Raw genomic sequence first — 56,905 nt, 5'->3', positions numbered from 1 at the left:
GAGCGTCGAGAAGCGCGGCCCGGCCGTGTCCCAGGCGTTCGATGCCGATGGCAAGCCGACCAAGGCCGCCGAAGGCTGGGCCCGTGGCAACGGCATCACGGTTGAGCAGGCCGAGCGCATGGTCACCGACAAGGGTGAGTGGCTGGTTCACACCGCCAAGGTCGAAGGCCGTCCGGCGCGCGAGCTGCTGGGTGAGCTTGTAGCGTCATCTCTGGCCAAGCTGCCCATCCCCAAGATGATGCGCTGGGGCGACAAGACCATCCAGTTCGTGCGTCCGGTGTTCACCGTGACCCTGCTGCTGGATGGCGAGCTGGTACCCGCCACCATTCTGGGTATCGACTCCGACCGCATCATCCGCGGCCACCGCTTTATGGGCGAAAGTGAATTCACTATCGACAACGCCAGCCAGTACCCGCAGATCCTGCTGGAACGCGGCATGGTGATGGCCGACTTTATGGCCCGCAAGGCCAAGATCAAGGCTGACGTCGAAGCGGCCGCTGCCGCCTTCGGTGGCGTCGCCGATCTGGACGATGCCCTGCTGGAAGAAGTCACCGCGCTGGTCGAATGGCCGGTGGTGCTGACCGCCAACTTCGAAGAGAAGTTCCTGGCCGTCCCGGCCGAGGCGCTGGTGCACACCATGAAGGGTGATCAGAAGTACTTCCCGGTCTACGACAAGAACGGCAAGCTGCTGCCGAAGTTCATCTTCGTCACCAACATCGAGTCCAAGGACCCGAGCCAGATCATCAGCGGCAACGAGAAGGTGGTTCGCCCCCGTCTGTCTGACGCCGAGTTCTTCTTCAAGACCGACCTGAAGCAGACTCTGGCCTCGCGCCTGCCGCGCCTCGAAACCGTGCTGTTCCAGCAGCAGCTCGGTACCGTCAAGGCCAAGGTCGAGCGCATCGAGACCGTCGCCGGCTTCATCGCCGCGCGCATCGGCGCCAATGTCACTCAGGCCAAGCGTGCCGGCCTGCTCTCCAAGTGCGATCTGATGACCAACATGGTCGGCGAGTTCGCCAGCACCCAGGGTGTCATGGGGATGCACTACGCCCGTCACGATGGCGAAGACGAAGTGGTGGCCGTGGCCCTGAACGAGCAGTACATGCCGCGCTTCGCCGGCGATGCCCTGCCGTCCGCGCTGGAAGCCTGCGCCGTCGCGCTGGCGGACAAGCTCGACACCCTGGCCGGTATCTTCGGCATCGGCATGCTGCCGAAAGGTGACAAGGATCCGTTCGCCCTGCGCCGCGCGGCCATCGGTGCCCTGCGCATCATGACCGAGAAGCAGCTGGACCTGGATCTCGTTGAACTGGTGGAAGAAGCGGTGCGCGTCTACGGCGACAAGCTGAGCAACAAGACCGTCGTCACCGACGTGGTCGACTTCATGCTGGGCCGCTTCCGCGCCGCCTATCAGGACGAAGGCATAGGTGCCGACGTGGTGCTGGCCGTGCTGGCCCGCCGCCCGACTCGTCCGCTGGACTTCGATCGCCGGGTGAAAGCCGTCAGCCACTTCCGCAGCCTGGATGCCGCCCTGGCCCTGGCCGCCGCCAACAAGCGCGTGAGCAACATCCTGGCCAAGGTGGAAGGCGAGTTGCCGACTGCCGTCAAACCGGAACTGTTGCAGGATGCCGCCGAGCAGGCGCTGGCGACTCAGGTTGCAGCACTGCAATCCGAGCTGGCCCCGCTGTTTGCCGCCGGTGACTACCAGGCCGCCCTCACCCGTCTGGCCGCCCTGCGCGAGCCGGTCGACACCTTCTTCAACGAGGTGATGGTGATGGCCGACGACGAGGCCCTCAAGGCCAACCGTCTGGCACTGCTGAACAACCTGCGCAACCTGTTCCTGCAAGTCGCGGATATCTCCCTGTTGCAGTAAGTGAGCTGGGTTAGTGATATAAAAAACGGCGCCCTAACGGCGCCGTTTTTTATTTTACAAATAAATATATTAACTAGCTGTATACTCCCCAATTTCTCGGTATAAACCAATTGGTTTTCCAAGTAACAAAATCACTTGGACAAAATGACTCGTCTAAAAATTCCATTTTTACTACTTGGTTCGGTAAAAGTGATAAAACATGATTTTTTTCATCGCTTTCATAATCCCAAAGATGATAACGATCATCTTTATTGTGCGTTCTACGGCTAGGGCCGAAATCCATAGGAGCGCATAAGCGAGCTAATTTACGACCATCTTCTTTAGAAAAAAATGTCAGTTTAATCTTTGTTTTAGCATGAATAGAATCTATGAATTGAGCCTCTTGCATAATACTCTCCCTGTAAATAACAACAGGATCAATATAAGCATTAATTAACATGATTTTTCGTGTTGTAACTCACAAAACACTCATAGATTTTTAAGTGAAATTAGTGCGGCGTAATCTGGCTTCCAAGACTCTAATATCGGAATTCACGCCAAGTGAGGCTGTCGATCAGCGACTCTGATAGCTTATATCGGCAGAATCAGGCACCACAGAGCTTGATCCGGCGGCAAAGAACAATGATTTTTCAACGTTTTCATTCAGCTCCAGTCAATATCAAAAATCCATGCGTTGATATAATGATGCCGTATGTATCATTCAATTGAACGAGAGTGTCGAGTCAGCACCATTCTTCAAATAAAAGGGTGATACATTTCAAAAAAACAGATAATAGCGCCACTCAGTGGGCGATTTTTTATTTGACAATAAACGTCAATATCAAAACCAACACAACCAATAAATATATTTTCCGTATCTGCAATCTGTATCACGTTAAAGGACATCCGTATGCAACGTCACCTTATGATTCTTGGCGCCGTACTCGTACTGAGCGCCTGCTCTTCGACTCCCAACAGTGAATATATGAAAGAGGGCGCCTCCGAGGCCCAGAGAACGGATGCCCTGTCCGAGTGCCAATATCAGGTCAAACTCAACAAGATCGAGGAAGAGCAGCAGGAAGAGCTGATCAACCTGTGCATGCAGGGCAAAGGCTTCCGTCTGACCGCCATCGAGTAATCTGCTGCCGTGATCACCCTCCTGCCGCAATAAAAAGCCCCGTGTGATGATCATCATTGGGGCTTTTCTCCAGCTGGCTTGAACGCCCGCCAAAGCCAGTGTCGTCTGCATACCCGCCGTTTCCGTGTACAATCCCTCACTCGTTCCAGCCTCTTTCACGTTATACGACGGCAACCCCATGAACCGCACGCCCCTGTTGTTGATGATCTGCACCACCCTGTTGGCGGCCGCCGGCTGGTTCTTCTCCAAGGAGGCGATCCGCGAGCTGCCGCCCGCCGCCTTTATCGGCAGCCGCTTCCTGCTGGCGGCGCTGATCCTGCTGCCCCTGGCCTGGCTGCATGAACCCGGGCTCACCCGCTCCCAGTTGCTGCGCGCCCTCGGCTGTGGCTCAATGCTCGGCCTCAACCTGCTGCTCTGGGTGACCGCCATCAGCCAGAGCGACGCCCTCGGCAGCGGCGCCTTTATCATGAGCGTCGCCACCCTGATGGCACCGCTGGCTGCCTGGGTCGGCTTCAAGACCCGCCCCGGCCGCCACTACTGGACCACATTGCCCCTGGCCGTGGCGGGGCTGCTGTTGCTCTCAAGCGGCACCGACTGGGGCGTCTCCCGCTCCCTGCTCTGGTTTTTGGCCGCCGCCATGGCGCTCGGCACCCAGCTCGCGGTCCATCGTCACTTCGCCCAGTCGATCCCGCCGCGCTGGCTCACCTGCATCCAGCTGGCCATGACCGGCCTGATAGGCACCACGCTTTCACTACTGACCGAGAGTTGGCCGACCTCTGTCAGCCCCGGCATCTGGGGCTGGTTTGCCGCCAGCGTGCTGCTCGCCACTACCCTGCGTTACCTGCTGCTGACCCTGGCCCTGAGCAAGATGACCACCACCCATGCGGCGTTGCTGATGCTGCTCGAACCCGTCTGGACCCTGATGCTCAGCACCCTCTGCTATGGGGAGGCCCTAGGCACGGCCAAGCTGGCCGGTGCCGGGTTGGTGCTCGGCGCCCTGGTGCTCTATCAGCTGCCCCTGCTGCGCAGCGGCGCACGGCTGCCGGCGAAGGGGGCAGGCGCCGATTAGCGCGGTCGAACCCCGCCGCCGTGGGCCAAGCAGGGATCGTGCGCCCCTCGGCTCACCCCAGATTGACGATCGATCCTGTCGCAGGCTCACCGCCGCACTGAGTTCGCTGCTTTGTAAACACAACGATGACAAATGCGCCCCGTGCACCAAGGGATCTTCTGCATAAAACCACATTGACGCTGTGTTTATCTGACCTGTAGCCAAAGAGCACCATGTCTGTCTGCGCAGACCCCAAATCTCGCAACATCCAGCGCTCGCGCCGTGGCATCGAGCGCCGGGGCGGGCCATCAATCCGATGGCATCCCATCACCATTCAGGCAACTCTTCCGCTCGAGGCCCCGTGCCAAGGGGCCCGACACAGGAGCAGTACACAATGAAAAAAGCAGTAGCGGCCACCTTGCTGGCCATGATGATGGCGGCCTCGGTTCAGGCGGCAGACAAGGTGACCACAGTGCCGGTGCAATTCGCCAAGGGAGCGCACAGCGCCAAGGTCGATGGCACCTTCTCCGGTTATGACAGCATCAACTACACCCTGGGCGCCAAGGCCGGGCAGACCATGACGGTCGACATCATCGGCAGCAACAATGCCAACTTCAACATCTTTGCGCCAGGCGACCTGCCCGGCCAGGCCGCGGCCCTGGGCAACGGCTACGTGGGCACCCAATGGCAAGGCACCCTGCCCAAGTCGGGCAAGTACCTGATCCAGGTCTACCAGATGCGCGCCACCGCCCGTAACGGCGCCAAGGTGCCCCATTCCCTGTCGGTCGGCATTCGATAACCGACGCCAATATTGCCTGTGTGATCAGCAAGAAGGAGCCCATGAGGCTCCTTCTTTACAAATGCCAACATGAAGTCCTTCTCGCGTACGCCAGCCCGGCGCCCTCGTATCAGGGGAGTGGGCACGACCCTCTCCCGCTGCTAGTGTGTTGGCATTAATTCATCGACGCGCGAGGCGTTATGCGACGCAAGACCCTGGCCCTGCTGCTGGCCACTCATCTACTGATCGGGGGAGCGGGCTTTATGGCTGGCATCTATGCCCTGCCGATCCTGATAGCCCCACCCGCCCCGAGTGGCGAGCAGGTTGCGGCCAGCCAGGCGCAGGCAACCTATCAAGGCACCTTCAAGCGGGACTTGAAAGACAGCGATCGGCTGCATTGGGGCGAGGGGCGGGTGAGCATAGGGCCGGACGCCATCAGCCTGATGGGCCAGCTGGCGCCTGGGCCCGACTATCAGCTCTATCTGTCGCCGAGCTTTGTGGAGACGGAGGCGGACTTCGCCCACCTGAAGCCGCAGATGGTACATATCGGGCCGGTGAAGACCTTCGACAACTTTATCGTCCCCCTGCCAAGCGATGTGAACCCGGCCGACTACAACAGCGTGATCATCTGGTGCGAGACCTTCGGACAATTCATTACCGCTGCCCAGTATCAAAACTACTGATCAGGCTGACTATCGGTGTGGCCAAGGCAGCATAAAGCATTAAAACCAACAAAAACGGCGCCCGCAGGCGCCGTTTTGCTATTCCCCCGACTCGACACGGGCGCTGAAAATCATCTTCTTCAGCCGGTATAGGCGGGCAGCCAACCCATCATGTTGAGCAGGTGGAAGGCGGCGGTCAGCACCCCGAACAGGATCACCAGGGCGATCATCAGCACCCCGCCCGGGGCACGGAAGCCCTCGCCCCTGTCACCCTTGGTCGAGCGCACCTTCCAGGCCAGCAGCGGCGGAATGATGCAAGTCCAGAGGGTTGCCACGGCGCCGGCGTAACCGATGGCGACCAGGAAGCCGAACGGGAACAGCAGGGAGAGCAGCAGTGGCGGCAGGAAGGTCAGGGCCCAGGACTTGGTGCGGCCGCTGCGGCCGTTGTCGAACTTGAACAGATCCGCCAGGTAGTCGAACACCCCGAGCCCCACCCCGATGAAGGAGGAGAGGATGGCCGCCATGGAAAAGGCGTTGAGGGCGCTCGCCACCGCCTTGGATTCGATCACCGAGCCCAGCGCGGTGAGCAGTGCATCCACGTTGCCACCCTGCTCGATCACCGGGCCGAACGCGCTGCGCGGCAGGTTGCCGAACACGCTGGCCAGCCAGATGAGGTAGAAGGCGAGCGCGATCACGGTGCCGCCGAGAATGGCGCGGCTGGCGCGACGCTCCTCACCGTAATAGGCACGCATGGACGACACCGAGTGGTGATAGCCGAAGGAGGTGAGCGCCACCGGCAGCATCACCAGGGCATAAGGGGCGTAGCTGTGCTCGGCGCCGAACCGATCCAGCAGCAGATCCAGACGGATGTTCATGGACATGCCCGAGATGCCGAAGGCAAAGCTCAGCCCCATCAGGATCACCAGCAGGATCGAGATGCGGTCCACCGCCCGGGTGGAGTGCCACACCACGAAGGAGAAGCCCAGGGTGAACAGCACCGATCCCCACTGGCTGCCGAGCCCGGTCATGCCTTCGATGATGAGGCCGGCCGAGGTGATGTAGGCGTAGAGCAGTATGCCGCCGACGAAATAGACGCTCAGATTGTTGAGGGCGTTGACCTTGCTCCCCAGCAGATCCCGGGTCACGGTATCGAAGGAGACGCGCAGGGGATAACCCCGATAGGATTCGAGCAGCATCCAGCCGGAGACCGTCATCACCACCATGGTCAGCGCCACCGCGAGCATGGACCAGAGCGCCCAGGCACCCGCGCCTGCACTCGGCAGCCCCAGCATGCCCGCTCCCACACAGACGCCGGCAATGATGCATGCCCCGCCCACCAACGATGGTTTATGTTCCATTTACTTCCCCAAAGACGATTGTTGATCTGGTCGCGACCGCGGACCGTTGCATTTGCTACGCCGGTTGTCATCGTAAGATCGCGCTCATCTGTACTCTCGGTGCCCAGCCGCTTGCTGCGGTGTCAACGAGGCAAGAGGTGGCTGAGGCTAGCTACCGATCCCAAGATGGCAGCAGGGCCGCCATTTTGGGGGTGTGACTTTACCCTGCTCACCCCCGGGTATCAAATGTTGACGTCATCCCTGTGGGGTTATTCCCCGCTGAGCCCCCGTCTGCGGGAAGCGCGGAACTACACTCAAGCAGGTTTTCACGGCAAGGAGCCACCCATGGACAGGAAGTTCGTCATCAGCGCCCTCTGCTATGCCCTGCTCGGCATGGTACTGGGCATCTATATGGCCGCCAGCAAGGATCACAGCCAGTACGTGACCCACGCCCACATCATGCTGGTCGGCTTCGTGGTCTCGTTTATCTATGCGCTCTGCCACCGGCTGTGGCTCGGCAACCCAAGCGGGCGGCTGGCCTGCGTCCAGTTTTACCTGCACCAGCTGGGGGCGCTGGTGATGTCGGCGGGGCTCTACCTGCTCTATGGCCGGCTGATGCCGCCGGAGCGGCTCGATCCCGTCCTCGCCCTCTCCTCCCTGGCGGTGCTGATCGCCATGGGGATCATGCTGGCGCTGTTTATGCGCCAACGATCACAGACGCAGCCATGAGAAAACGGCGCCCAAGGGCGCCGTTTTGTTGCGATGACAGTCATAGCTCCGCGTCATCCCGTGTAGACCGGCAGCATGCCCGCCATGGCCATCAAGTGGAAGATGGCGGTGAGCACCCCGAAGACGATGACCGCCAGCACCATGGGCTGGCCACCCGGCGCCTTGAACCCATTGTCCTCGCCCGCGACCTCCCGCGACTTCTTCGCCAGCAGGGCGGGGATGATGCAGGCCCAGACTGTCGCCGCCGCCCCGGCGTAACCGATGGCCACCACGAAACCGAACGGGAACAGCAGGGAGAGCACCAGGGGCGGCAGGAAGGTCACCGCCCAGGACTTGGTGCGGCCCTGCCGGCTGTTGTCGAACTTGAACAGATCCGCCAGGTAGTCGAACACCCCGAGCCCTACCCCGATAAAGGAGGAGAGGATGGCCGCCATGGAGAAGAGGTTGATGGCCTGGGACACCTGCCTGGATTCGATCACCGAGGCCAGCGCCTTGAGCAGTACGTCCACATCGCCACCTTGGGCAATGATGGGACCGAACGCGCTGCGCGGCAGGTTGCCGAAGATGCTCAGCAGCCACAGCAAATAGAGTACCAGCGCTATGATGGTGCCACCGAGGATCGCTTTTTTGGCCTTGCGCTCCTCACCGTAGTAGGCCCGCATCGAGGCCACGGAATGGTGATAGCCGAAAGAGGTCAGCGCCACCGGCAGCATGGCCAGGGCATAGGGGGCCTGGCTTATCTCCTCGGTGAGGGAGCGGAACAGCATGGCGGTGTCGATATTGGCGGCCAGGCCGGATACCCCGAACACGAAGCTCAACACCATGAAGATGATCAGCACCACCGAGATGCGATCCACTGCCCGGGTGGAATGCCAGACAAACCAAGAGAACACCAGCACGAACAGCACCGAGGCGAACTGGCTCCCTATGCCGAATAGACCGCTCAGGATCAGGCCTGAGGAGGTGATATAGGCATAGAGCAGAATACCACCGACGAAATAGACGGTCAGATTATTGAATATATTGACCTTGTGGCCGAGCAGATCCTTGGTAACCGAATTAAATGAGGCGGTTAGTTCATAACGCTTGAATGCTTCCAATAGCATCCAACCGGAGACCGTCATTATTATCATGGTGAGGATAATGGCCAAGAATGACCAGCTGGTCCAGGCGCCTGCCCCCGCACTCGGCAAGCCGAGCATGCCGGCGCCGACACAGACGCTGGCAATAATACAGGCCCCTCCCATCACGGATGGTTTGGTTGTCATGTTCAATCACTCCCCGACTTCACAAAGCTGTGAAAAAAAGGGCACAGATTAATCTGTGCCCCTGACTCGTTATGCTTCCATTAATTTTTTATTCTGTTTGCTGACAGGCTGGTTGCTCTGTTCGACCTCCTTCAGCCTGGCGGTGAAGTGGCGCAGCACCGCCGGCTCATAGAGGAAGTCGAGCCCCTTCACGTTTCTGGCGTTCTTCTTCACCTCGCCGAACGCCTCGATGACGAAGTCCATGTGGGTTTGGGTGTAAGTGGCGCGCGGTATGGTCAGGCGCAGCAGCTCCGCCGGGCAGGGATGCTGCTTGCCGGTGGCGGGGTCGCGCCCCAGCAGCAGGGAGCCTATCTCCACCGCCCGGATGCCGGCCACCTTGTAGAGCTCACACGCCAGCGCGTGGGCCGGGAACTGATCCGCCGGGATGTGCGGCAGCAGCTTGCCCGCATCCACGAAGGCCGCGTGGCCGCCGGCCTGCTGGCACACCACGCCGATAGCCTCCAGCCCGTTCACCAGGTACTGCACCTGACCGATGCGATAGGCCAGCCAGTCCTGGCGCATGCCGTCGCGCAGACCGACCGCCAGCCGCTCCATGGCGCCCCCTTCCAGGCCGCCGTAGGTCGGGAAGCCCTCCTGCACCACGCACAGGGTGCGGCACTCGGTGTAGACGTCCAGCATGCTGTCGTCCTTGAAGCAGAGCAGGCCGCCCATCTGCACCATGGCGTCCTTCTTGGCGGACATGGCGAGGCCGTCCGCGTACTTGTAAGACTCCATGGTGATCGCCTCTATGCTCCAGTCGGCGTAGCCGGGCTCGCGCTGCTGGATGAAGTAGGCGTTCTCGGCGAAGCGGGCCGAGTCCATGATCACCGGAATGTCGTACTTGCGGGCGATCTCATACACCGCCTTCAGGTTGGCGATGGAGACCGGCTGGCCGCCGGCCGAGTTGCAGGTGATGGTGCTGACGATATAGGGCACGTTGGCGGGGCCCGCTTCCAGGATGGCCTCCTCCAGCTTCACCAGATCGAAGTTGCCCTTGAAGTCGGCGGTGACTGAGGTATCGAACGCCTCCTTGGTGTAGACGTTCTTCGCCACGCAGCAGTTGATCTGGGTGTGGCCCTGGGTGGTGTCGAAGAAGTAGTTGGAGAGCGCCACCATCTTCTTGCGATCCAGCCCCTTCTCCTGCTCCCGCTTCTTGATCAGCACCGGAATGTAGATCTGCTCGGCACCGCGCCCCTGGTGGGTGGGGATGGTGAGCGCATAGCCGAAGATCTCCTGCACCGCCTGCTGCAGCGCGTAGTAGCTGCGGCTGCCGCTGTAGGCCTCGTCACCGCGCAGCATGGCGGCCTGCATGTTCTGGGTGATGGCGCCGGTGCCGCTGTCGGTCAGCAAGTCGATGAAGACGTCCTCGCTGTCCAGCAGGAAGGGGTTCATGCCCGCCCGGACGATGGCCTCGTCCCGGTAGGCTCTGGTGGTGCGCTTGACCGGCTCGATGACGCGAATACGGAACGGCTCGGGCAGATGCTTGAAGTTTTCCATAATATAAACACCCTATTTCAAATATTCAGGATGAGTCTCTCCCCCCGCCGAAAATAATCAGTTGGCAGATATTGAGGAATAAACTCGAATGCACGACGGCGCCTCGCCAAATAATAAGGCGAGCGAAAGTGCAGTTATTTCAGATCAGGAATTCTGGCGGGTACGTCACATCTCGATAAATGCGAAGACGCCGCGGGGATATTACAGCGGGAAGAAGAAGGCGATCTTGTGATCCAGGGTAAACCACTTGGGGGAAGCGATTTTGATAGCCATGTTGTTGCTCATCTGGTTGGAATTAACAACGCCGAATTAACGCCCTCATTATGGAGGGCGCCCCTTCATTATCAATTGCCAGATGAGATATTTGGGATGGCGCTAACAGTTTTATCGGAGCGCAATATATGGCTCACTCCCCCGTTAACGCCATTTAACCATCCATTCTTCCCTGCGGAGCCAGCCTCAATGGCTCAGCCAGGGCAGCTGTTGCAGCAACCAGTAACGCTGCTCCAGCGGGGTCTGGCTGACCCAGATATCGAGCAGGCCATAGGAGAGCAGCGGCAAGACCAGCAGCAGCAGACAGAGCAACCCCAGCAGCCATCGGGGGCTGAGTCTCTGAGTGGTCGTGCCGAGGTGCAACGCATCGGCCCGCTTGGGGCAGGCGGCCACGCAGCTCAGGCAGCTGGTGCATTCCAGACTGCGCACCGCGATCCGCTGGTGCACCTGGATGCGGGACGGGCAAGCCCGGCTGCACTTGTCACAATCGTGGCCCTGGCTGCGCAGGCAGCGGACCGGATCCCGGCGAATGCGCAGCGGGGTCAAGAGACCGAGCAGGGAAAACCAGGCGCCATAGGGACAGAGGTAGCGGCAGAACCCTTGCCGGAAGGCGACGGTGAGCAGCAGCACCCAGCCGAGGCAGAAGCCGGAGAGGAGGTTCAGGTTGAAGAAGAAGGCCCCCATCTTCATGTCCGCCGCCTGATGGTAGGGGCTGGTGAAGTAGCCGGGCAGGGCGGCGCTCGGCACCGCGATCAGCACGATAAACAGCAGGAAAGCCAGCACCAGAAACTTCTGGCCACGCAAGGCGAGATCCAGCCAGCGCGGCGCTGTCCAGTCCCCCGGCAACAGGCGGCTGCGCAGCCGATGCAGCCACTCCCCCACCAACCCGAGGGGGCAGAACCAGGAGCAGAACGCCCGCCCCAGCAGCAGGGCCGACAGGCTGAGCACCAGCACTATGATGGTCGCCGCCGGATGATGGGGATCCGTCAGTCCCTGAGTCAGCCAGGCCCGCAGCCCGAGCCCACCGGCGATGGGCAGGAAGCCGTCCACCACGTCCGGGCGCATCAGCCAGGGGGTCTGCCCCAGCTGCCAGATATAGACGCCGTACTGCACCGTCACCAGCCCCCAGCAGAACAGCAACAGGTGGCGGGTCCATCCCCGCAGCGACTGGCTGTTGATCTCGGCCAGCGCCGGCAAGGGCCGGATGCGATGCAGCAGGCCGAGGCCGCCGACCACCAGCCCCAGCGAGAGCCAGAGCACCGAGTCCGCCGCCACCAGCCAGGCGGCACCGGCAAGCACGAGGGAGAGAGTCCATGACCAACCGGATCGTCCCTGCCACAGCAGCAGGACCAGATAGACCAGGCCACAGGCCAGGGTCACGGCTTCGATCACACTCATTCTTCCCTCACGGCACTCATTCGGATCAGGGGCTCAGGGTAACCAACATCTGAGTTGATTAATTTGATCTGCATGGGCAATGGGGGTCATTCGTACCGATCAATCCCCCGGAGGCTCACCCCTTGCGGCTGTTGAACCTTATTTTATTTTCGGCTGTTGAACAGGGGCTGATCCGACGAACCCTGCTCGGCCCAGAAGTGGATGTTGAAGCGGGCATCCTCGGACAGCTCGACGCGGTGCCAGTACTGGGGCGGGCTGGTGGCAAACTGGCCGGCGTGGATCACCAGGGTCAGCTCAGGTTGCTCCGCCTGCTCGTTGGCAAAACCGTGGTAAGTGACGCTCCCCTCCATCACGCAGAGCTGGCCAAACACCCCGGCGGCGGTGTTGTGGTGGCTGAGCAGGGCGGCGGGCACGTTGGCGCGGGTAAAGAAGGGGGTGGAACGACGAACCACCCAGTGGGCTGGGATCAGTTGCATAGACATCAGTATTCTCCTCACAGGGCCGGGTCGTCCCGGCCTCAATCAATGACACACATCAACGGGGCAGCTGGCGCAGCAGCGGGAAGGCGGCACTCATCTGATCGCCCCCCACCACGAAGCCGCACAGCTCGCCATCTTCGCCCCGCGCCTCGGCCACCATGCCGTGGCGGTTCCAGCGGCACTGCCAGGCCAGATCCTCACCCCGGGTACGGCCCGCCAGCTGCAGCGGGTACAGCGGTGTCTTCACCTTCACCAGCATCGGCGGCAGGGCCAGCGGGGTCGGCGTGCCCAGCAGGGTCTTGGCCAGCGCGTTGGCCCCCAGCACTATGGGTTGCAGGAAGGGCAGCAGCTGTCCCCGCCACTCGACACAATCCCCCAGCGCGAAGATATGGGGATCGCTGGTCTGCAGGCAGTCATCAACCCGGATGCCGCGCCCGACCGCCAGACCCGCGGCCTGGGCCAGGCTCAGATTTGGCCGTAGCCCAATCGCGGCGATCACCAGATCCTGCTCACTGATGCGGCCGTCGCTGAGGGTAACCAGCAAGCCATCGCTTGGACGATCCGGATCCTGCGGGCCTAAACCGGCAATACCCTGTCCCAGCTGCAAGTTCACTCCCTGCTCACGCAGCGCCTGCTGCAATGGCTGGCTCAAGGCCGCCGGCAGCAGGGCGCCGAGGGGGCTGCCTGCCAAATCCACCAGCGTCACCTCTTTCCCGGCGCTCGCCATGTCCATCGCCAGCTCGCAGCCGATGAGCCCCGCCCCCAGCACCATGATGCGGCTAGCCTGCCGGATCTGCGTCTCGACGGCGGCATACTCCTGCTGGCTGTTGAGAGTCACCAGCCGCTCCGCACCCGGAACGGGCGGACGGGCCGCGCTGGCGCCGGTGGCCAGCACCAGCCTGCCGTAGGGGAAGGAGCCCTGAGCTGTCAGCACATGGCGGCTCGCCGGATCGATACCGAGCACCGGGCAATGGGGCAGCAGCGCGATGCGTTGCTGCTCGGCAAATTCGGCCCCGGAGAGCCGGGTCATGGCGGCAGCGTCGCAATCCCGGCTCACCACATGGCTCAAATCCGGCTTGTTGTACTCGTCACCCCCGTCGGCGGTGATGAGTCGGATCGGTTGTGTTGCATCCAGCTTGCGCAGGGTCTTGATCAGTTGCTGGGCGGCGAAGCCGCTGCCGATCACCACGATCTCATCGCTGTGCTGGATGGGGCTCATGGCTGCATTCATACGCAAGCCTCCACCGCGCAGGGTTCGAACACCTCCTTGCCGATGCCGCAGCCGGGGCAGAGGAAGCTGTCCGGCACCTGGGCCCAGCTCGTCCCCGGCGCCACCAGCTGATCCGGCTCGCCCAGTGCCGGGTCGTAGATCCACTGGCATACCACGCAGAGCATGCTCTGGTCATCGTCCAGCGCACTGTTAGCCGGAGTGGCGATGACCGGTGCCGGGGCCACTACGGGCGCGGTCACGGCTGCCGCTGTTGTGGTGATCGAGCGCGGTGCATCGAGGGGGTGCAACGCCCACTGGCGGGCAATCTGGCGGCCATGTTCACGGCATTCGGCCAGCGCCGAGCCGTCGGGTCGCCACTTGGTCTTGAGGGAGAGGCTGATGTCGAAGCCCGCGTCCATCAGCCGGGTCTGGATGCGGTCCACCGCGCCGCCGGTCCAGCCGTAGCTGCCGAAGGCCGAGGCGCGCTTGTTACGGAACCGCAGGCCGGTGATCTCCTCGAGCATGCCCGCCACCTTGGGCATCATGACGTTGTTCATGGTGGAGGAGCCCACCAGTATCCCCTTGGAGCGGAACACCTGGGTCAGGATCTCGTTCTTGTCGTGGCGGGCCACGTTGAAGATCTTCACCGCCACGCCCGGGTCCACCTCGTGGATACCCTGGGCGATGGCATCGGCCATCATGCGGGTGTTGTTGGACATGGAGTCGTAGAACAGGGTGATGCGATCTTCCTGATACTGATCCGCCCACTCCAGGTATTTGAGGATGATCTGGGTGGGATCCTCGCGCCAGACGATGCCGTGGGAGGTGGCCACCATGCTCACCGGCAGGTTGAAGCCCAGCACTTCCTTGATCTTGGCGGTCACCAGCGGGCTGAAGGGGGTGAGGATGTTGGCGTAGTAGCGCTGGCACTGCTCCATCAGCTCGGTCTGATCCACCTCGTCGTTAAACAGGTGCTCGTCGCAGTAGTGCTGACCGAAGGCGTCGTTGGAGAAGAGCACCGCATCCTCGGTCATGTAGGTCATCATGCTGTCGGGCCAGTGCAGCATGGGGGTCTCGATAAACACCAGTTGCTTGCCGTTGCCGATGTCCAGGCTGTCCCCTGTCTTGACCGGGTGGAAGTTCCACTCCGGGTGGTGGTGATGGCCGGTGATGGAGTCGATGGCGTTGTGGGTGCAGTAGATGGGGGTGCCGGGGATGCGGGCCATCAGCTCGGTCAGGGCGCCGGCGTGATCCTCCTCGGCGTGGTTGATCACCACGAAGTCGATGAGGCTGAGATCGATCTCGACCGCCAGGTTTTGCACGAACTCCCGGCTGAACTTGTGATCGACGGTGTCGATCAGCACGTTCTTCCCTTCGCGGATGAGGTAGCTGTTGTAGCTGGTGCCCTTGTGGGTCTTGTACTCGGTGCCGTGAAAGTCACGTACTTCCCAGTCCCGTTGGCCGACCCAGTGAATGTTGTTTTTAACGTGGATGCTCATCAAGTGGTTCCTCAGAATACAATAGCGAATGTGCGACTGAACCAGCTATTGCAGTTGACGTGCCAACTTGTAACTCATTGTTTTTACTTGACAACAACATCCATTATTGTCATTTAGACAGCCATTCTTTATAGTCAAAATCACAAACACACTGTCATTTGGACAATAATCGTGATCTCGACCGACAGCCTGGCGCGCATCGCCCTCGACCTGCAACTCGGCATCTCCCATCAGGACCGCTTTCACCGCCTGATCCAGAGCGTGCGCAGTCTGCTGCACTCGGACGCCTCGGCCCTGCTGCGCTACGAGGGGGGCCAGTTCATCCCGCTCGCCATCGACGGCCTGATGCAGGACGTGCTGGGCCGCCGCTTCGCGCTCAAGGATCACCCGCGCATGGAGGCCATCGCCCGGGCCGGCGACGTGGTGCGCTTCCCTGCCGACAGCAACCTGCCCGACCCCTATGACGGCCTGATCCCGGATCACGACGACTTCAGGGTGCACGCCTGCGTCGGCCTGCCGCTGTTCGCGGATCAGGCGCTGATCGGCGCCCTGACCATAGACGGCATGAATCCGACCCAGTTCGACGGCATCAGCGACGAGGAGCTGCGGCTGGTGGGGGCCCTGGCCGCCGCCGCCCTCAGCAACGCCCTGCTGCTGGAGCGGCTCGCCCGCCAGAGCAGCGAGCCGCTCGCCCCCGGCGCCCAGGCAGGGCCGGGCCAGCCGGAGATGATCGGCCACTCCCCCGCCATGGTTCAGTTGCGCCACGAGATAGCGGTGGTCGCCAGCTCCGAGTTGAACGTGCTGATCCTGGGGGAGACGGGGGTCGGCAAGGAACTGGTCGCCAAGGCGGTGCATCAGGGCTCGCCGCGCGCCAGCGCGCCGCTGGTCTACCTCAACTGCGCCGCCCTGCCGGAATCGGTGGCCGAAAGCGAGCTGTTCGGTCACGTGAAGGGGGCCTTCACCGGCGCCATCCACAACAGGGCGGGCAAGTTCGAGCTGGCGGACAAGGGCACCCTGTTTCTGGACGAGATCGGCGAGCTCTCGCTGCCACTGCAGGCCAAGCTGCTGCGGGTGCTGCAATACGGCGATCTGCAGCGGATCGGTGACGACACCCCGCTCAAGGTGAACGTGCGCATCCTGGCCGCCACCAACCGGGATCTGAAGCAGGCGGTGGTCGAAGGGCAATTCCGGGCCGATCTCTACCACCGCTTGAGCGTGTTTCCGATCCACGCCCCGGCGCTGCGGGAGCGGCCTGACGACATCCCGCTGCTTGCCGGTTATTTTTGCGAACGCTGCCGGGTCAGCCTGGGGCTGGAGCAACTGCGCATCCAGCCCCAGGCGTTGCAACAGCTCGGCCGCCATGACTGGCCGGGCAACGTGCGGGAGCTGGAGCACGCCATTCACAGAGCGGCCGTGCTGGCGCGGGCCGAGCAGGGCAACCAGGCCCCCACTCTCGCCAGTCACCACTTCAATCTGGCGGCCTGCCCCCTGCCCCCGTCCACCAGCCCCAGCGTGGCGCCAGTTGCCCCCTTGCCCGGTGGGCTCGGGCTGCGGGCCGCCACCGACGCCTTCCAGCTCGCCCTGATAGAGCAGGCCCTGACAACCCATGACGGCAACTGGGCCGCCACCGCCCGCGCCCTGGAGCTAGACAGCGGCAACCTGCACCGGCTCGCCAGGCGGCTCGGCCTCAAGGCTCGATGCTAGCGATACCCCCACAAACAAAAACCCCCTCCTGACGGAGGGGGTTTTTCGTTGCACCGGATGCGCCCTATCAGCGGCGCAGGGGTCAGCGCAGGGATTTGACCGAGCGGCGGACGATCAGCTCCGGCTGGACCGTCATGGACTCGACTTCCAGGGCCTTGTTGCGGATCCGGCTCACCAGATGCTGTACCGCCAGCAGGCCGAGCTCGGCCTTGGGATGACGGATGGTGGTGAGCGGCGGGCTGGAGAAGCGCGCCATCTCCACGTCGTCGTAGCCGATCATGGAGATGTCGTCAGGCACCTTGACCCCGGCCTCCCAGGCGGCGCAGATGGCACCGATCGCCATGGGATCGTCGAAGGCAAACACCGCGGTCGGGCGCGGGTTCAGGGCCAGGATGCGCTGCATGGCATCGAAGCCGCTCTGGCTCTCGTAGTCCCCCTCGAAGATCTGCTCGTCTTTCAGGGTCAGGCCATGTTCGCCCAGGGCATCGCGCACCCCGTCCAGTCGCTGCTGAGTGGTCGGCTTGGAGAGCTGGCCCGTGATGCAGACGATCTCTTTATGACCCTGCTCCAGCAGATGACGCACCGCCAGACGCGCGCCTATGCGGGCGTTGTCGTTGATCACGTTGGCGAAATCGCACTCTGTGCCCCAGTCCAGCACCACCTGTGGCACGTTCTTGTGGATGCGCAGCATGTCGCGCAGCGGGGTGTCGATGTCGGTCCCCAGCACCAGCAGGCCATCCACCCGCTTCTCCATCAGCATGCGCAGATAGTGCTGCTGACGGGGCGGCTGGTTCTCGGTGTTGCACAGGATCAGGCTGTAGCCCTGCTCGAAGCAGTAGGCTTCCACCCCCTGCACCACTTCCGCGAAGAAGGGGTTGGCACTGGTGGTCACCAGCATGCCGATGGTCTTGGTCGAATTTATCTTGAGGCTGCGCGCCACCGAGTTGGGCGCGTAGTTGAGTTCTGCCACCGCCTCAAGCACTTTTTGAGTCGCATCTTCGCTGACCCGACGGGTGTGATTGAGTACATGTGAGACGGTGGAGATGGATACGCCTGCACGGGAAGCGACATCCTTGATAGTGGCCATCTCTGTCTCCTGAAGATCAAAAGCGGAACAGTAGCAGATTTCCCGAATAAAGGCTTGGTTTTAACGGGCACTGCCAGCGAATTGTCAATGCTGGCTAATCTAGGCGGACATTTCTATTTGCGCAAACGAATTTTGGTCAAAATGAGAGCAGGCGCAGAGCGAAATATCGCCAGCTTTTTACTCTGACAATTGTCACCATGACAATTTGTTATATGTATGTTACGCCATCATGACGATATTAAATTCCAAAAATAGACAACCAACAGCGCATTAGCTCTAAAAAATCACTACCACCCCCTCCCCGGTTAGTATCTTTAACATCTTGTCATGGCAGGGCGAGGGATGATAGAACCTTGTCTATTACCGGGCTGACGGGATACAGGCTCGGAATGATGCGCAAAAAACGAAACATTTCACTGATTAAGGGACGAATCAATGCATAACTTGAGCAAATTGGCAATCAGAGCAGCGGTTTCTTTGGCTCTGTTTGGATCGGTTTCCATGGCCAACGCGGCCGATACCATCAAGATCGGCATCGCCGGCCCGCTGACCGGCCCGGTTGCCCAGTACGGTGACATGCAGTTCACCGGCGGCAAGATGGCGGTCGAGCAGATCAACAAGGCGGGCGGCATCAAGGGCAAGCAGATCGAAGCCGTCATCTATGACGACGCCTGCGATCCCAAGCAAGCCGTGGCCATCGCCAACAAGGTGATCAACGACGGCGTCAAGTTCGTGGTCGGCCACCTCTGTTCCGACAACACCCTGCCCGCCTCCGACATCTATGAAGATGAAGGCGTGCTGATGATCACCCCGGCCTCCACCAACCCCAAGATCACCGAGCGTGGCTATCAGCTGACCATGCGCACCATCGGCCTGGACAGCGACCAGGGCCCGACCGCCGCCAAATACATCATCGAGCAGGTCAAACCCCAGCGCGTGGCCGTCATCCACGACAAGAAACAGTACGGTGAAGGCATCGCCTCCAGCGTCAAGGCGGCCCTGGACAAGGCGGGCGTGAAGGTGGTGGCGTTTGAAGGCATCACCGCCGGCGACAAGGACTTCTCCGCCCTGATCGCCAAGCTGCAGAAAGAGAACGTGGACTTCGTTTACTACGGCGGCTACCACCCGGAGCTGGGTCTGATCCTGCGCCAGGCGGGCGAGAAGGGTCTGAAGGCCAAGTTCATGGGTCCGGAAGGCGTGGGTAACAAGGACATCTCCGCCATCGGCGGCCCGGCTTCCGAAGGCCTGCTGGTCACCCTGCCGAACAAATATGACCTGCTGCCTGCCAACGCCTCCATCGTCGAAGCGTTCAAGGCCAAGGGTCAGGACTCCTCGGGCCCCTTCGTCTGGACTACCTATGCCGCGGTGCAAACCCTGGCTGCCGGTATCGCCAAGGCGGGTGAAGATGATCCTGCTGCCGTGGCTGCCGCCATCAAGGCCGCACCGATCGACACCGTCATGGGTCCCCTGACCTGGGCACCGAACGGTGACCTGAAGGGCTTCGAGTTCGGTGTGTTCCAGTGGCACGCCGACGGTACCTCCACTCAACTCAAATAATCTGCCGGTTGGGGCGACGTGAGTCGCCCCTCCTTTCTTTGCGGGCAAGTACAGGGAACGCAGTATGTCCGAACACCTTCTTTATCTGGTTCAGCAGTTGCTGAACGGATTAACCATTGGTAGCACCTATGCGTTAATCGCCATCGGCTACACCATGGTTTACGGCATCATCGGCATGATCAACTTCGCCCACGGCGAGGTCTACATGATCGGCTCCTATGTCGCCTTCATGGTGATGGCAGGGCTCGCCATGATGGGCATCGACAGCACGGTATTGCTGCTGGGCGGCGCCTTCCTGGTCAGTATCATCATCACCGGCAGCTATGGCTGGACCATAGAGCGGGTCGCCTATCGTCCGCTGCGGGGCGGCAATCGCCTCATCCCCCTCATCTCCGCCATCGGCATGTCGATCTTCCTGCAAAACATGATGCGGATGGCCCAGGGCTCGCGCGATATCGCCATGCCCACCCTGATCTCGGGCGGCTGGAACTTCGGGGCCGAGGACGGCTTCCAGGCCAGCCTCTCCTACATGCAGCTCATCATCTTCGTGGTGACCTTCATCACCATGCTGGCGCTGACCCAGTTCATCGGCCGCTCCCGCATGGGCCGCGCCTGCCGCGCCTGCTCGGAAGACATCAAGATGGCCAACCTGCTGGGGATAGATACCCACGTGGTCATCTCCATCACCTTCGTGCTGGGGGCCGCACTGGCCGCCGTGGCCGGGGTGTTGCTCGGCATGTATTACGGCGTCATCAACCCCTATCTCGGCTTCATGGCCGGGCTGAAGGCCTTCACCGCCGCGGTATTGGGCGGCATCGGCAGCATTCCTGGCGCCGTCATCGGTGGCCTGCTGCTCGGCGTGGTGGAGGCGCTCACCGCCGGTTACCTCAGCACCGAGTACAAGGACGTGATGGCCTTTGCCCTGCTGATCGCGGTGTTGTTATTCATGCCGACCGGCATTCTGGGTCGCCCGGAGGTCGAAAAAGTATGAAACGCCAATTTATCCATGCCTGCATCGCCAGCCTGATGCTGCTGGTGCTCTCCTTCTGGCTGCTCGGCTTCAAGCTCGAGACCGACGGCAACCGCCTGCTGGTGGTGAGCCGGCTCGATGTGTCCCTCGCCTGGCTGCTGGGGGGCGCCACCATCGTCTTCTGGTTCCAGATGCTGCGCGGCCAGATATCCAGGCTGTTCCAGGCCTCCATCAGCGGCTTCTCCGTCGGTTTCACCAAGCTGGTACTGCCGAGCCCCGAGGAGGCCCCCAAGCTCTATAACCTCACCGCCGTGCTGGTGCTGCTGTTCGCGGTGAGCTGGCCCTTCATGGCCTCGCGCGGTGCCATCGATCTCGCCACCCTGGCGCTGATCTACATCATGCTGGGGCTGGGTCTGAACGTGGTGGTGGGTCTGGCCGGTCTGCTGGATCTCGGCTACGTCGGCTTCTACGCGGTCGGTGCCTACAGCTACGCCCTGCTCAATACCTACTTCGGCCTGAGCTTCTGGGAGTGCCTGCCCATCGCCGGCCTGACGGCGGCCACCTTCGGCTTCCTGCTCGGCTTCCCGGTGCTGCGGCTGCGAGGGGACTACTTGGCCATCGTCACCCTGGGCTTTGGCGAGATCATCCGCATCCTGCTCAACAACATGACCAGCCTCACCGGCGGCCCGAACGGCATCTCCGGCATTCCCAAGCCGACCCTGGCCGGGCTTGAATTCAACCGCACCGTCAAGGACGGGGGCTTTGGCACCTTCCACGACTTCTTCGGCATCACCTACAACGCCAACCACAAGGTGATCTTCCTCTACCTGATGGCGCTGGTGCTGGTCATCGCCACCCTGTTCGTCATCAACCGCCTGCTGCGCATGCCGCTGGGCCGGGCCTGGGAAGCGCTGCGGGAAGACGAGATCGCCTGCAAGTCACTGGGCCTCAACCCCACCATCATCAAGCTGACCGCCTTCACCATAGGCGCCTGCTTCGCGGGTTTCGCCGGCAGCTTCTTCGCCTCGCGCCAGGGCTTCATCAGCCCGGAGTCCTTCGTCTTCATCGAGTCGGCCATCGTCCTTGCGATTGTGGTGCTGGGCGGCATGGGCTCCCAGATCGGGGTGGTGCTGGCCGCCATCGTGATGACGGTGTTGCCGGAGCTGGCCCGTGAGTTCAACGAGTACCGCATGCTGATGTTCGGCCTGCTGATGGTGTTCATGATGATCTGGCGACCCCAGGGCCTGCTGCCGATGAGCCGCCCTCACCTGGAGCTACGCAAATGAGCAACATGACCTTACTGGAAGTCTCTGCGCCGCCGATGAGCCGCACCCATCAGAGCCTGGAGCTACAAAAATGAGCAATCAGACGTTGTTAGAAGTTTCTGATTTGTCGATGCGTTTCGGCGGCTTGCTTGCGGTCAACGGCGTCAAGCTGGACGTGGACAAGGGGGAGGTGATCTCCATCATAGGCCCCAACGGCGCCGGCAAGACCACCATCTTCAACTGCCTGACCGGCTTCTACCGCCCGACTGGCGGCACCATCCGCTATCGTGGGGAGGAGATCCAGGGCCTGCCCGGCCACCTCATCGCCCGCAAGGGCATAGTGCGCACCTTCCAGCACGTCCGTCTGTTCAAGGAGATGACGGCAGTAGAAAATCTGCTGGTTGCCCAGCACAGGCACCTGAACACCGGCTTCGTCGCCGGCCTGTTCAAGACTCCCTCCTTCCGTCGCGCCGAGAAAGAGGGGCTGGAGCAGTCCGCGTTCTGGCTGGAGAAGGTGGGTCTCAAGGATCTCGCCAACCGCGCCGCCGGCAACCTGGCCTATGGCCAGCAGCGTCGGCTCGAGATCGCCCGCTGCATGGCGACCAAACCCGATCTACTGATGCTGGATGAACCGGCCGCCGGCCTCAACCCCCACGAGACCGACGAGCTCAATGAGCTCATCACCAGCCTGCGAGACGAGTTCGGTGTCTCCGTCCTGCTGATAGAGCACGACATGAAGCTGGTGATGGAGATCTCCAACCGCATCTTCGTGGTCAATCAGGGCACGCCGCTGGCCCATGGCAAGCCAGACGAGATCCGCAACAACCCGGCCGTGATCAAGGCCTATCTGGGCGAGTCGTAAGGACAAAAAGATGTTAGAACTTCGCAACGTATCGACCCACTACGGCAAGATCCAGGCGCTGCACGACGTCAGCGTCGAAGTAAAAGAGGGGGAGATAGTCACCCTGATCGGCGCCAACGGCGCCGGCAAGACCACACTGCTGATGACGCTCTGTGGCGAGCCCAAGCCCAGCAGCGGCAGCATCTGGTTCGAGGGGGAGCAGATAAGCTCCCTCACCACAGCCCGCATCATGCGCAAGGACATCGCCGTGGTGCCGGAGGGGCGCCGCATCTTCGCCCGCCTGACGGTGGAGGAGAACCTGCTGATGGGAGCCTTCTTCGTCGACAAGGAGGAGCAACACGGGTTGCTGGATCAGGTGTTCACCATGTTCCCGCGCCTGCACGAGCGACTCGAGCAGCGCGCCGGCACCATGTCCGGCGGCGAGCAACAGATGCTGGCCATCGGCCGCGCCCTGATGAGCAAGCCGCGCCTGCTGTTGCTGGATGAACCCTCCCTGGGGCTGGCCCCCATCATCATCCAGCAGATCTTCGACACCATCTTGCAGCTGCGGGAGAAGGGCATGACCATCTTCCTGGTGGAGCAGAACGCGAACCAGGCGCTCAAGCTGGCGGACAGGGGCTATGTGCTGGAGAACGGCAGGGTGGTGCTGCAAGACAGCGGCGCCGCCCTCTTGGCAAACCCGGCGGTGCGTCAAGCCTACCTTGGTGGCTGACAACATGGCGCCATCGGGCGCCTCATGAGCGGCACCAACCCAGGGCCGGATCGCCACCACTTCTGGTGCGATCCGGCCCTGCCATTTATCGAGACGCGGGCGGTGCAGGATGGCCGCCAGGTCTGCTACGACAAACACAGCCACGCCCACTTCTCCATCGGCGCCATCACCGGCGGCCACAGCCACTACCTCAATCAGCGCAGCAGACAGACGGTCGGCAGCGGCCACCTGGTGCTGATGAACCCGGAAGAGGTGCACGCCTGCAACCCCATCGCCGACCAGCCCTGGTCCTATCTGATGTTCTACCTCGACACCGGCTGGCTGCACGGCCTGCAGGAAGAGGCGGGCCTCGGCGCCGAGTTTCGCCCCTTCGACATGACGGCAAGTCGGGATCCGGTGCTCTATCTGGCATTGCAGCGGCTGCACCGCACGCTGTTGCAGGGGCGGGATCCGCTGGCCAAGGAGGTAGCCTGCCAGCTGTTCGGCCACCAGCTGCTGGCCAGGCTGACCCCCGCCAGCTGGGATGATCGCCCGCCACTGCATCTGCAACGAGCCGCCGAGCTGATGCAGGATGACAGTGCCAGCGCGCTTACCCTCGCCCAGCTGAGCGCGGTGGCCGGGCTCAGCCCTTCCCACTTCGTACGCGCCTTCAGCCACCATTACGGCATGACGCCCCACGCCTACCTGCTCGATCGACGCATCCGCCATGCCCGCACCCTGCTCAGGCAGGGGCAGCCCCTGGCCGAGGTCGCGCTGGCGAGCGGTTTTGCCGATCAGGCGCACTTCCAGCGCCAGTTCAAACGGCGGGTCGCCGCCACCCCGGGCCAATACCGGTTGCAACTCAGCCCTCGGCCAGCCCAAGGCAAGCGGCGCTGAGCAGCAGCAACAGGGCCATGGCGCGGTTGAACCAGCGCAGCCGACGGGGCTTGAGCAAGGCCCCCTGCAGACAGCTGCCAGCATAGGCCCAGCAGGCGATGGAGCCCAGACAGATCACCAGATAGAGCGCGGTGAAGGAGACGACCTGCCCCATGCTGCCGGCGCCGCCATAGGCCCCCATCCCCATGCTGGCCGCCAGCCAGGCCTTGGGGTTGAGCCACTGCATCAGGGCGCCGTACAGGAAGGCGGGCGGGGCCCCACCGGCCCACTCCACCCTGCCCCCGTCCATCAGCAACTGCCAGGCCATATAACAGAGAAAGAGGATCCCGCCCCAGTGCAGGACTCCCGCCGCCATCGGCCACTGTGACAGTACCGCGCCAAGGCCCAGCCCCCTCAGCAGGAGCAGCAAGATGAAGCCCAGCGTCGCCCCCACCACGTGGCGCAGGCTGGCACAGAAGCCATACTGGGCCCCCGTACCGAGGGCGACCAGATTGACCGGACCGGGAGAGATGGACATGGCCAGGGCAAAGCCGGCCATGGATAACAACAGACTCGCGTCCATGGGTACTCCTCATCGTTAGGGAGCCCCACGGTAGCCGGCCGGCGGTGCCGGGTATTGAAGGAAATTGCGATCCCGCCCCCGCCGTACGACAGTCCGCATTGCGGGCTTAGCGCCAGCCACGGCTTGCGGTAAACTGACCTTCAATCATCTATTCGCAGGACATGTCAGTGGACCAGTTTGCCCATATCAGTGCCCATGATGCCCACCAGAAGATCGCTGCCGGTGAGGCCCGCCTCGTGGACATTCGCGATCCCCAGTCGTTCGAGACCGCCCATGCGGTCGGCGCCTTCCATCTCACCAATGGCACTCTGGTGCGCTTCATGAACGAGGTGGACTTCGATACCCCGGTGATCGTGATGTGCTACCACGGCAACAGCAGCCAGGGCGCGGCCCAGTACCTGTTGCAGCAAGGCTATGACCAGGTCTACAGCCTGGATGGCGGCTTCGAGGCCTGGCGCAGGGAGTTCCCCATTCAGGCGGGCGACGCATGACGGGAGCAGGCAATTCCCCCTCATCCGGCATGATCCAGCTGCTGGTGCTCGATAACGCCCGCATGGCGCAGGCACTGGTGGATTACCTCACCACCCTCGGCATCTCGTGCGAACTGACCCAATCCGAGCTCGGCGTCTCGGTCTGGCTGGCGGATGAGCGGCGCTTTGCCCAGGCCCAGCTGGAAGTGAAGCGCTTCCTGGCCGAGCCGAACCACCCCCGCTACATGGAGGCCTCCTGGCAGTCCGGCCGGGCCGATGCCCGCATCGACTACAGCAGGGGGATGACGGATCCCGTCACCGATTTTCTCCATCAGGCGGGCCCCCTGACCCTGGTGGTGATCATCGCCTCTCTGGCCATCTATGCCCTCGACGCCATCGGTCTGCCGATCTTCGATCTGCTGGCCTTCCACCCGACCCTGGCCCAGTTCACCGACTGGCAGGCGTGGCGCTACATCACCCCGGCCTTCATCCACTTCTCGGTACTCCATCTGGTGTTCAACCTGCTGTGGTGGTGGTATCTCGGCGGCCAGATCGAGCAGCGACTCGGCAGCGGCAAGCTGTTCATCCTGCTGATCGTCGGGGCGGCCCTGCCCAACGTGGCGGAGTTCTTCGCGAGCGGCCCGCTGTTTGGCGGCCTCTCGGGGGTGGTCTATGCCCTGCTCGGCTACTGCTGGCTGCGCAGTAAACTGCAGCCGTCCTGCGGCCTCAGCCTGCCACCGGCGCTGATGGGCTTCATGCTGTTCTGGCTGGTGCTCGGCTTCTTCGATCTGCTCGGTACCCGCACCGCCAACATCGCCCATTTGATGGGGCTGCTGGTAGGGCTGTTACAGGGCTGGCTGGATCGCCACCACCAACCCGCCTGAGTCTGTTGCCGCAGCCTTGACGCTAGAAAACAAAACGCCGCCCCGAGGGCGGCGTTGTTTTATGGCCGGCTAGCTTACTGCTTGAGCAGGGTGGCATCGGTCACCTTGACCGCGGTGCCGCCGCTCGCGAAGAAGCTGCCGAACTGGGTCTGCATCTCGGTGGTCACGGCGCCGGTCGGATCGAAGTTCTCATCCGGTGCCAGCAAGGAGCTGTGGCCACCGGCCAGGAAGCGAGCCGCATGGTGATTGGCTGCCCCGCTGGCCGTCAGCGGCTGCAGTGCCAGCACCCGGAACAGCGGCTCTGTGCCTCCCAGCGGCGCACTCGCGATGCTGTTCGGGATCACCTGATCCGACAGGCTCAGGGCGCCGTCACCGACGATCTCGGTGGCAAACAGCGGGAAGTCCGCCTTGATGCCGCTCGCCAGGTTGATCGGATCAGCCGAATCCAGCACCGACTGGGCTGCGAAGACGTAGCTCTGCAGCGTACCGGCGGCGCTCGCCTGAGCGGTAGCATCCAGGCTCGGCAGGAACTCGTTGACGAAGCAGCTCGCCACCGCCGTCTTACAGTTCGGGGCATAGGCCGTGAAGGCCGCCTTCAGCTCGGCGCTGCCGCCGGTCAGCACGCCCATCTTGATGGTCGGGCCGAAGGTCGGCGAGTTCAGCAGCAGCGGCGCTATGCCGCCACCCGGCATGGCCAGGCCACCGGTGTCGAACTTGAACAGGGCATCCGCCTGCGCATTGCCGATGGACTGGTTGGCGACCGCCAGCAGGTTGGCACCCGAGATGGCCCCCAGGGAGTGACCCAGGAAGTGCACCTTCAGACTGCCCGCCGTGCCGATGGCACCCTTGGCATTGGCCAGACCGACCGCCAGGCGCAGGCCCAGCAGATCCGCCACGCTCTGTTTCAGGTTGTCCCGTGCCACCGTCAGGTAGCTCAGGTTCAGATAGGGAGTCGGGTTGTCGGAGGTGGTCACGGTCGCCATGCTGCCGCTCAGGGCGAAGCCACGCTCACCGTGCAGAGGATGATCGATCACCACGATCGCCACCTTCTTGCCCGCCTGGGCACCGGCCGCAATCTGGCCCAAGGCCAAGGCGTAGGCATTCTCCTTCACCGAGGTGACGCCGTGCTGATAGATGATCACATCGGTGATGGTGTTGAGGTCATCCTTGGCGAAGACGCGCATCGGCACGGACTGCACCTCTTCCAGCATCGGCAGCGGGTTGAAGCGGCCTATGTTCTGCTCCGCATCCAGCGGCTTGCCGCCTGAGGTGAGGGTCACCCCAATCAGCTTGCTCGCCTCCGCCAGCAGCTCGGCCTGACGGCTCGGATCGGCGATCAGCGCCCCCAGCAGGGCCGGATCCACACCGGCGCCCACCAGACCGCCGATCACCTCGCTGTCCGAGGCTTTCAGGGCATTGGCGATGGCATACAGGCTGGGGATGGCACCGTGCCAGGACTGGGTCTTGGCCTTGTCCCAGGAACCGGCGGTGGCCGGTGAGGAGAGGAAGTAGGGCAGCTTGACGGTGCCGCTGTAAACCTTGGTGAGCTGCGCCAGACCGTTGAGCGGGGTACCGGTGCCAAAGGCGGTGGCAATCGCATCTTTCTGCTCTTGCGGCAGGAACTGTTCGGCATCCAGCTGGGTCAGGAAGGCATTGTTGCCGGTGACCGCCAGGGTGTAGGTGCCCGGCAGGCTGGTGTTGCCAAGGGCATCTTCTTTCCACAGTGCCGCCGCGTCCAGAGTCGGGCTCTTGAGCACGGAAGCCGCGGCGCCTTTCACCGCCACCAGCACATCGGCACCGGACTGGGTACCGAACCAGTCGGAGAAGATCACGTGGTCGCTGGTGATGCCGGTGGCCGCCTTGAACAGCCCTTCTTGCAGGGTGATCAGGCCGTTGATGGTCTGCTCCTGCGCATTGCTGCCGGTGTTGCTCTTGTAGTTGCTGTAGTCGCTACCCGGCTTGAGCGGGTTGCCGCTGCTGTCTTTGAGCGAGTCGGTGGCCACTATCATGTAATAGGAAGAGGGATTGAGCGGCTTGAGCGGCACCAGGTTCAGCTTGCCAGCCGATCCGGCGACCACGAAGTCAGTCCCGTAGGCCAGTACCTTCTTCACGCCACTCGGGCGCAGGGCAACGCTGTCGAACTCCAGCTCCAACAGATAGAGCGGGGCCACGGCAGCACCAAACTCGGTGGCCGTTGGCGCCTTGACCTCGATGCCGGAGGCAGTCACGGGCACGATCTGAATGGCTTGGGTCGTGGACCAGCCATCCAAAGTAGAGAGGGCGGAGACTGGATTGGAGAGATCGGCCGTTTCGGTGGAGAACTTCAGGGTGCCATCGGAGGCACGAGCCGCCAGGGCGCTGGGTCGGGTCGCATTGGAGCCACTCAGCAGATAATCGAGATAGCTTGAGGTATCGCCTTTGTTATCGTCACTGCCACCACAACCGCTCAGTAGCGCACTGAGGACCGCTGCATAAATTAGCTTTTTTTTCATATCCTTATCTCTTTTATGTTGTTATCCATGATGAGCCTGACGGGGTAGCGTCCAAACCCGACCGAACCATATTAACAGCAACGCAACAATTTATAAGCATCTGGTCAGTCATCTGATCTGATTTTTTTGTGTACAGCATCAAGGAATTGGCATTGACCCCGCTGGCGGAGGGTAACAGCATTCGGGACAACGCCAGACCCGACCAGAGCCTGTTTTGACCGGGAACGCAAAAAGCCACCCCGATCTCGGCAAAGAGGGGGATTTGTCGGTAGAATGGCCCATTGCTTAAGGAGAACCCCATGATCGACCCGAAGAAACTGGAAGAGATCGCCAAACAGGTACACAACGCCCTGCCGCCCGGCATTCGCAGCATGGGTGAAGAGGTGGAGAAGAAGACTCGTCAGGTGCTGCAGGCCCAGCTCAACAAGCTGGATCTGGTCAGCCGCGAGGAGTTTGACGTGCAGACCAAGGTGCTGCTGCGCACCCGGGAGAAGCTGACCGCCCTCGAGGCCAAGCTGGCCAAGCTGGAACAGCAACTCGCTGCCAAGGGCGAGTAATCTCGCCACACGTCAGGCTCGCCCCCCTCGCCTCGACGGCACATAAAACAAACCCCAGCCAGGCTGGGGTTTGTTGTTTCTGGAACAGCGAAGAGACCTCGGCTATCGCCTAGATAAACTCATAGGCGTCGCCGAAGATACGCTCCGGCTCGGCACCCAACACCTTGAACTCTTCACGCGCGGCACCCGCCATCTCGAAGCGGCCCGCCACATAGATGTCGTAGTCGTGCAGGCTGACGAAGTCATCCATGATGGCCTTGTGCACCAGCCCGGTCTTGCCGGTCCAGCCCGCCTCCGGCTCCTGTACCACAGGCACGAAGGTCAGCGGTGCATAGTCCCGCTCCCATTGCAGCATCTGCTCCTGCTCATAGAGCCAGTGTGCCTGGCGCACGCCCCAATAGAGAAACACCGGGCGCTTGCTGTCGCTGGCGATCAGATACTCCAAGATGGAGCGGGCGTAGGAGAAGCCGGTCCCCCCCGCCATCAGGATCAGCGGGCGGGGAGAGCTGTCGCGCAGGAAGGCTTTGCCCGCCGCCAGTTCGATCTCGATCTCGCCCTGTTCGCGCATGCGGGCCAGCACCTGGCCGGCGTAGGCATTCTCCGGGGTGGCCCCGATCTGCAGCTCCAGCACACCGGAGCGGGTCGGCGAGTTGGCGATGGAGAAGGGACGCTTGTCCGAGTCGCTCATCACCACCAGCAGATACTGGCCCGGCTTGAAGCTGATGGCTTGCTGCGGCGCCAGGGCCACATGCCAGATGGTGTCGACATATTCGCGCAGTTCCTCTACGCGGCATTTGATACGTTGCATTCTTGTCCTTGTGACGGGCTCGCTCGGCCCGCTTCGCTCATTGATTCACTGTGATCTGGCGACCAGCGGCTGGTCAGGTCAGTCGAGCATACCCAATTCAGCCCGCCAATACCGATCTTTTGTGTCGGGACGAGCGGGCACACAGAGTGAGGCTCAGTCGAGGATCTTCAGCTCGGCCCAGATCTCATCGATCTTCGCACTGACGGCGGCATCCTGGACTATGGGTTGGCCCCACTCCCGGTTGCTCTCCCCCGGCCACTTGTTGGTGGCATCCAGCCCCATTTTGGAGCCGAGCCCCGACACCGGCGAGGCGAAGTCGAGGTAGTCGATGGGGGTGTGTTCGATCAGGGTCGTATCCCGCGCGGGGTCCATTCGGGTGGTGATGGCCCAGATCACGTCCTTCCAGTCACGGGCGTTGATGTCGTCGTCGCAGACGATCACGAACTTGGTGTACATGAACTGGCGCAGGAAGGACCAGACTCCCAGCATCACCCGCTTGGCGTGGCCGGGGTAGCGCTTCTTGATGGTCACCACCGCCATCCGGTAGGAGCACCCCTCCGGCGGCAGGTAGAAGTCCACTATCTCGGGGAACTGCTTCTGCAGCAGCGGTACGAACACCTCGTTCAGCGCCACCCCGAGCACCGCCGGCTCATCGGGTGGGCGGCCGGTGTAGGTGCTGTGATAGATGGCATCGCGGCGCATGGTCAGGTGAGTGATGGTAAACACCGGGAACTCGTCCACCTCGTTGTAGTAGCCGGTGTGATCGCCATAAGGACCCTCGGGCGCCATCTCCCCCGGCTCCAGATAGCCTTCCAGCACGATTTCGGCGCTGGCGGGCACCTCCAGATCGCAGCTCAGGGCCTTCACCACCTCGGTGCGGCTGCCCCGCAGCAGGCCGGCGAAGGCATACTCGGAGAGGCTGTCCGGCACCGGCGTCACCGCGCCGAGTATGGTCGCAGGATCGGCGCCGAGCGCCACCACCACCGGGAAACGTTCACCCGGGTGCGCCTCCTGCCACTCGCGAAAATCGATGGCTCCGCCGCGGTGATCCAGCCAGCGCATGATCAGCTTGTTCTTGCCGATCTTCTGCTGACGATAGATGCCGAGGTTCTGCCGCTTCTTGTAGGGACCGCGGGTGATGGTCAGCCCCCAGGTCACCAGCGGCGCCACATCCCCTGGCCAGCAATGCTGGATCGGGATCTGGTCCAGATCCACCGCCTCCCCCTCCTGCACTATCTGCTGGCAGGGGGCGGAGGAGAGCCGCTTGGTCGGCATGTTGAGCACCTGCTTGAAGATCGGCAGCTTCTCCATCAGCTCCTTGAGGCCGCGGGGCGGCTCCGGCTCCTTCAGATAGGAGAGCCAGGTACCGACCTGGCGCAGGGCGCCGACGTTGGGCTGACCCATGCCCATGGCGACCCTGTCCGGGGTGCCGAACAGGTTGGTCAACACCGGCATGCCGTAACCTTTGGGATTCTCGAACAGCAGAGCCGGGCCACCCGCACGCAGGGTGCGATCGCTGATCTCGGTCATCTCCAGATAGGGGTCTATCTCGCGGCTGATGCGCTTGAGCTGTCCGTTCTTTTCCAGCTGCGCGATGAAATCACGCAAGTCCTTGTATTTCATGCAGGTACCCTAGCGGGTTCAGGAGGTGCCGCATTATAACCCCGGCCGCGCATCCGGTGTACCCGTATCGGGCAGCATGACGGACGAGGCGTGACGCCACTCCTGCCGGGTGAGCCTGTCGGCCAGTTGGGCCAGCAGCCTGGGCTCGTCCATCTGCAGCAACAGGCCGGCCACCAGGCCGCCATATTGATGCTTGCCGAGCTCCACCAGCAGATATTGCTGGGCCGTGTCCGGCAGCGGCGAGAGCTGGCTGAGCTGGTGCAGGGCGGGGACCATCAAACGGCCGTTGCGGCTGGCGGAGATCAGCAGATCGCTCGCCTCCTGGCCTTTATAGAAGCGGGTAATAGTGTGCAGAGCCGCCACACTGTCGTGATCCACTGGCTGATGCCACAGTTTCTGATAGAGGGCGGGATCGCCGGTACGCTCGATGAGGTGCAGCAGCAGCCGGTTGTCCGGCAGGAACAGGTTCAGGGAGGCCAGCTGCCTGGCCTCGCGCCTGAGCACGGGGGCGGGTTGCGCGTCGAGCACGGCCAACAGCGCCTGCTGCTGCTGCGCCAGTTCCTGGTTGCGGCTGTAGTAGAGTTGCTTGAAGTCGAATCGGCCCTGCTCCAGCAGTTGGCGATAGTTGTCCTGCCAGGCGAGCTGCTGCCAGTGGCTCAGCACCAACCGCGCCTCGGCGGCGAAGTCGTAGGCGGGCAGCTGGACCAGAAAACCGTCCACCTCCCCTTCCACCAGCCATTGCGGCGCCCTGGCAGCCTTGTTGCGTACCCAGGCCAGCAGTTCGGGGGATGGCGCAGCCGCCAACTTGAGGCTGCCGAGCAGTTGATATAGCAGGTACTCGCGCTGGCCCACTACCAGGGTCTCGAGCAGCGAATCCATGGCGGCAAATTGTCCCAGCCGCAGCCGACTGTTCAGATAAGCGAGGTGCCCCTGCAACCCCTCGTCCGCCACCAGTGGCGCCCGCAGCAGCGGGGGGGAATCGGCCTGCACCGGGCTGGCCATCAGCCAGCCGAGACATAAGAGAAATACCAGCTTCATGACGTCCTCTCCTTGTGACATCGAGGCCTCACATACTACTCAGCTCGCCGGCAAATAGATAAACAAAAACCGCGACCAGGGCCGCGGTTTTGTCATGCCAGTATGCCGTTATTTCTGCTGACGCTTCATCGAGTCGAAGAACTCGTCGTTGGTCTTGGTGGCTGCCAGCTTGTCGATCAGGAACTCGATGCTGTCGATCTCGCCCATGGGGTGAATGATCTTGCGCAGTATCCACATCTTCTGCAGCTCGTCCGGTGCGGTGAGCAGTTCTTCCTTGCGGGTGCCGGAGCGGGTGATGTCGATAGCCGGATAGACGCGCTTCTCGGCGATCTTGCGCGAGAGGTGCAGTTCCATGTTGCCGGTACCCTTGAACTCTTCGTAGATCACCTCGTCCATCTTGGAGCCGGTGTCGACCAGCGCGGTAGCGATGATGGTCAGGCTGCCGCCTTCCTCAACGTTACGGGCGGCGCCGAAGAAGCGCTTGGGACGGTGCAGGGCGTTGGCATCCACACCACCGGTCAGTACCTTGCCGGAGGACGGGATGACGGTGTTGTAGGCACGGGCCAGACGGGTGATGGAGTCCAGCAGGATGACCACATCCTTCTTGTGCTCGACCAGACGCTTGGCCTTCTCGATCACCATGTCGGCGACCTGGACGTGGCGGGAAGCCGGCTCGTCGAAGGTGGAGGCGATCACTTCCCCCTTGACCATGCGCTGCATCTCGGTCACTTCTTCCGGGCGTTCGTCGATCAGCAGGACGATCAGCTCACAGTCAGGGTGGTTGTAAGCGATGCTCTGGGCGATGTTCTGCAGCAGCATGGTCTTACCGGCCTTGGGCGGTGCGACGATCAGGCCACGCTGACCCTTGCCGATGGGGGACGCCAGGTCCAGCACACGGGCAGTGATGTCTTCGGTCGAACCGTTGCCACGCTCCATGCGCAGACGCTCGTTGGCGTGCAGGGGGGTCAGGTTTTCGAACAGGATCTTGTTGCGGACGTTTTCCGGGCGGTCATAGTTGACCTCGTTGACCTTGAGCAGCGCGAAGTAACGCTCTCCCTCTTTCGGCGGCCGGATCTTGCCGGAGACGGTGTCACCGGTACGCAGGTTGAAGCGGCGGATCTGGCTCGGGGAGACGTAGATATCGTCCGGGCCGGCCAGGTAAGAGCCATCTGCGCTACGCAGGAAGCCAAAGCCATCGGTCAGGATTTCCAACACACCGTCGCCAAAGATATCCTCGCCACCCTTGGCGTGCGCCTTGAGGATTGCGAAAATAATGTCTTTCTTGTGCGCCCGAGCCAGATTTTCCAACCCCATGGATTCGCCAAGCTGTACCAGCTCGGACACAGGAGTGTTCTTTAATTCAGTCAGATTCATAGTGGTGAGAGTCTGTAAGCAAGGATTGAAATGAGGAGACAGTCTGCTGGATTGATGCTAATCGGATTTGACTTGCCAGGCTGTGGTAAAGCTATGAGTCGGCAAAATGGTTAGCAAACGAACGATAAACTAGCACCAATCGGGATGAGCGTCTAGGTGATAAAACACAAGGAGCGCATTATTGCAATGCGCTCCTTCTTGATTATTACAGGTTGCCGTCCAGAAACTCTTTCAGCTGAGTCTTGGACAGGGCACCGACCTTGGTCGCTGCCACTTCGCCATTCTTGAACAGCAAGAGGGTCGGAATACCGCGAATGCCATACTTGGGCGGAGTGTCGGCGTTATGATCGATGTTCAATTTCGCCACGGTCACGCGACCGGCATACTCTTGGGCGACTTCGTTCAGGATCGGGGCAATCATCTTGCACGGACCGCACCATTCAGCCCAGAAATCGACCAGAACGGGGCTGTCGGCTTTGATTACATCGGCCTCGAAGCTGGCATCGCTCAGCTGAACAATCTTGTCACTCATCTCCAACTCCAGTCAGTAATTAAGGCTTTATTGATGGATCAACAAAGGCAATAGTTGCCCTATTTGAAATGATCCTGTTTATTATTGCAAGCCTAACCTGATAACCTACCGCCATGAGCAAAACACACTTAACGACCGAAAAATTCGCCCAAATGGGCCTCGAACCCGAAGTTCTGGCTGGTCTGGAATCAAAGGGATTTCACTATTGCACGCCCATCCAGGCACTGTCTCTGCCGCTGCTGGTAGAAGGCCATGACCTCGCCGGTCAGGCCCAGACGGGGACAGGCAAGACCCTTGCCTTCCTGGCCGCGACCTTCAACTATTTGCTGACGCACCCGCTGACCCAACCGCGCCAGATCAATCAGCCGCGCGCCATCATCCTGGCCCCGACCCGGGAACTGGCGGTGCAGATCTACAACGATGCGGAAGGCATGGCTGCCTCCACCGGTCTGAAGCTCGGTCTCGCCTATGGCGGCGAAGGCTACGACAAGCAGCTGGCCGTGCTGGAACAGGGTGTCGACATCCTGATCGGTACCACCGGCCGCATCATCGACTACTTCAAGTCCAAGGTCATCGATCTCGGCAGCATCCAGGTCGTGGTGCTGGACGAAGCGGATCGGATGTTCGATCTCGGCTTCATCAAGGACATCCGCTTCCTGTTCCGCCGCATGCCGCCCGCCACCGAGCGTCTGAGCATGCTGTTCTCCGCCACCCTCTCCCTGCGGGTGCAGGAGCTGGCCTACGAGCACATGAACCACCCGGAACACGTGCAAGTCGAGCCGGAACAGATGACTGGCGTGCGCATCAAGGAGGAGCTGTTCTATCCCTCCAACGAAGACAAGATGCTGCTGCTGCTCTCCCTGATGGAAGAAGAGTGGCCGGAAAAAGCCATCGTCTTCGCCAACACCAAGCATGTCTGTGAAGATGTGCACGCGTGGCTGGAGAACGACGGCCACCGCGTCGGTCTGCTGACCGGTGACGTGCCGCAGAAGAAGCGGATGAAGATCCTGGAAGAGTTCACCAAGGGCACTCTGGACATCCTGGTCGCCACCGATGTGGCCGCCCGCGGTCTGCACATCCCGGACGTGACCCACGTCTTCAACTACGACCTGCCCGACGATGCCGAAGACTATGTACACCGTATCGGTCGTACCGGTCGTGCCGGCAAGAGCGGTCACTCCATCAGCCTGGCCTGTGAAGATTATGCCTTCAACCTGCCGGCCATCGAGGAGTACATCCATCACTCCATTCCGGTCAGCAAGTATGATCGCGAAGCGCTGCTGGATGACGTGACCGCCCCGAAACGGGTGTTCCGCAACCGCCAGCCGGTGAACCGCAACATGCGGGATCGCCAGGGTGCTGGCAACAGCAACAACCGCCGCCGCCCGCCCCGCAAGAGCTGACAGGACTGGCCCAGTTGCACAACTCGCCGCTCTATGCCGCCATCGACCTCGGCTCCAACAGCTTCCATATGCTGGTGGTGCGCGAGGTCGCCGGTGCCCTGCGCACCGTTACCAAGGTCAAGCGCAAAGTGCGCCTCGCCGCCGGTCTCGACCCCGAGTTTCGTCTCAGCCGCGCCGCCATGGAGCGGGGCTGGGACTGCCTGCGCCTGTTCTCCGAGCAGTTGCAGGACATCCCGTCCGACAACATCCGGGTGGTGGGCACCGCGACCCTGCGGCTTGCCACCAACGTCGATGAGTTCCTGAGCGAAGCGGAACGGGTACTCAACCACAGCATCGAGATCATCTCGGGCGAGGAAGAGGCCAAGACCATCTACGAGGGGGTCTCCTGGACCTCTGCCGGGGAAGGCAATCGACTGGTGATCGACATCGGCGGTGCCAGCACCGAGCTGGTGATCGGCGAGCACAGCGAGGCCAAGCTGCTCAACAGCCTGCACATGGGCTGCGTCACCTGGCTCAACAACCACTTCGGTGACGGCGAGCTGAGCGAGGCCCGCTTCCAGCAGGCCATCGATGCAGCCAAGGCGGTGCTGGAGAAAGTGGCGGAAGATTACCGCCTGCTTGGCTGGCGTACCTGTGTCGGCGCCTCCGGCACCGTCCAGGCGCTGCAGGAGATCATGCTGGCGCAAGGCAAAAGCGAGCGGGTCACCCTGCCGAAATTGCAGGAGCTGATGGGTCAGGCCATCGCCTGCGGCAAGCTGGACAGGCTGCAGCTGGAAGGGCTGGCGGCCGAGCGGCTGACCGTATTCCCCTCCGGCCTCGCCATCCTGATCGCCATCTTTGAGACCCTGGGGGTCGAGAGCATGACCCTCGCCGGCGGCGCCCTGCGCGAGGGGCTGATCTACGGCCTGCTCGGCAACAATCACGACTGCGATGCCCGGGACAGAACCGCCGACAGTCTGATCAGCCGCTATCAGCTGGACAAGGAGCACGCCGAGCGGGTGCGCGACACCGCCGTCGAGGCGTTTACCCAGCTGCAACCGGCCTGGCGCCTCTCCAAGCGCTACGGGCGACCGATCCTGCGCTACGCCGCCCTGCTGCACGAGATCGGGCTCTGCATCGAATACAAGAAGGCCCCGCAACACGCGGCCTACATCATCGACAACATCGACATGCCGGGCTTTACCCCGGCGCAGAAGAAACTGTTGTCGTCCCTGCTGTTCAACCAGCGGGACGAATTCAAGCTGGACACCCTGGAGAAGCAGGGGGCCGTCACCGCGCGCCAGGCGATCCGGCTGGCCCGCATCCTGCGCATCTCGCTCATTCTCTGCATGCGCCGCACCCAGGGCACTGTGCCCAAGTTCATGCTGCAGGCCGATGAGGATGCGCTGACCCTGACCCTGCCAAAGGGCTGGCTGGATGAGCACTATCTGCGCGCCAGCGAACTGCGGCTCGAGGTGGAGCGTCAGCAGAAGATGGGCTGGGCCACCCGCCTGCTGGAAGCCTGAACGGGCGCCTCACGCCCGTTTCGCCCTCTTTTTTCCCCACTCCGACAATCCCTTTCGCAGCCACACTGGGCACCATTCAAGACCCACCATTGATTTTATTGGCTTTTTTGTCAGTTCACCGGACAGCCCCCACCCCGGCGGCTAGTCAATGCCTGCCCCTCGGCTAGAGTTGGAGCGTCTCTCCAACAGGAACGGAAAACATGAAGCATCTGACCCTTATCGGCCTGACCACATTGCTGGCCGCCTGCGGCGGCGGTGATGGCAACAGTGACAGCAACCCACAGAATGCCCAGATGTCACTGGCCTTCTCCGACGCTCCGGTGGATGCGGTCAGCAAGGTCTGCATCGCCATCTCCAACATCGGCATCAATCCCGTCTCGGGCACCGAGCAGTCCTGGACCACCGCCAGCTTCCTGAGCACGGCCCAGGACGATGGCTGCACGCCGGCGGGGATGGCCATTCCCGTCGACAACGCGGGACACCCGTTGTTCGCCTACATCGACCTGCTGGCCTATCCGGGATCCACCAGCCGCCCGCTGCTGGACAGCCAGAGCGTGGTTCCCGGCCAATACAGCCAGATGCGGTTGCATATTCTGGATGGACGGAACCTCGACAACCAGTTCAGCGACGGCACGCCCTACTCCTATGTGAAGCAGGATGACGGGGTGATCAAACCGCTGGAGGTGCCCAGCAGCGAGCTCAAGCTGGATGCCTTTACCATCGCCGCCAACGGCACCAGCGCCTTCACCACCGAGTTCGATCTGCGCCACTCCATGGTGCTGCCGGGCCACGAGCAGTATTACAAGCTCAAACCCAGGGGCGTGCGGCTGGTGAACAACACCCAGGTTGCAACCGTCAGGGGCACGGTCGCAACCAGCCTCTGCGGCGGCCAGCTGACCGACAGGGCCTTCGTCTACTTCTATGACGTGCTGCGCCCGGTGGGGGATGACGCCTATCCGGATATGGCCGACCTCGACAACGGCTTCTATGCCAGCGCCCCCGTACTGCCCCTGGCTGGTGGTGGTTACGGCTACGAGCTGGGCTTCGTGCACCTCGGCCATTATAATGTCACCCTGGTCTGCAACGGTAACGAGGATGATCCGGAACTGGCCGGCGACCCGCTGCAACAGGAGCGGGTACTGAAGGATCAGACAGTGGTCGCCCCCTCCACCGACATCAACTTCATGTGATGGGCCTCGGGCCCGGGGACGAACACGCCATGGCAGATTATCAACCCATCAGCTGTGACCTCTACGACTGGCTCGAGATCGCCGCCAGCTGGCAGTTGCCGGTGACGCTCACCACCCGCGCAGGGCGGCAATGGGCCGACCGGATCCGCACCATTGAGGCGAGAGACGGCGTCGAATATCTGCTGCTAGACAGTGGCGAACGGCTGAGCCTGGCCGAGCTGGCGACCCTGGACCTGGTCTGGCAGGGAGAGAAGAAGCGGGTTCGCTTCGTCCCCGAGGGCTGAACCGGTACTGCGGATAAAAACAGAGGGCCAGCATTGCTGGCCCTCTGTTTTTATGTCCGTGCTCCCCCATCGTTATGGCGAAGGGCTCTATCCCGCCAACGCCGCCATCACATAGACGTCGAAGCGGTTGCTCTTGGTCTCGATGGCCATGCTCGGCTTCTGCTCGTTGAGCCAGCCCGCGTAATCCGGCCGCTTCACCACCACCCGCTTGTCGGCCATCTTGAGCGCCGCCGGCAACAGGGCATCCGCGTCCAGATCCGGTCCCACCAGCGACTGGAACACCCGCATCTCTTTTTTGACCAGCGCCGACTTCTGCTTGTGGGGGAACATGGGGTCCAGGTAGATGACGTCCGGTCGCTCGGTCAGCGCCAGCAGATTGTCCACCGCCGGGCCTTGCAGCAGCTGCATTCGCTCGCGCACCCAGGGGCCGATCTCCGGGTCCTGCCCCGCCCGGGTCAATCCGTCCTGCAACAGGGCAGCCACCACGGGGCTGCGCTCGATCAGGGTCACCCTGCAACCGAGCGAAGCCAGCACGAAGGCATCGCGCCCCAACCCCGCCGTCGCATCCACCACGGTCGGCATGGCCCCCGCCTTGAGCCCCACCGCCTTGGCGATGGACTGGCCGCGACCGCCACCGAACTTGCGTCTGTGGGCCACGGCGCCTTCCACGAAGTCCACGTGAACGGCCCCCAGCTTGGGTTCGTCCAGCTTGCGCAGCTCCAGCCGCTCCTCGGTCAGCACCAGGGCGAAGGGCGCGGGAAACTCGACCTCGGCGAGGCGCTGCCGCAAGGCATCGAGCTCCCCTTCCCGGGCGGGTACTTCACTGAAAACCTGGATATGGTGCATAACGAAGACTCATGACGGCGTGGAGCCGAGCATGATAGCAGAAGCGGATGATCAGCTCACGATGGTCAGATTGGCCAGGTTCATCCCCTGCCGGTTGAGGGTCAGGTATTCCACCAGATCGTCGTAGGGCAGCGGACGGCTGAGCAGATAGCCCTGGGTGAAGGCACAGCCCTTCTGGCAGAGGAAGTTGAGCTGCTCGCGGGTCTCGACCCCCTCGATCACCACCTGCATGCCGAGGTTGTGCACTATGTTGATGATGCCATCGAGCAGCAGCCGGTCCTGCTCGTTGAAGGGGATGTGACGCACGAAGGAGCGGTCTATCTTGACCAGATCCACCGGGAAGGTGCGCAGGTAGTTCAGTGCCGAGTAGCCGGTACCGAAGTCGTCGATGGCCAGCTTGCACCCCGCCTCGCGCAGGGCATCGATCCGCACCCTGTGCTGATCGCTGGTCTCCATCAACAGGGATTCGGTGATTTCGATGATGATGTCCGCCGGATCCAGGTCGAAGTGCTGGATCACCCTGAGCCACTCGCTGGCCTCGGGATCGATTGTCTGGAACTCCAGGGTGGAGCGGTTGATGGACATATGCAGCTCCGGGAAACCGGACTGCTGCAGCCGGGCCAGATCGCGGCAGGACTGCCACAACACCAGCGCCCCCAGCCCCTGAATGAGCCCCGCCTCTTCCGCCAGCGGGATGAAGTCCGCCGGCGAGACCTGACCCCAGTGGGGATGGTACCAGCGCACCAGTGCCTCCAGCTTGGCGACCCGGCCGCTGCGGTTGTCCCAGATCGGCTGATAGGCCATGGTCAGCTGCCCCAGCTTGATGGCCTCCGCCAGATCCTGTTGCATCTGGTGACGCTGGCTCACCTCCTCGCGCATGGAGGCGCTGTAGGTACCGATCGGCCGTCCCTGCCGCTTGGCGACGAACAGCGCCTGCTCGGCATTGCGCAACAGCTCGTCACCCTCGGTCCCGTCGCTGGGGCAGAGGGTGATGCCCAGGGTGGCGGTCACATAGAGGTGCTGGTTGGCCAGCATGAAGGGGCGGGCGAAGCCGCCAATCACCTGCTTGGCAAACACCTCTGCCTGACGACGGTTGACGATGCCGGGCACCAGGAAGGCAAACTCGTCGCCGCCGATGCGGGCCACCAGATCCTCGGTGCGCACCCGGCTCACCAGCCGATCCGACACCTCTCTCAGCAGGGCATCGCCAACATGGTGATCCATGCTGTTGTTGACCGCCTTGAAGTTGTTGAGATCCAGCACCATGAGCGCGAAGCGCTCGCCCCGCTCGCAGAAGCGGCTGAGGCAGCGGCCAAACAGCCAGCGGTTGGGCAGGCCGGTGAGATTGTCGTAATTCGCCTGGGCCGCGATCTTCTGCTCCGCCAGCTTGGTCTGGGAGAGATCGCTGAAGATGGCGATGTACTGGCTGATCCTTCCCCCTTCGCGCAGGGCGCTGATCATCAGCTGCTGGGGGTAGAGCTTGCCATTCTTGCGCTTGTTCCACACCTCGCCGCGCCAGATCCCGACTCGCTCCAGGGCGTGATACATGTCGGCATAGAAGGTCTGATCGTGCAGCCCGGACTTGAGCATGCTGGGACGCTGACCACAGGCTTCCTCTTCGCTGTAACCGGTGATCTTCTCGAACGCCGGGTTCACCGAGATGATGCGACTGTCGACATCGCACACCAGGATGGCCTCGGAGAGGTTGTCATAGACCCGGTGGGAGAGCTTGAGTTGTTCGGCGTGACGCTTGATGGGATCGATATTTTCCAGCACCAGCATCAGGTAATCGGGGCGCAGCTGCTTGTCGCGGATCAGGGTCACCGTCACCCGGCCCCAGAGCACAGATCCATCCCGGTGCAGGTAGCGCTTCTCCTGGGTGAAGGCGGGCCTGTCCCCCCGTCTGAGCTCTTCATAGTAGGGGATGCTGGCCAGCCAATCTTCCGGGTGATTGATCTCGGCGGCGGTGCGCTGCTGCATCTCCTGCTGGTTGTAGCCCAGCATCTTCTCGATGGCCGGGTTGACCCAGAGGATCCTGCCGTTCAGGTCGAGTTTGCCGATGCCGACCGGCGCATGGGACATCATGGCGTCCAGGAAATAATGGTGCTCTGGCGGTGTCTGCAACGGCTGGGGGCGGGGTTGTTGCTGGTACATCAGTGCCAGCTCGCGGCCGGCGACCGGCGCCAGCAGGCGCAGCAGACCCATGACCTTGTCCATGCTGGGGATGGCCCGCTTGAACATGACGCTGCACAGGCCCATGGTCTCGCCCTGGGCATCCTTCAGCGCGATACCGGCGTAGCCCTTGATCTGGCAACGCTCCAGCACGGCGGCATGGGGAAACAACTGACGGATGCGATCGTTGAACCAGGCTTCACCCTGCTGCATGACGATCTCGCCCGGAGTACCGGCAAGAGGAAAACTGTAGGAACCTATGTCGAGGGAGGCTGGATGGGCGGCGTGTACGGTAAAGAACAGCCCCGTCTGATCCTGCCCTGAAATCAGGACGAGATCCGCCCCCACCGCGTTGGCGATTTCACTCACAAAGGTATCGAAATATCCCTTGCCGCTCAGGTGAGACAGGCTGGAAATGATTTGATAGACAGACTCGAGTGCTCGCCTCATGGCAAGGTTCTTTCTCTCCCAGGAAGGTAGAACCCGACTCTACTCAAGAGGCGGGGACAGTGCAAACATGCACTCCGCAAGATATTAAAAAGCTTTGAGAAAAGGGACCAAAAGGTCCCTTTTTATCTCAAAAAACAAGCGCCGATCCCACTATGTCGCAAAACTGTACCTGCTTGAAGCTCATGGGGCGGCAGGCACCGTGCGTCAGGCGGCGATCCCGCTGTGGCGCAGCAGCGCGTCGACCTTGGGCTCACGACCGCGGAAGGCGCGGAACAGCTCCATGGGTTCCTTGGAGCCGCCCTTCTCCAGAATGTGCTTCAGGAAGGATTGGCCGGTGGCCGGGTTGAAGATCCCCTCCTCCTCGAAACGGGAGAAGGCATCCGCCGACAGCACCTCGGCCCACTTGTAGCTGTAGTAGCCCGCCGCATAGCCGCCGGCGAAGATGTGGGAAAAGCTGTGCTGGAAACGGTTGAACGGCGGCGGCGTCAGTACCGCGACCTGGTTGCGCACCTCAGCCAGCAGGGCCGGCACCCGCTCGGGCTTGGCCGGGTCGAACTCCTGATGCAGACGGAAGTCGAACAGGGCGAACTCCAGCTGGCGCAGCATCTGCATCGCCGCCTGGAAGTTGCGGGCGGTCAGCATCTTCGCCAACAGATCGGCAGGCAAGGGCTCGCCGGTCTCGTGATGGCCGGAGATGAAGGCCAGCGCCTCGGACTCCCAGCACCAGTTCTCCAGGAACTGGCTCGGCAGCTCGACCGCATCCCAAGCCACGCCGTTGATGCCGGCCACCCCGGCCACGTCGACCTGGGTCAGCATGTGATGGAGACCGTGGCCAAACTCATGGAACAGGGTCACCACCTCGTTGTGGGTGAACAGGGCGGGCTTGCCATCCACCGGACCGTTGAAGTTGCAGGTCAGGTAGGCCACCGGCTTTTGCAGGGAACCGTCCTGACGGTAGCGGCGACCCAGGCAGACATCCATCCAGGCGCCGCCCTGCTTGTGTTCGCGGGCATAGAGATCGAGGTAGAAGCTGCCGCGCAGCTCGTCCTCGGCGTCGAAGATGTCGTAGAAACGCACGTCCGGATGCCAGGTGTCGATGCCGAGGCGCTCGCGCACCTTGATGCCAAACACCCGGCGCACCACCTCGAACAACCCCTTCACCACCCGGTTGGCGGGGAAGTAGGGACGCAGCTGCTCGTCGGAGATGGAAAATTTGTGCTGCTTGAGCTTCTCGGCGTAGTAGGGAATATCCCAGGCCGCCAGCTCGCTCTGACCGTGCTGCTGGGTGGCGAAGGTGCGGATCTCTTCCAGCTCCGCCTTGCCTTGCGGCAGGGATTTGGCCGCCAGATCGCTGAGGAAGCCCACCACCTGTTCGGTCTTGTCCGCCATCTTGGTGGCCAAGGAGAGCTCGGCGTAGTTGCCAAAGCCCAGCAGCTGGGCCAGCTCGCGGCGCAGGGTGAGCAGCTCGGTCATGATGGCGGAGTTGTCCCACTTGCCGGCATTGGGGCCCTGATCCGAGGCGCGGGTGGTGAACGCCTCGTAGAGCTCGGCGCGCAGCGCGCGGTTGTCGGCGTACATCATCACCGGCAGATAGGAGGGGATGTCCAGGGTGAACAGCCAGCCCTGCTGACCCTTGTGCTCCGCCAGTTGGCGGGCGGCGGCCAGGGCACTGGCGGGCAGACCGGCCAGCTCGGCCTCGTCGCTCACCAGCTTGCTCCAGCCCTGGGTCGCATCCAGCACGTTGTTGCTGAAGCGGGACGCCAGCTCGGAGAGGCGAGCCTGGATCTCGCCGTAGCGCCGCTGCGCCTCGGCGGACAGGCCGATACCGGACAGGCGGAAGTCACGCAGGGTATTCTGGATCTCCTTGCGCTGGGCGCCGCTCAGCAGCGGGAAGTCGTCGCTCTCGGACAGGGCCAGATAGGCCTGATAGAGGCCTTCGTGCTGACCGACATAGGTCTGGAATTCGGACAGCAGCGGCAGGCAGGCGTCGTGAGCCGCGCGCAGCGCCTCGCTGTTGAGCACGGAGTTGAGGTGGCTGACCGGCGACCAGATGCGGGCCAGCCTGTCATTGACCTCTTCCAGCGGTGCTATCAGGCTGTCCCAGGTGTGGGGATCGCGCTGGGCCAGCACGTCTTCGATCTTCTGTTTGCAATCGGCGATGGCCTGCGTCACGGCAGGCTGAACCTGGTCGGGATGGATCTGGCTGAAGGGGGGCAGTGCGTCCATTGTCAGCAAAGGGTTGTTCATGACTGGGTACCTCTAAATGCTCTACAGCCCCTGCCGTCCAGAAGCTTGCTTGGACCACCTAAGATGTAGGCAGAAACCCCATTAATCAAGCCTTTGCCACCGGGAGCGCGGCCAGTTGCCCACTTTTCGCCAAAACACGCTCATTTAATAGCCACATCGACTGCCAGAAACGACGATGCCGGTCCAAAGACCGGCATCGTGGGGCAAAGTGGCAGCGGGATCAGCGGCGGGCATCTTCCTTCAGCCACTGGGCGACCCGCTTGGCGAAGTAGGTGAGGATACCGTCCGCACCGGCCCGCTTGAAGCAGACCAGGGACTCCAGGATGCACTCCTTCTCCTTCAGCCAGCCGTTCTGGATCGCCGCCATGTGCATGGCGTACTCACCGCTCACCTGATAGGCGAAGGTCGGCACCCCGAACTGATCCTTGACCCGGCGGATCACGTCCAGATAGGGCATGCCCGGCTTGACCATGACGCTGTCGGCCCCCTCCTGGATGTCCAGCGCCACCTCGTGCAGGGCCTCGTTGTCGTTGGCGGGATCCATCTGATAGGTCGCCTTGTTGCTCTTGCCGAGGTTGCTGGCGGTGCCGAGCGCATCGCGGAACGGGCCGTAGTAGCAGGAGGCGTACTTGGCGGAGTAGGCCATGATCTGGACGTTGATGAAGCCGTGCTCCTCCAGTGCGGCACGGATCGCACCGATGCGGCCGTCCATCATGTCGGACGGCGCCACTATGTCGGCCCCCGCCTGCGCATGAGAGAGCGCCTGTTTCACCAGGATCTCGGTGGTGATGTCGTTCAGCACATAGCCTTCGTCATCGATGATGCCGTCCTGACCGTGGGTGGTGAAGGGATCCAGCGCCACGTCGATGATGACCCCCAGCTCTGGGAAGCGGGCCTTGAGGGCGCGGGCCGCGCGCTGGACCAGGCCGTCCGGGTTGTAGGCCTCCTCCGCCATCAGGCTCTTCTGCTCCAGCGGCGTCACCGGGAACAGGGCGATGGCCGGCACGCCGAGGGCAACCAGCTCCTCGGCCTCCTCCAGCAGCAGATCGATGGAGAGCCTGTCCACCCCCGGCATGGAGGCGACGGCCTCGCGCTGGTTCACCCCCTCCAGCACGAACACCGGGTAGATGAGATCGTCGACGGTCAGCGTGTTTTCACGCACCAGACGGCGGCTGAAGTCATTCTTGCGCACCCGGCGCAGGCGGCGGCCCGGGAAGGCGCCCGGAAGAGTTGTGACCATGATTCACTCCTGGAGTGGAAGTTGGAAGAACGCGGCTGAGGTAGCCCGGGTGTGGGCCAGCAAGGCCTCGGGCGTCTCACCACGACAGGCCGCCACCACCTTGGCGATGTGCGGCAAAAAAGCGGGTTCGTTGCGCTTGGGTCTGGGTTTCAGATCCCGTGGCACCAGATAAGGGGCATCCGTCTCGATCATCAGCCGACCGGCCGGGATGCGGGCCACCTGCTCGCGCAGCTGCTGGCCACGGCGCTCGTCGCAGATCCAGCCGGTCACCCCGATATGCAGCCCCAGGGCCAGACATTCGTCCAGCTCCTCGTCGCTGCCGGTGAAGCAGTGCAGCACGGCGCCCCGCAACCTGGGCAGCCAGGGGCGCAGGATCTCGATGAAACGGGCGTGAGCATCGCGACAGTGCAGAAAGACCGGCATCGACAGCTCGGCGGCCAGGGCCAGCTGGGCGTCGAACACCGCATCCTGTACCGGCCTTGGGGAGAAGTCGCGGTTGTAGTCGAGCCCGCACTCGCCGATGGCCACCACCTGTGGCTGGGCCGCCAGCTCACGCAGGGCGGCGAGGCTGTCGTCATCGACACTCTTGGCGTCGTGGGGGTGGATCCCGGCGGTGGAGAAACAGTAGCCCGGCCAGCGGGCAGCCAACTCGGCACTCGCTTCACTGCCCGTCAGATCCGTGCCGGTCAGGATCAGCGCCTCGACCCCGGCGGCGCGAGCACGAGTCACAAGCTCCGCTTGTTCGCCGGCAAACTGGGGGCTGGTGAGGTTGATACCGATGTCGATCATAGGATGAGAAGTTCCGGATAAATAAGCCACATATCAGGCATTTGAAAACCATCTGCACAATGGGGCCTTACCATACGCCTGTGCGGGAGCAGTGAAAAGAGGAAGGGAGCCTCAGCTCCCCTCGTTCTTCTATTCCTGCGAGCGTCTTCATCCTCTCGCCACCCGCCAAAGGTGACGAACAGAGCCTCAGCTCTCCCCATCTGTCTGTTCCTGCGACTCTGTGTCTTCTTTCTTCACATAGAAACGGGCGAAGAACAGGCCAACCTCCCACAGTGCCCACATGGGGATCGCGAGCAGGGTCTGGGAGAAGACATCCGGCGGCGTCAGCAACATGCCGACCACAAACACCCCGACGATGACGTAAGGGCGTTTCTCCCGCAGGCTCTTGGGCGTGGTCACCCCGGTCCAGCACAGCAGTATGGTGGCCACCGGGATCTCGAACGCCACCCCGAACGCGAAGAACAGGGTCAGCACGAAGTCCAGATAGCTGGCGATGTCAGTCGCCACCGTCACCCCGGCGGGTGCGGTACTGGTGAAGAAACCGAACACCAGCGGGAACACCACGTAGTAGGCAAACGCCATGCCGGCGTAGAAGAGCGCGGCACTGGAGGCGACCAGCGGCATGATCAGCCGCCGCTCATGCTGGTACAGACCGGGGGCAATGAACGACCAGGCCTGATAGAGCAGATAGGGGATTGCCACGAAGAAGGAGACCACCAGGGTCAGCTTGATGGGCGTGATGAAGGGGGTCGCCACATCCGTCGCTATCATGCTGGTGCCTGCCGGCAGCTGGCTGAGCAGCGGCCTGGCCACGAAGTCGTAGATATCGTTGGAGAAATAGATGAGCGCAATGAACGCCAGCAAGATGGCCACTATGGATCGCAACAGGCGAGTTCTCAGCTCCACCAGGTGGCTGATCAGGGGTTGTTCGGCCTGACTCATGACTTCACCTCCCCTTTTTCCCTGCTGACATCTTGCGCCAGGGTGACCACTTCTGCCTCGACAACAGCTTGTTCAGGGAGGGCGATACTCGGTTCGGGTACTGGCGCGCTCTGCGGCGGGCGGATCTCGTTTTGCGGCTCAGACTCTGGCTGGTAGGGACGGTTGACCGACTGGGCGGCGGCCTTGAGCTGCTCGATGGACTCCTGCAGCTCGGGGCTGAGGTTGTTCATCTGCAGAGACTCGGCCTTCTTCAGGTCATTGTGCAGCTCTTGCAACTTGAGCTCCTGCTCCAGCTCGGACTTGACCGAATTGGCGGTACTGCGAATAAGCTTGATCCAGTGGGCCGCCGTGCGGATGGCAACCGGCAACCGCTCAGGCCCCAGCACCACCAGGGCCACCACGCCGATGACGACCAGCTCCCAAAAACCGATGTCAAACATGGCTTAGGCCTGATCTTTGTCTTTCTGCTTGGCGGTATCGGCACTGTTGGCCGCTTCGTTCAGCTGCTTGGGCGGAAACTCCGCATCCTTCTGCTCAGGCTTGGCATCGGCCGGATCGTCCGACAGTGCCTTCTTGAAGCCCTTGACCGCCGCCCCCAGATCGCCGCCGATCCCGCGCAGCTTCTTGGTTCCGAACAGCAGCACGACGATGACTGCGACGATCAACAACTGCCAAATACTGATACCACCCATGATATTTCTCCAAGATAGGCACCCAAGCAGGGTGCGCAAATTTGTCCTGACAACAACGAGACTGCTACCAGCCTGTTATCTTTCCCAAATGGGCGCCCGAGGCGCACATGACTATTTAACGTGAAGTTTAGTGAGAACGGGTCTTCAACCAGCCGAACAACCAGCATATACCGGCACCAGCCAGAGATATTTGTCCCCACTCAATATGTTGCTTCTCGGTCAGCAAGAATACACCCACCAACAGTAGGCTGGCTCCAACCCCTAAGAGGTAGCGAGCCTGTCCCTGACGGTGGCTGTGGCGGCGGAAATCCGCAAACATCTGATCGAAGTGATGCTGCTGATGACGCGCCTGACGCAGGGTCTCATAGACCAGCTCCGGCAACTCCGGCAGCTTCTCCGCCCAGAACGGCGCCTTCTCCTTGATCGCGTTCAGCACGGCCTTGGGGCCCACCTGTTCGCGCATCCAGCTTTCCAGATAGGGCTTGGCGGTCTGCCACAGATCCAGCTGGGGATATAACTGGCGCCCCAGTCCTTCCACATAGAGCAGGGTCTTCTGCAACAGCACCAGCTGCGGCTGCACCTGCATGTTGAAGCGGCGGGCGGTGTTGAACAGGTTGAGCAGCACATGACCGAACGAGATTTCGGACAGAGGCTTCTCGAAGATGGGTTCCAGCACGGTGCGGATGGCAAACTCGAACTCGTCCACCTTGGTGTCGGCGGGAACCCAGCCCGACTCCACGTGCAGCTCCGCCACCCGGCGATAGTCGCGGTTGAAGAAGGCGAGGAAGTTCTCTGCCAGATAGCGCTTGTCTTCTCGATTCAGGGTACCGACGATGCCGCAGTCGATGCCGATCCAGAGCGGATTCTCGGGGTGTTCATGGGAGACGAAGATATTGCCAGGGTGCATGTCGGCGTGGAAGAAGCTGTCGCGGAACACCTGGGTGAAGAACACCTCCACCCCGCGCTCGGCCAGCAGCTTCATGTTGGTGCCGTTGGCCTCCAGCGCCGCTATGTCGGAGACGGCGATGCCGTAGATCCGCTCCATCACCAACACCTGTTCGCGACAATGCTCGGTGAACACCTCGGGCACATAGAGCGCGTCGGAGCCGGTGAAGTTGCGGCGCAGCTGGATGGCGTTGGCGGCCTCGCGCATCAGGTTCAGCTCGTCGAGTATGGTCTTGCAATACTCCTCCACCACCTCGACCGGGCGCAGCCGCTCGCTCTGGGGCACGAAGCGGGCCGCCAAGGTGGCGACCGCCTGCATCAGGCGCAAGTCCGCCTCGATGACGGGCTCGATGTCGGGGCGGATCACCTTGATGACGATCTCGCGGCCGTTCTCTTTCAGACGCGCGGTGTGAACCTGGGCGATGGAGGCGGAGGCCAGCGGCGTCTCATCGAATTCGTCAAACAGGGTCTCGATGGGGCAACCCAGGCTCGCCTCTATCTGGCGGCGGGCCTCCTGGCCGCAGAAGGGGGGCACCCTGTCTTGCAGCAGTGCCAGCTCCTCGGCGATGTCCGGCGGCAACAGATCACGCCGGGTCGACAGCATCTGGCCGAACTTGATGAAGATGGGACCGAGGGCCTCGAAGGCCTGGCGGATGCGGGCACCACGGCTCAGATCCGGCTGCTTGTTCTTGAGCCAGAACAGACTGCGACGCAGCAAGCGGCCAGGCAAGGGCTGATAGCGGGCCGGCACCAGCCCGTCGATGCCCTGCTCCAGCAGTATGCTGACGATGCGATAGAGGCGCTTGAACTCCTTCGGGGTCATCAGCTCACCCGCTGTTCGAGGCGGGCGAGCCGCAACTCGACGGCTTTCATGTGCTGAGCCAGCAGCTCGACGTCGTCGCTGAAGCTGGCGACCTCCAGCGGGCCTGGGGCCAGCCGGACCTCCTCGGTCAGGTACTCAGCCAGCTGACGCTGGCTGCGGCACAGCTCGCGCCCCAGTACACGACGCGCCTGACGGGCACCACCGCACAGGGTGTGGGCCAGCACGTCGCCGGTATAGCGGGATAGCTCCTCTTCCCAGTCGATGTCAAGCTCCCCCAGCAAGGCGCTGAACGCCTGCACCAGCTGCGGATCGCCGCTCAGGTCGAGCTTCTCTTCGCGAATGTAGCGGGTCAGGGCGGAGGGGTCTTTGAGCAGGCCAAGGGCCGTCAGCGACAGGCTGAGCACCGCATCGGCGTCGCCCTCAAACTGGGCCAGCACATCGAGTCTGCGCTCGGAGAAGACAAACCAGAGCGGCTTGAGTTCACGCAATTCCAGCTTGAGCACCTTGCCCGCCAGCTTGCGCAGTCGCTCCGGACTCTGCTTGTCGAGGTTCAGCAGCTGGTTGAGGCTGGTTTCGATCACCGCGGTGACCATGGCATCCATCGGCATAGGCAACCTTAAAACTTGTAACCACGGTGCAGGGCGACCACACCCCCGGTCAGGTTGTAGAAATCTACCTGGTCGAAACCGGCGTTTTCCATCATCCCCTTCAGGGTCTGCTGATCCGGGTGCATACGGATGGATTCCGCCAGGTATTTGTAGCTTTCGCTGTCGTTCGCGACGAGTTCACCCATTTTCGGCAGCAACTTGAAGGAGTAGAGATCGTACAGCTTGGCGATCACCTCGCTCTCTGGCTTGGAGAACTCCAGCACCAGCAGGCGTCCGCCCGGCTTCAGCACCCGATACATGGAGGCCAGTGCCTTGTCCTTGTCGGTGACGTTGCGCAGGCCGAAGCCGATGGTGATGACGTCGAAGTGGTTGTCCGGGAAGGGCAGTGCCTCGGCATTGGCCTGCACGTAGGAGACGTTGTTCGCCACCCCCAGGTTGCGCAGCTTGTCGCGACCCACCTTGAGCATGGAGTCATTGATATCGGCCAATACGACCTGACCGGTTTCACCGACGATGCGGGAGAATTTGGCAGTCAAATCCCCTGTACCACCGGCCAAATCCAGCACTTTCTGACCTTTACGCACGCCTGAGCAGTCGATTGTGAAACGCTTCCACAGACGGTGAATGCCGAACGACATCAGGTCGTTCATCAGATCATACTTGGCCGCCACCGAGTGGAAGACGCCAGCCACCAGAGTTTCCTTCTCGGTCGCCGCCACGGTTTTATAGCCAAAATGCGTAGTAGTAGTCTGTTCCGACATCCCTCAAACACCCATAGAGCAAAGAATGGACGCCAGTTTACCAGAGCCGCCAGCGTCCGGACACCTCGGAACCTGTTTACTGCCCGTCGCGAGCGGTTGTCAGCAAGGTGAAGGGTTGCGCAGGGACCCTGACCGCAGCCTGCTGGCAAGAGCCTGAAACGGTTCTCAACCCCGACTCGCCACCAACTGCATCCCCAGCACCACCATGGTCAGGCAGAGGAAGACGTTGAGCGCGGTGTTGAGCAGCGCCTTCAGGTAGGCCCCTTGTTGGGCCAGCAGCACGGTATCGAGGGCGAAGGAGGAAAACGTAGTCAAAGCCCCCAAAATACCGACCATCAGCAGCGGCTTCATCGGGCTCTCCAGCACATGACCGTGACTGATCAGCGCAAAGGCCAGCCCCATGATGAAGGAGCCGACTAGGTTGACCGCCAGGGTGCCATAGGGAAAGTTGCGCCCCAGCATCAGGGCGAGCAGCTCGCTCATCCCGAACCGCAGACAGGCGCCGATGGCACCGCCGACAGCCACATAAAACCAGGTTTGCATGCTGTTACTCCATCAGGATCAGGCCGACATTATGTGCAATATCATCGCTGTCGCCCAGAGGTGGAACTAATCGCCACCTCGGTGAATTGAACAATCAGCGGCGAAAATCGATCGGTTCGACCTGCCCGAGGTGAAGCGAGGTCTGGGCTGGTTTGGTCTCGGCGATGATCCTGCCATGGCGGATGGAGTAGCGGACCGGCACCTGACGGCGCACCGCATCGAAGCCATTGTCTGCCGGCAGGATCAGCAGGTTGGCCGGCTTGCCGACCTCCAGGCCGTAACGATCCCGCACATTCAGGGTCCGCGCACTGTGCTCGCCGATGAGTTTGAGGCTGTCGTTGATCTGCTCGTAACCCATGATCTGGCAAACATGCAGCCCCATATGCAGCACCTGCAGCATGTTGGCCGTACCCATGGGATACCAGGGATCGAACACATCGTCGTGGCCGAAGCAGACGTTGATGCCCGCCTCCAGCATCTCCTTCACCCGGGTGACACCGCGGCGCTTGGGATAGGTGTCGAAGCGTCCCTGCAGGTGAATGTTGACCAGCGGGTTCGCCACGAAGTTGATGTCGGCCATGCGCAGCAGACGGAACAGGCGAGAGGCATAGGCCCCGTTGTAGGAGTGCATGGCGGTGGTATGACTGGCGGTGACCCTGGGCCCCAGGCCGCGCTCATAAGCCAGCGTTGCCAACGTTTCGATAAAGCGGGACTGTTCGTCGTCGATCTCGTCGCAATGCACATCGACCAGCACACTGTAACGCTCGGCCAGCTCGAAGATATGATGCAGGCTCTCGATCCCGTATTCCCGAGTGAACTCGAAGTGGGGAATGGCGCCGATCACGTCGGCACCCAGCCTGAGCGCCTCTTCCAGCAGGGCCTTGCCGTTGGGATAAGAGAGGATCCCCTCCTGCGGGAAAGCGACGATCTGCAGCTCGACCCACGCCTTCATCTCCTCGCGCACCTCCAGCATCGCCTTGAGAGCGACCAGATTGGGGTCGGAGACATCCACGTGGGTACGCACAAACTGGATACCGTTGGCCACTTGCCATTTCAGCGTCTGGCTGGCGCGACGCTTGACGTCTTCGTGGGTCAGCAGCGCCTTGCGTTCGGCCCAGCGCTCTATCCCTTCGAACAGGGTACCGGACAGGTTCCAGCTCGGCTCACCCGCAGTCTGAGTGGTATCGAGATGAATATGGGGCTCGATAAAGGGGGCGATGGCGAGCCCTTCTTCCCCATCCAGCTCGGAAGCGGAGGAGAGCGAAACCCTCATGGGCTCGATGGCCCGGATATAGCCCTCGTGGCAGAGGATCTGCCAAAAACCCTCCCTGTCAGCCAGACGCACCTTCTTTATCAACATGTTTTTCTTCCCTATTTTAGGAAACCGAGGCCTTTTCCAACCCGGAACTTAGCTTGGATCAATTTAATAGAAAAGTGTTCACATTGAATACATATGAAAACGCTACCATTGATAAACAGACACAATAAGGGATCCATTGGGATGAGAGCAGGGTTGACCGAAATAGGAAGCGCCAGCCTGTTTCACGAGTATTTGCAGACGCTGGGTATCCGCAAACCGCCATTGACCTCGATTGAAGACAATTGGGAATACAAGTGTGGGGAGAAACTCCTGGCTGCTATCCAGATAGAAAAGTCGGGGCAGGCCCGTTTCTATCTCGATGCCAGGCAGATATCGGTAAACTGAGAAATGCGGATACAAAAAAGCCTCCCGATTGGGAGGCTTTAATATTTAGTGGTGCTGATACCCAGAGTCGAACTGGGGACCTCATCCTTACCAAGGATGCGCTCTACCAACTGAGCCATATCAGCATACTAACTTGCTAAGACCACGCTGTGCGTCATCTTGAATTGGGTGCCTGGCAGTGTCCTACTCTCGCATGGCGAATGCCACACTACCATCGGCGCTACCGCGTTTCACTTCTGAGTTCGGCATGGGATCAGGTGGTTCCACGGCGCTATGGCCGCCAGGCAAAAACTTCAATCTCGGAAAGCTGACGTGAATAACGACTGTCACCTGGTGAGGTGGTCGCTATCACTGAATTAGTAAGTAGTTCATGCACTTGCTACAAGGCCCAGAACACTTCTTGGGTGTTGTATGGTTAAGCCTCACGGGTAATTAGTATGGGTTAGCTCAACACGTCGCCGCGCTTACACACCCCACCTATCAACGTTGTGGTCTCCAACGGCCCTTTAGGACCCTCAAGGGGTCAGGGATGACTCATCTCAGGGCTCGCTTCCCGCTTAGATGCTTTCAGCGGTTATCGATTCCGAACTTAGCTACCGGGCAGTGCCACTGGCGTGACAACCCGAACACCAGAGGTTCGTTCACTCCGGTCCTCTCGTACTAGGAGCAACTCCCTTCAATCATCCAACGCCCACGGCAGATAGGGACCGAACTGTCTCACGACGTTCTGAACCCAGCTCGCGTACCACTTTAAATGGCGAACAGCCATACCCTTGGGACCGACTTCAGCCCCAGGATGTGATGAGCCGACATCGAGGTGCCAAACACCGCCGTCGATATGAACTCTTGGGCGGTATCAGCCTGTTATCCCCGGAGTACCTTTTATCCGTTGAGCGATGGCCCTTCCATTCAGAACCACCGGATCACTATGACCTACTTTCGTACCTGCTCGACCTGTCCGTCTCGCAGTTAAGCTGGCTTATGCCATTGCACTAACCTCCTGATGTCCGACCAGGATTAGCCAACCTTCGTGCTCCTCCGTTACTCTTTGGGAGGAGACCGCCCCAGTCAAACTACCCACCAGGCACTGTCCGCGAGCCCGATTCAGGGCCCTGCGTTAGAACATCAAACATACAAGGGTGGTATTTCAAGGACGGCTCCAGCACAACTAGCGTCATGCCTTCAAAGCCTCCCACCTATCCTACACATGTAGGTTCAATGTTCAGTGCCAAGCTGTAGTAAAGGTTCACGGGGTCTTTCCGTCTAGCCGCGGGTACACCGCATCTTCACGGCGAATTCGATTTCACTGAGTCTCGGGTGGAGACAGCATGGCCATGGTTACACCATTCGTGCAGGTCGGAACTTACCCGACAAGGAATTTCGCTACCTTAGGACCGTTATAGTTACGGCCGCCGTTTACCGGGGCTTCGATCAAGAGCTTCGCTTGCGCTAACCCCATCAATTAACCTTCCGGCACCGGGCAGGTGTCACACCCTATACGTCCACTTTCGTGTTTGCAGAGTGCTGTGTTTTTGATAAACAGTCCCAGCCATCTGGTCACTGCGACTCCCAACTGCTCCATCCGCAAGGGACTTCACTGTCAAGAGCGAACCTTCTCCCGAAGTTACGGTTCTATTTTGCCTAGTTCCTTCACCCGAGTTCTCTCAAGCGCCTTGGTATTCTCTACCCGACCACCTGTGTCGGTTTGGGGTACGATGACTTGTAATCTGAAGCTTAGAGGCTTTTCCTGGAAGCAGGGCATCAATGGCTTCACCACCGTAGTGGCTTCGTCTCGTGTCTCAGCGTTGCATCTCCGGATTTGCCTAGAGATACCGCCTACGCACTTTCACCAGGACAACCGTCGCCTGGCCCACCTAGCCTTCTCCGTCCCCCCATCGCAATTACAAGTCGTGCAGGAATATTAACCTGCTTCCCATCGATTACGCCTTTCGGCCTCACCTTAGGGGTCGACTCACCCTGCCCCGATTAACGTTGGACAGGAACCCTTGGTCTTCCGGCGAGGAGGCTTTTCACCCCCTTTATCGTTACTTACGTCAGCATTCGCACTTCTGATATCTCCAGCATACCTCTCGATACACCTTCGCAGACTTACAGAACGCTCCCCTACCACTCACACATAAGTGTGAATCCGCGGCTTCGGTGCCTGGTTTGAGCCCCGTTACATCTTCCGCGCAGGCCGACTCGACTAGTGAGCTATTACGCTTTCTTTAAATGATGGCTGCTTCTAAGCCAACATCCTAGCTGTCTGAGCCTTCCCACATCGTTTCCCACTTAACCAGAACTTTGGGACCTTAGCCGGCGATCTGGGTTGTTTCCCTCTTCACGACGGACGTTAGCACCCGCCGTGTGTCTCCCGGATATTACTTACTGGTATTCGGAGTTTGCATGGAGTTGGTAAGTCGGGATGACCCCCTAGTCCAAACAGTGCTCTACCCCCAGTAGTATTCGTCCGAGGCGCTACCTAAATAGCTTTCGGGGAGAACCAGCTATCTCCGAGTTTGATTGGCCTTTCACCCCCAGCCACAGGTCATCCCCTAACTTTGCAACGTTAGTGGGTTCGGTCCTCCAGTTGATGTTACTCAACCTTCAACCTGCCCATGGCTAGATCACCCGGTTTCGGGTCTACACCTTGCAACTAGACGCCCAGTTAAGACTCGGTTTCCCTACGGCTCCCCTATACGGTTAACCTCGCTACAAAATGTAAGTCGCTGACCCATTATACAAAAGGTACGCAGTCACCCCGAAGGGCTCCCACTGCTTGTACGTACACGGTTTCAGGTTCTATTTCACTCCCCTCACAGGGGTTCTTTTCGCCTTTCCCTCACGGTACTGGTTCACTATCGGTCAGTCAGGAGTATTTAGCCTTGGAGGATGGTCCCCCCATATTCAGACAGGATGTCACGTGTCCCGCCCTACTCGATTTCACAACAAGGTCGTTTTCATGTACGGGGCTATCACCCTGTATCGCTGGCCTTTCCAGGACCATTCCACTAACTTCCAAGTTGCTTAAGGGCTAATCCCCGTTCGCTCGCCGCTACTAAGGGAATCTCGGTTGATTTCTTTTCCTCGGGGTACTTAGATGTTTCAGTTCTCCCGGTTCGCCTCTATTACCTATGTATTCAGTAATAGATACCCAGCTTATGCTGGGTGGGTTTCCCCATTCGG

At 61.4% G+C, this 56,905-nt stretch carries 51 protein-coding genes, 1 tRNA gene and 2 rRNA genes (2 of these 54 cut by a window edge); 21 read left to right on the top strand and 33 right to left on the bottom strand.

Annotated elements, in window-relative coordinates; translation table 11 throughout:
- A protein-coding gene (gene glyS / locus ACZ9IL_RS18265; protein WP_476004743.1) for a glycine--tRNA ligase subunit beta crosses the window boundary here: on the top strand, window positions 1-1,867 show its 3' portion. It extends 203 nt beyond the left edge of the window; the window shows 1,867 of its 2,070 coding nt (coding positions 204-2,070); the start codon falls outside the window, past its left edge; it ends in the stop codon at window positions 1,865-1,867.
- 73 nt (window positions 1,868-1,940) lie between these two features.
- Here the strand turns inward: glyS and ACZ9IL_RS18260 are convergent, their stop codons facing one another.
- Window positions 1,941-2,306, bottom strand: coding sequence for a hypothetical protein (locus ACZ9IL_RS18260; protein ID WP_476004742.1), 366 nt, complete (start codon window positions 2,304-2,306; stop codon window positions 1,941-1,943).
- A gap of 450 nt (window positions 2,307-2,756) precedes the next feature.
- On the opposite strand from ACZ9IL_RS18260, the gene ACZ9IL_RS18255 reads away from it, so the two are divergent.
- The 4 genes from ACZ9IL_RS18255 to ACZ9IL_RS18240 all read left to right on the top strand — a co-directional run bounded on the left by ACZ9IL_RS18255 (window position 2,757) and on the right by ACZ9IL_RS18240 (window position 5,493).
- Entirely contained in the window at window positions 2,757-2,984 is a 228-nt protein-coding gene (locus tag ACZ9IL_RS18255; protein ID WP_476004741.1) for a hypothetical protein, read from the top strand.
- A 178-nt stretch (window positions 2,985-3,162) separates the two neighbouring features.
- On the top strand, window positions 3,163-4,053 hold the full coding sequence (locus ACZ9IL_RS18250) for a DMT family transporter (protein ID WP_476004740.1): 891 nt from the start codon (window positions 3,163-3,165) through the stop codon (window positions 4,051-4,053).
- 373 nt (window positions 4,054-4,426) lie between these two features.
- Entirely contained in the window at window positions 4,427-4,831 is a 405-nt protein-coding gene (locus ACZ9IL_RS18245; RefSeq protein WP_476004739.1) for a g-type lysozyme inhibitor, read from the top strand.
- Between the two features lie 179 nt (window positions 4,832-5,010).
- Window positions 5,011-5,493 (top strand): DM13 domain-containing protein, encoded by a 483-nt coding sequence (locus ACZ9IL_RS18240; protein WP_476004738.1) that lies wholly within the window; start codon window positions 5,011-5,013, stop codon window positions 5,491-5,493.
- A gap of 119 nt (window positions 5,494-5,612) precedes the next feature.
- Here the strand turns inward: ACZ9IL_RS18240 and ACZ9IL_RS18235 are convergent, their stop codons facing one another.
- Window positions 5,613-6,830 (bottom strand): aromatic amino acid transporter, encoded by a 1,218-nt coding sequence (locus tag ACZ9IL_RS18235; protein ID WP_476004737.1) that lies wholly within the window; start codon window positions 6,828-6,830, stop codon window positions 5,613-5,615.
- A gap of 324 nt (window positions 6,831-7,154) precedes the next feature.
- On the opposite strand from ACZ9IL_RS18235, the gene ACZ9IL_RS18230 reads away from it, so the two are divergent.
- Entirely contained in the window at window positions 7,155-7,538 is a 384-nt protein-coding gene (locus ACZ9IL_RS18230; RefSeq protein WP_476004736.1) for a TonB-dependent receptor, read from the top strand.
- A 53-nt stretch (window positions 7,539-7,591) separates the two neighbouring features.
- Here the strand turns inward: ACZ9IL_RS18230 and ACZ9IL_RS18225 are convergent, their stop codons facing one another.
- From ACZ9IL_RS18225 to norV, 7 genes are all read right to left on the bottom strand, one after another.
- Window positions 7,592-8,806, bottom strand: a complete 1,215-nt coding sequence (locus tag ACZ9IL_RS18225) for an aromatic amino acid transporter (protein WP_476004735.1) — start codon at window positions 8,804-8,806, stop codon at window positions 7,592-7,594.
- Between the two features lie 69 nt (window positions 8,807-8,875).
- Window positions 8,876-10,342, bottom strand: coding sequence for a tryptophanase (gene tnaA / locus ACZ9IL_RS18220; protein WP_476004734.1), 1,467 nt, complete (start codon window positions 10,340-10,342; stop codon window positions 8,876-8,878).
- 201 nt (window positions 10,343-10,543) lie between these two features.
- Window positions 10,544-10,615 (bottom strand): tryptophanase leader peptide, encoded by a 72-nt coding sequence (gene tnaC, locus ACZ9IL_RS18215; RefSeq protein ID WP_476005377.1) that lies wholly within the window; start codon window positions 10,613-10,615, stop codon window positions 10,544-10,546.
- Window positions 10,616-10,801: 186 nt separating this feature from the next.
- Complete coding sequence (locus tag ACZ9IL_RS18210) at window positions 10,802-12,013, bottom strand: 4Fe-4S binding protein (protein WP_476004733.1); 1,212 nt, start codon at window positions 12,011-12,013, stop codon at window positions 10,802-10,804.
- A gap of 143 nt (window positions 12,014-12,156) precedes the next feature.
- Complete coding sequence (locus tag ACZ9IL_RS18205) at window positions 12,157-12,495, bottom strand: TehB family protein (protein ID WP_476004732.1); 339 nt, start codon at window positions 12,493-12,495, stop codon at window positions 12,157-12,159.
- 52 nt (window positions 12,496-12,547) lie between these two features.
- Window positions 12,548-13,723: an NADH:flavorubredoxin reductase NorW gene (gene norW / locus ACZ9IL_RS18200; protein ID WP_476004731.1), complete on the bottom strand. Its 1,176-nt coding sequence runs from the start codon at window positions 13,721-13,723 to the stop codon at window positions 12,548-12,550.
- Complete coding sequence (gene norV / locus ACZ9IL_RS18195; protein ID WP_476004730.1) at window positions 13,720-15,201, bottom strand: anaerobic nitric oxide reductase flavorubredoxin; 1,482 nt, start codon at window positions 15,199-15,201, stop codon at window positions 13,720-13,722. Before norV ends, norW begins: the two co-directional genes overlap by 4 nt.
- 171 nt (window positions 15,202-15,372) lie before the next feature.
- Between norV and norR the strand changes: the two genes are divergently transcribed.
- Window positions 15,373-16,905, top strand: a complete 1,533-nt coding sequence (gene norR, locus ACZ9IL_RS18190) for a nitric oxide reductase transcriptional regulator NorR (RefSeq protein WP_476004729.1) — start codon at window positions 15,373-15,375, stop codon at window positions 16,903-16,905.
- Between the two features lie 82 nt (window positions 16,906-16,987).
- Here norR and ACZ9IL_RS18185 read toward each other — a convergent pair whose 3' ends face one another.
- On the bottom strand, window positions 16,988-17,992 hold the full coding sequence (locus ACZ9IL_RS18185) for a substrate-binding domain-containing protein (protein WP_042642675.1): 1,005 nt from the start codon (window positions 17,990-17,992) through the stop codon (window positions 16,988-16,990).
- A gap of 435 nt (window positions 17,993-18,427) precedes the next feature.
- Here ACZ9IL_RS18185 and ACZ9IL_RS18180 point away from each other — a divergent pair, with 435 nt between their 5' ends.
- The 6 genes from ACZ9IL_RS18180 to ACZ9IL_RS18155 all read left to right on the top strand — a co-directional run bounded on the left by ACZ9IL_RS18180 (window position 18,428) and on the right by ACZ9IL_RS18155 (window position 24,234).
- Complete coding sequence (locus ACZ9IL_RS18180) at window positions 18,428-19,549, top strand: branched-chain amino acid ABC transporter substrate-binding protein (RefSeq protein WP_476004728.1); 1,122 nt, start codon at window positions 18,428-18,430, stop codon at window positions 19,547-19,549.
- Window positions 19,550-19,613: 64 nt separating this feature from the next.
- Complete coding sequence (gene livH / locus ACZ9IL_RS18175; protein ID WP_033132525.1) at window positions 19,614-20,540, top strand: high-affinity branched-chain amino acid ABC transporter permease LivH; 927 nt, start codon at window positions 19,614-19,616, stop codon at window positions 20,538-20,540.
- Entirely contained in the window at window positions 20,537-21,805 is a 1,269-nt protein-coding gene (locus tag ACZ9IL_RS18170; protein WP_476004727.1) for a high-affinity branched-chain amino acid ABC transporter permease LivM, read from the top strand. Before livH ends, ACZ9IL_RS18170 begins: the two co-directional genes overlap by 4 nt.
- Window positions 21,806-21,875: 70 nt before the next feature.
- Window positions 21,876-22,646, top strand: coding sequence for a high-affinity branched-chain amino acid ABC transporter ATP-binding protein LivG (gene livG, locus ACZ9IL_RS18165; protein ID WP_476004726.1), 771 nt, complete (start codon window positions 21,876-21,878; stop codon window positions 22,644-22,646).
- Between the two features lie 10 nt (window positions 22,647-22,656).
- A complete protein-coding gene (locus ACZ9IL_RS18160; protein ID WP_476004725.1) occupies window positions 22,657-23,358 on the top strand; it encodes an ABC transporter ATP-binding protein in 702 nt (233 codons plus the stop codon).
- 24 nt (window positions 23,359-23,382) lie between these two features.
- On the top strand, window positions 23,383-24,234 hold the full coding sequence (locus ACZ9IL_RS18155; protein ID WP_476004724.1) for a helix-turn-helix transcriptional regulator: 852 nt from the start codon (window positions 23,383-23,385) through the stop codon (window positions 24,232-24,234).
- On the opposite strand, the gene ACZ9IL_RS18150 is transcribed toward ACZ9IL_RS18155, so the two are convergent.
- Window positions 24,200-24,796, bottom strand: a complete 597-nt coding sequence (locus tag ACZ9IL_RS18150; protein WP_476004723.1) for a LysE family translocator — start codon at window positions 24,794-24,796, stop codon at window positions 24,200-24,202. The two genes, ACZ9IL_RS18155 and ACZ9IL_RS18150, sit on opposite strands and share 35 nt — an antisense overlap.
- Before the next feature lie 167 nt (window positions 24,797-24,963).
- On the opposite strand from ACZ9IL_RS18150, the gene glpE reads away from it, so the two are divergent.
- Together glpE and glpG are read left to right on the top strand one after the other, a co-directional pair.
- A complete protein-coding gene (glpE, locus tag ACZ9IL_RS18145; RefSeq protein ID WP_476004722.1) occupies window positions 24,964-25,287 on the top strand; it encodes a thiosulfate sulfurtransferase GlpE in 324 nt (107 codons plus the stop codon).
- Between the two features lie 29 nt (window positions 25,288-25,316).
- Complete coding sequence (glpG, locus tag ACZ9IL_RS18140) at window positions 25,317-26,150, top strand: rhomboid family intramembrane serine protease GlpG (RefSeq protein ID WP_476005376.1); 834 nt, start codon at window positions 25,317-25,319, stop codon at window positions 26,148-26,150.
- 74 nt (window positions 26,151-26,224) lie between these two features.
- On the opposite strand, the gene ACZ9IL_RS18135 is transcribed toward glpG, so the two are convergent.
- A complete protein-coding gene (locus ACZ9IL_RS18135) occupies window positions 26,225-28,642 on the bottom strand; it encodes a VolA/Pla-1 family phospholipase (RefSeq protein ID WP_476004721.1) in 2,418 nt (805 codons plus the stop codon).
- Between the two features lie 299 nt (window positions 28,643-28,941).
- Between ACZ9IL_RS18135 and ubiK the strand changes: the two genes are divergently transcribed.
- A complete protein-coding gene (ubiK, locus tag ACZ9IL_RS18130) occupies window positions 28,942-29,199 on the top strand; it encodes a ubiquinone biosynthesis accessory factor UbiK (protein WP_476004720.1) in 258 nt (85 codons plus the stop codon).
- Between the two features lie 109 nt (window positions 29,200-29,308).
- Here ubiK and fre read toward each other — a convergent pair whose 3' ends face one another.
- The 5 genes from fre to trxA all read right to left on the bottom strand — a co-directional run bounded on the left by fre (window position 29,309) and on the right by trxA (window position 34,574).
- Window positions 29,309-30,007: an NAD(P)H-flavin reductase gene (fre, locus tag ACZ9IL_RS18125; protein WP_476004719.1), complete on the bottom strand. Its 699-nt coding sequence runs from the start codon at window positions 30,005-30,007 to the stop codon at window positions 29,309-29,311.
- 153 nt (window positions 30,008-30,160) lie between these two features.
- Window positions 30,161-31,630 carry a 4-hydroxy-3-polyprenylbenzoate decarboxylase gene (gene ubiD, locus ACZ9IL_RS18120; protein ID WP_476004718.1) on the bottom strand — a complete coding sequence of 490 codons (1,470 nt, stop codon included), beginning with the start codon at window positions 31,628-31,630 and terminating at the stop codon, window positions 30,161-30,163.
- A 33-nt stretch (window positions 31,631-31,663) separates the two neighbouring features.
- Window positions 31,664-32,668, bottom strand: coding sequence for a hypothetical protein (locus tag ACZ9IL_RS18115; protein ID WP_476004717.1), 1,005 nt, complete (start codon window positions 32,666-32,668; stop codon window positions 31,664-31,666).
- Window positions 32,669-32,776: 108 nt separating this feature from the next.
- The gene (gene rho, locus ACZ9IL_RS18110) at window positions 32,777-34,042 is read right to left on the bottom strand and encodes a transcription termination factor Rho (RefSeq protein WP_476004716.1); all 1,266 of its coding nucleotides are present in this window, start codon (window positions 34,040-34,042) and stop codon (window positions 32,777-32,779) included.
- A gap of 205 nt (window positions 34,043-34,247) precedes the next feature.
- Window positions 34,248-34,574, bottom strand: a complete 327-nt coding sequence (trxA, locus tag ACZ9IL_RS18105) for a thioredoxin TrxA (protein WP_025328829.1) — start codon at window positions 34,572-34,574, stop codon at window positions 34,248-34,250.
- A gap of 113 nt (window positions 34,575-34,687) precedes the next feature.
- On the opposite strand from trxA, the gene rhlB reads away from it, so the two are divergent.
- The 4 genes from rhlB to ACZ9IL_RS18085 all read left to right on the top strand — a co-directional run bounded on the left by rhlB (window position 34,688) and on the right by ACZ9IL_RS18085 (window position 38,956).
- Complete coding sequence (gene rhlB, locus ACZ9IL_RS18100) at window positions 34,688-35,977, top strand: ATP-dependent RNA helicase RhlB (RefSeq protein WP_476004715.1); 1,290 nt, start codon at window positions 34,688-34,690, stop codon at window positions 35,975-35,977.
- 14 nt (window positions 35,978-35,991) lie between these two features.
- Window positions 35,992-37,482 carry a guanosine-5'-triphosphate,3'-diphosphate diphosphatase gene (gppA, locus tag ACZ9IL_RS18095; RefSeq protein ID WP_476004714.1) on the top strand — a complete coding sequence of 497 codons (1,491 nt, stop codon included), beginning with the start codon at window positions 35,992-35,994 and terminating at the stop codon, window positions 37,480-37,482.
- 200 nt (window positions 37,483-37,682) lie between these two features.
- A complete protein-coding gene (locus ACZ9IL_RS18090; protein ID WP_476004713.1) occupies window positions 37,683-38,672 on the top strand; it encodes a DUF4382 domain-containing protein in 990 nt (329 codons plus the stop codon).
- A gap of 29 nt (window positions 38,673-38,701) precedes the next feature.
- On the top strand, window positions 38,702-38,956 hold the full coding sequence (locus tag ACZ9IL_RS18085) for a Rho-binding antiterminator (RefSeq protein ID WP_476004712.1): 255 nt from the start codon (window positions 38,702-38,704) through the stop codon (window positions 38,954-38,956).
- 87 nt (window positions 38,957-39,043) lie between these two features.
- On the opposite strand, the gene ACZ9IL_RS18080 is transcribed toward ACZ9IL_RS18085, so the two are convergent.
- The 13 genes from ACZ9IL_RS18080 to ACZ9IL_RS18020 all read right to left on the bottom strand — a co-directional run bounded on the left by ACZ9IL_RS18080 (window position 39,044) and on the right by ACZ9IL_RS18020 (window position 53,374).
- Window positions 39,044-39,802, bottom strand: a complete 759-nt coding sequence (locus tag ACZ9IL_RS18080) for a class I SAM-dependent methyltransferase (RefSeq protein WP_476004711.1) — start codon at window positions 39,800-39,802, stop codon at window positions 39,044-39,046.
- A 51-nt stretch (window positions 39,803-39,853) separates the two neighbouring features.
- Window positions 39,854-42,424 carry a putative bifunctional diguanylate cyclase/phosphodiesterase gene (locus ACZ9IL_RS18075; protein WP_476004710.1) on the bottom strand — a complete coding sequence of 857 codons (2,571 nt, stop codon included), beginning with the start codon at window positions 42,422-42,424 and terminating at the stop codon, window positions 39,854-39,856.
- A 204-nt stretch (window positions 42,425-42,628) separates the two neighbouring features.
- The gene (gene prlC, locus ACZ9IL_RS18070) at window positions 42,629-44,671 is read right to left on the bottom strand and encodes an oligopeptidase A (protein ID WP_476004709.1); all 2,043 of its coding nucleotides are present in this window, start codon (window positions 44,669-44,671) and stop codon (window positions 42,629-42,631) included.
- Window positions 44,672-44,891: 220 nt separating this feature from the next.
- Window positions 44,892-45,911, bottom strand: coding sequence for a porphobilinogen synthase (gene hemB, locus ACZ9IL_RS18065; protein WP_476004708.1), 1,020 nt, complete (start codon window positions 45,909-45,911; stop codon window positions 44,892-44,894).
- 3 nt (window positions 45,912-45,914) lie between these two features.
- Entirely contained in the window at window positions 45,915-46,700 is a 786-nt protein-coding gene (locus ACZ9IL_RS18060) for a TatD family hydrolase (protein WP_476004707.1), read from the bottom strand.
- Window positions 46,701-46,886: 186 nt separating this feature from the next.
- Complete coding sequence (tatC, locus tag ACZ9IL_RS18055; protein ID WP_476004706.1) at window positions 46,887-47,642, bottom strand: twin-arginine translocase subunit TatC; 756 nt, start codon at window positions 47,640-47,642, stop codon at window positions 46,887-46,889.
- Window positions 47,639-48,082 carry a Sec-independent protein translocase protein TatB gene (gene tatB, locus ACZ9IL_RS18050; RefSeq protein ID WP_476004705.1) on the bottom strand — a complete coding sequence of 148 codons (444 nt, stop codon included), beginning with the start codon at window positions 48,080-48,082 and terminating at the stop codon, window positions 47,639-47,641. Before tatB ends, tatC begins: the two co-directional genes overlap by 4 nt.
- A 3-nt stretch (window positions 48,083-48,085) precedes the next feature.
- Window positions 48,086-48,334 carry a Sec-independent protein translocase subunit TatA gene (gene tatA, locus ACZ9IL_RS18045; protein ID WP_476004704.1) on the bottom strand — a complete coding sequence of 83 codons (249 nt, stop codon included), beginning with the start codon at window positions 48,332-48,334 and terminating at the stop codon, window positions 48,086-48,088.
- A gap of 127 nt (window positions 48,335-48,461) precedes the next feature.
- Window positions 48,462-50,102: a ubiquinone biosynthesis regulatory protein kinase UbiB gene (gene ubiB, locus ACZ9IL_RS18040; RefSeq protein ID WP_476004703.1), complete on the bottom strand. Its 1,641-nt coding sequence runs from the start codon at window positions 50,100-50,102 to the stop codon at window positions 48,462-48,464.
- Window positions 50,102-50,710, bottom strand: coding sequence for a ubiquinone biosynthesis accessory factor UbiJ (locus ACZ9IL_RS18035; RefSeq protein WP_476004702.1), 609 nt, complete (start codon window positions 50,708-50,710; stop codon window positions 50,102-50,104). Before ACZ9IL_RS18035 ends, ubiB begins: the two co-directional genes overlap by 1 nt.
- Before the next feature lie 8 nt (window positions 50,711-50,718).
- Window positions 50,719-51,471 carry a bifunctional demethylmenaquinone methyltransferase/2-methoxy-6-polyprenyl-1,4-benzoquinol methylase UbiE gene (gene ubiE / locus ACZ9IL_RS18030; RefSeq protein ID WP_476004701.1) on the bottom strand — a complete coding sequence of 251 codons (753 nt, stop codon included), beginning with the start codon at window positions 51,469-51,471 and terminating at the stop codon, window positions 50,719-50,721.
- 165 nt (window positions 51,472-51,636) lie between these two features.
- Window positions 51,637-52,014, bottom strand: coding sequence for a fluoride efflux transporter CrcB (gene crcB, locus ACZ9IL_RS18025; protein WP_476004700.1), 378 nt, complete (start codon window positions 52,012-52,014; stop codon window positions 51,637-51,639).
- Window positions 52,015-52,108: 94 nt separating this feature from the next.
- Window positions 52,109-53,374 (bottom strand): cytosine deaminase, encoded by a 1,266-nt coding sequence (locus ACZ9IL_RS18020; RefSeq protein ID WP_476004699.1) that lies wholly within the window; start codon window positions 53,372-53,374, stop codon window positions 52,109-52,111.
- 93 nt (window positions 53,375-53,467) lie between these two features.
- Between ACZ9IL_RS18020 and ACZ9IL_RS18015 the strand changes: the two genes are divergently transcribed.
- Window positions 53,468-53,719, top strand: a complete 252-nt coding sequence (locus tag ACZ9IL_RS18015; RefSeq protein WP_476004698.1) for a hypothetical protein — start codon at window positions 53,468-53,470, stop codon at window positions 53,717-53,719.
- A gap of 49 nt (window positions 53,720-53,768) precedes the next feature.
- Here the strand turns inward: ACZ9IL_RS18015 and ACZ9IL_RS18010 are convergent.
- The 3 genes from ACZ9IL_RS18010 to ACZ9IL_RS18000 form a co-directional block, all read right to left on the bottom strand.
- Window positions 53,769-53,844 (bottom strand) — tRNA-Thr (locus ACZ9IL_RS18010).
- Window positions 53,845-53,889: 45 nt separating this feature from the next.
- A 5S ribosomal RNA gene (rrf, locus tag ACZ9IL_RS18005) occupies window positions 53,890-54,004 on the bottom strand.
- A 126-nt stretch (window positions 54,005-54,130) separates the two neighbouring features.
- Window positions 54,131-56,905, bottom strand: a 23S ribosomal RNA gene (locus ACZ9IL_RS18000); it runs 115 nt beyond the window's last position.

The organism is Aeromonas sp. TECH754, assembly GCF_056279295.1.
This window is presented reverse-complemented; position numbering and strand designations above follow the sequence as displayed.

Coding starts and splice junctions, on each gene's coding strand:
- ACZ9IL_RS18115 (WP_476004717.1), bottom strand. CDS start 32,668: ATGAAGCTGGTATTTCTCTTATGTCTCGGCTGGCTGATGGCCAGCCCG.
- ACZ9IL_RS18155 (WP_476004724.1), top strand. CDS start 23,383: ATGAGCGGCACCAACCCAGGGCCGGATCGCCACCACTTCTGGTGCGAT.
- ACZ9IL_RS18080 (WP_476004711.1), bottom strand. CDS start 39,802: ATGCACCATATCCAGGTTTTCAGTGAAGTACCCGCCCGGGAAGGGGAG.
- ACZ9IL_RS18225 (WP_476004735.1), bottom strand. CDS start 8,806: ATGACAACCAAACCATCCGTGATGGGAGGGGCCTGTATTATTGCCAGC.
- tatA (WP_476004704.1), bottom strand. CDS start 48,334: ATGGGTGGTATCAGTATTTGGCAGTTGTTGATCGTCGCAGTCATCGTC.
- livH (WP_033132525.1), top strand. CDS start 19,614: ATGTCCGAACACCTTCTTTATCTGGTTCAGCAGTTGCTGAACGGATTA.
- ACZ9IL_RS18245 (WP_476004739.1), top strand. CDS start 4,427: ATGAAAAAAGCAGTAGCGGCCACCTTGCTGGCCATGATGATGGCGGCC.
- ACZ9IL_RS18060 (WP_476004707.1), bottom strand. CDS start 46,700: ATGATCGACATCGGTATCAACCTCACCAGCCCCCAGTTTGCCGGCGAA.
- crcB (WP_476004700.1), bottom strand. CDS start 52,014: ATGCAAACCTGGTTTTATGTGGCTGTCGGCGGTGCCATCGGCGCCTGT.
- ACZ9IL_RS18020 (WP_476004699.1), bottom strand. CDS start 53,374: ATGTTGATAAAGAAGGTGCGTCTGGCTGACAGGGAGGGTTTTTGGCAG.
- ACZ9IL_RS18170 (WP_476004727.1), top strand. CDS start 20,537: ATGAAACGCCAATTTATCCATGCCTGCATCGCCAGCCTGATGCTGCTG.
- ACZ9IL_RS18180 (WP_476004728.1), top strand. CDS start 18,428: ATGCATAACTTGAGCAAATTGGCAATCAGAGCAGCGGTTTCTTTGGCT.
- hemB (WP_476004708.1), bottom strand. CDS start 45,911: ATGGTCACAACTCTTCCGGGCGCCTTCCCGGGCCGCCGCCTGCGCCGG.
- ACZ9IL_RS18255 (WP_476004741.1), top strand. CDS start 2,757: ATGCAACGTCACCTTATGATTCTTGGCGCCGTACTCGTACTGAGCGCC.
- rho (WP_476004716.1), bottom strand. CDS start 34,042: ATGAATCTGACTGAATTAAAGAACACTCCTGTGTCCGAGCTGGTACAG.
- rhlB (WP_476004715.1), top strand. CDS start 34,688: ATGAGCAAAACACACTTAACGACCGAAAAATTCGCCCAAATGGGCCTC.
- glpG (WP_476005376.1), top strand. CDS start 25,317: ATGATCCAGCTGCTGGTGCTCGATAACGCCCGCATGGCGCAGGCACTG.
- ACZ9IL_RS18075 (WP_476004710.1), bottom strand. CDS start 42,424: ATGAGGCGAGCACTCGAGTCTGTCTATCAAATCATTTCCAGCCTGTCT.
- ubiK (WP_476004720.1), top strand. CDS start 28,942: ATGATCGACCCGAAGAAACTGGAAGAGATCGCCAAACAGGTACACAAC.
- ACZ9IL_RS18090 (WP_476004713.1), top strand. CDS start 37,683: ATGAAGCATCTGACCCTTATCGGCCTGACCACATTGCTGGCCGCCTGC.
- ACZ9IL_RS18230 (WP_476004736.1), top strand. CDS start 7,155: ATGGACAGGAAGTTCGTCATCAGCGCCCTCTGCTATGCCCTGCTCGGC.
- ACZ9IL_RS18260 (WP_476004742.1), bottom strand. CDS start 2,306: ATGTTAATTAATGCTTATATTGATCCTGTTGTTATTTACAGGGAGAGT.
- ACZ9IL_RS18015 (WP_476004698.1), top strand. CDS start 53,468: ATGAAAACGCTACCATTGATAAACAGACACAATAAGGGATCCATTGGG.
- tatC (WP_476004706.1), bottom strand. CDS start 47,642: ATGAGTCAGGCCGAACAACCCCTGATCAGCCACCTGGTGGAGCTGAGA.
- trxA (WP_025328829.1), bottom strand. CDS start 34,574: ATGAGTGACAAGATTGTTCAGCTGAGCGATGCCAGCTTCGAGGCCGAT.
- ACZ9IL_RS18205 (WP_476004732.1), bottom strand. CDS start 12,495: ATGTCTATGCAACTGATCCCAGCCCACTGGGTGGTTCGTCGTTCCACC.
- ACZ9IL_RS18135 (WP_476004721.1), bottom strand. CDS start 28,642: ATGAAAAAAAAGCTAATTTATGCAGCGGTCCTCAGTGCGCTACTGAGC.
- ACZ9IL_RS18150 (WP_476004723.1), bottom strand. CDS start 24,796: ATGGACGCGAGTCTGTTGTTATCCATGGCCGGCTTTGCCCTGGCCATG.
- tnaA (WP_476004734.1), bottom strand. CDS start 10,342: ATGGAAAACTTCAAGCATCTGCCCGAGCCGTTCCGTATTCGCGTCATC.
- ACZ9IL_RS18235 (WP_476004737.1), bottom strand. CDS start 6,830: ATGGAACATAAACCATCGTTGGTGGGCGGGGCATGCATCATTGCCGGC.
- ACZ9IL_RS18035 (WP_476004702.1), bottom strand. CDS start 50,710: ATGCCGATGGATGCCATGGTCACCGCGGTGATCGAAACCAGCCTCAAC.
- norV (WP_476004730.1), bottom strand. CDS start 15,201: ATGAGCATCCACGTTAAAAACAACATTCACTGGGTCGGCCAACGGGAC.
- ACZ9IL_RS18210 (WP_476004733.1), bottom strand. CDS start 12,013: ATGAGTGTGATCGAAGCCGTGACCCTGGCCTGTGGCCTGGTCTATCTG.
- ubiB (WP_476004703.1), bottom strand. CDS start 50,102: ATGACCCCGAAGGAGTTCAAGCGCCTCTATCGCATCGTCAGCATACTG.
- ACZ9IL_RS18240 (WP_476004738.1), top strand. CDS start 5,011: ATGCGACGCAAGACCCTGGCCCTGCTGCTGGCCACTCATCTACTGATC.
- ACZ9IL_RS18250 (WP_476004740.1), top strand. CDS start 3,163: ATGAACCGCACGCCCCTGTTGTTGATGATCTGCACCACCCTGTTGGCG.
- norW (WP_476004731.1), bottom strand. CDS start 13,723: ATGAATGCAGCCATGAGCCCCATCCAGCACAGCGATGAGATCGTGGTG.
- ubiD (WP_476004718.1), bottom strand. CDS start 31,630: ATGAAATACAAGGACTTGCGTGATTTCATCGCGCAGCTGGAAAAGAAC.
- prlC (WP_476004709.1), bottom strand. CDS start 44,671: ATGAACAACCCTTTGCTGACAATGGACGCACTGCCCCCCTTCAGCCAG.
- ACZ9IL_RS18185 (WP_042642675.1), bottom strand. CDS start 17,992: ATGGCCACTATCAAGGATGTCGCTTCCCGTGCAGGCGTATCCATCTCC.
- livG (WP_476004726.1), top strand. CDS start 21,876: ATGAGCAATCAGACGTTGTTAGAAGTTTCTGATTTGTCGATGCGTTTC.
- ACZ9IL_RS18160 (WP_476004725.1), top strand. CDS start 22,657: ATGTTAGAACTTCGCAACGTATCGACCCACTACGGCAAGATCCAGGCG.
- tatB (WP_476004705.1), bottom strand. CDS start 48,082: ATGTTTGACATCGGTTTTTGGGAGCTGGTCGTCATCGGCGTGGTGGCC.
- ubiE (WP_476004701.1), bottom strand. CDS start 51,471: ATGTCGGAACAGACTACTACTACGCATTTTGGCTATAAAACCGTGGCG.
- fre (WP_476004719.1), bottom strand. CDS start 30,007: ATGCAACGTATCAAATGCCGCGTAGAGGAACTGCGCGAATATGTCGAC.
- ACZ9IL_RS18085 (WP_476004712.1), top strand. CDS start 38,702: ATGGCAGATTATCAACCCATCAGCTGTGACCTCTACGACTGGCTCGAG.